This is a genomic window from Caulobacter sp. GW821-FHT09B11 (assembly GCF_059418205.1).
The window spans coordinates 1-55,847 of record NZ_JBWKPK010000004.1 but is presented as its reverse complement, the minus strand read 5'-3'; the positions used below and the strand labels follow the sequence as shown (position 1 = coordinate 55,847).

General features: G+C 68.9%; 50 protein-coding genes (1 of these 50 running past the window's edge). 27 read left to right on the top strand and 23 right to left on the bottom strand.

Features of this window, described 5'->3' with window-relative positions:
• The 5 genes from lexA to AC07N1_RS03880 form a co-directional block, all read right to left on the bottom strand.
• Window positions 1–503 carry the 5' portion of a transcriptional repressor LexA gene (lexA, locus tag AC07N1_RS03900; RefSeq protein ID WP_494670605.1) on the bottom strand. It extends 205 nt beyond the left edge of the window, so only the first 503 of its 708 coding nucleotides appear in the window; it begins with the start codon at window positions 501–503; its stop codon lies off the left edge, out of view.
• Window positions 504–806: 303 nt separating this feature from the next.
• On the bottom strand, window positions 807–1,604 hold the full coding sequence (gene lepB, locus AC07N1_RS03895; protein WP_494670604.1) for a signal peptidase I: 798 nt from the start codon (window positions 1,602–1,604) through the stop codon (window positions 807–809).
• 201 nt (window positions 1,605–1,805) lie between these two features.
• The gene (gene trpC / locus AC07N1_RS03890; protein WP_494670603.1) at window positions 1,806–2,594 is read right to left on the bottom strand and encodes an indole-3-glycerol phosphate synthase TrpC; all 789 of its coding nucleotides are present in this window, start codon (window positions 2,592–2,594) and stop codon (window positions 1,806–1,808) included.
• Window positions 2,591–3,619, bottom strand: a complete 1,029-nt coding sequence (trpD, locus tag AC07N1_RS03885; RefSeq protein WP_494670602.1) for an anthranilate phosphoribosyltransferase — start codon at window positions 3,617–3,619, stop codon at window positions 2,591–2,593. Before trpD ends, trpC begins: the two co-directional genes overlap by 4 nt.
• A 15-nt stretch (window positions 3,620–3,634) precedes the next feature.
• A complete protein-coding gene (locus AC07N1_RS03880) occupies window positions 3,635–4,231 on the bottom strand; it encodes an anthranilate synthase component II (protein ID WP_494670601.1) in 597 nt (198 codons plus the stop codon).
• Window positions 4,232–4,380: 149 nt separating this feature from the next.
• Between AC07N1_RS03880 and AC07N1_RS03875 the strand changes: the two genes are divergently transcribed.
• Window positions 4,381–4,587, top strand: coding sequence for a hypothetical protein (locus AC07N1_RS03875; RefSeq protein WP_494670600.1), 207 nt, complete (start codon window positions 4,381–4,383; stop codon window positions 4,585–4,587).
• A 105-nt stretch (window positions 4,588–4,692) separates the two neighbouring features.
• The gene (locus AC07N1_RS03870; RefSeq protein WP_494670599.1) at window positions 4,693–6,807 is read left to right on the top strand and encodes a multicopper oxidase family protein; all 2,115 of its coding nucleotides are present in this window, start codon (window positions 4,693–4,695) and stop codon (window positions 6,805–6,807) included.
• A gap of 178 nt (window positions 6,808–6,985) precedes the next feature.
• On the opposite strand, the gene trpE is transcribed toward AC07N1_RS03870, so the two are convergent.
• Window positions 6,986–8,518, bottom strand: coding sequence for an anthranilate synthase component I (trpE, locus tag AC07N1_RS03865; protein WP_494670598.1), 1,533 nt, complete (start codon window positions 8,516–8,518; stop codon window positions 6,986–6,988).
• Complete coding sequence (locus AC07N1_RS03860) at window positions 8,515–10,491, bottom strand: peptidylprolyl isomerase (protein ID WP_494670597.1); 1,977 nt, start codon at window positions 10,489–10,491, stop codon at window positions 8,515–8,517. The genes trpE and AC07N1_RS03860 overlap by 4 nt, the downstream gene beginning before the upstream one ends.
• Before the next feature lie 161 nt (window positions 10,492–10,652).
• Between AC07N1_RS03860 and tpiA the strand changes: the two genes are divergently transcribed.
• On the top strand, window positions 10,653–11,414 hold the full coding sequence (gene tpiA / locus AC07N1_RS03855) for a triose-phosphate isomerase (RefSeq protein ID WP_494670596.1): 762 nt from the start codon (window positions 10,653–10,655) through the stop codon (window positions 11,412–11,414).
• A gap of 175 nt (window positions 11,415–11,589) precedes the next feature.
• Here tpiA and AC07N1_RS03850 read toward each other — a convergent pair whose 3' ends face one another.
• Window positions 11,590–12,105, bottom strand: coding sequence for a GNAT family N-acetyltransferase (locus AC07N1_RS03850; protein WP_494670595.1), 516 nt, complete (start codon window positions 12,103–12,105; stop codon window positions 11,590–11,592).
• Window positions 12,106–12,247: 142 nt separating this feature from the next.
• On the opposite strand from AC07N1_RS03850, the gene secG reads away from it, so the two are divergent.
• The 5 genes from secG (at window position 12,248) to eno (ending at window position 17,335) form a co-directional block, all read left to right on the top strand.
• Window positions 12,248–12,679, top strand: coding sequence for a preprotein translocase subunit SecG (secG, locus tag AC07N1_RS03845; RefSeq protein WP_494670594.1), 432 nt, complete (start codon window positions 12,248–12,250; stop codon window positions 12,677–12,679).
• An 88-nt stretch (window positions 12,680–12,767) separates the two neighbouring features.
• Window positions 12,768–14,420, top strand: coding sequence for a CTP synthase (gene pyrG / locus AC07N1_RS03840; protein ID WP_494670593.1), 1,653 nt, complete (start codon window positions 12,768–12,770; stop codon window positions 14,418–14,420).
• Window positions 14,421–14,535: 115 nt separating this feature from the next.
• Entirely contained in the window at window positions 14,536–14,718 is a 183-nt protein-coding gene (gene rpmF, locus AC07N1_RS03835; protein ID WP_110122084.1) for a 50S ribosomal protein L32, read from the top strand.
• 226 nt (window positions 14,719–14,944) lie between these two features.
• A complete protein-coding gene (locus AC07N1_RS03830; RefSeq protein ID WP_494670592.1) occupies window positions 14,945–15,946 on the top strand; it encodes a retroviral-like aspartic protease family protein in 1,002 nt (333 codons plus the stop codon).
• A gap of 108 nt (window positions 15,947–16,054) precedes the next feature.
• Window positions 16,055–17,335: a phosphopyruvate hydratase gene (eno, locus tag AC07N1_RS03825; protein ID WP_494670591.1), complete on the top strand. Its 1,281-nt coding sequence runs from the start codon at window positions 16,055–16,057 to the stop codon at window positions 17,333–17,335.
• Window positions 17,336–17,410: 75 nt separating this feature from the next.
• Here eno and AC07N1_RS03820 read toward each other — a convergent pair whose 3' ends face one another.
• Both AC07N1_RS03820 and AC07N1_RS03815 read right to left on the bottom strand, forming a co-directional pair.
• Window positions 17,411–18,301, bottom strand: coding sequence for an alpha/beta hydrolase (locus tag AC07N1_RS03820; protein WP_494670590.1), 891 nt, complete (start codon window positions 18,299–18,301; stop codon window positions 17,411–17,413).
• Between the two features lie 32 nt (window positions 18,302–18,333).
• The gene (locus tag AC07N1_RS03815; protein WP_494670589.1) at window positions 18,334–18,912 is read right to left on the bottom strand and encodes a hypothetical protein; all 579 of its coding nucleotides are present in this window, start codon (window positions 18,910–18,912) and stop codon (window positions 18,334–18,336) included.
• A 379-nt stretch (window positions 18,913–19,291) separates the two neighbouring features.
• Here AC07N1_RS03815 and AC07N1_RS03810 point away from each other — a divergent pair, with 379 nt between their 5' ends.
• The 7 genes from AC07N1_RS03810 to AC07N1_RS03780 all read left to right on the top strand — a co-directional run bounded on the left by AC07N1_RS03810 (window position 19,292) and on the right by AC07N1_RS03780 (window position 27,248).
• Window positions 19,292–19,588, top strand: a complete 297-nt coding sequence (locus AC07N1_RS03810) for an FtsB family cell division protein (RefSeq protein ID WP_058348879.1) — start codon at window positions 19,292–19,294, stop codon at window positions 19,586–19,588.
• Window positions 19,589–19,763: 175 nt separating this feature from the next.
• A complete protein-coding gene (gene pdhA, locus AC07N1_RS03805; protein ID WP_494670588.1) occupies window positions 19,764–20,795 on the top strand; it encodes a pyruvate dehydrogenase (acetyl-transferring) E1 component subunit alpha in 1,032 nt (343 codons plus the stop codon).
• Window positions 20,792–22,147, top strand: coding sequence for a pyruvate dehydrogenase complex E1 component subunit beta (locus AC07N1_RS03800; RefSeq protein WP_494670587.1), 1,356 nt, complete (start codon window positions 20,792–20,794; stop codon window positions 22,145–22,147). The genes pdhA and AC07N1_RS03800 overlap by 4 nt, the downstream gene beginning before the upstream one ends.
• A 147-nt stretch (window positions 22,148–22,294) precedes the next feature.
• Window positions 22,295–23,599: a pyruvate dehydrogenase complex dihydrolipoamide acetyltransferase gene (locus AC07N1_RS03795; RefSeq protein ID WP_494670586.1), complete on the top strand. Its 1,305-nt coding sequence runs from the start codon at window positions 22,295–22,297 to the stop codon at window positions 23,597–23,599.
• Between the two features lie 117 nt (window positions 23,600–23,716).
• A complete protein-coding gene (locus AC07N1_RS03790) occupies window positions 23,717–24,193 on the top strand; it encodes a glutathione peroxidase (protein WP_492855315.1) in 477 nt (158 codons plus the stop codon).
• An 81-nt stretch (window positions 24,194–24,274) separates the two neighbouring features.
• Entirely contained in the window at window positions 24,275–25,675 is a 1,401-nt protein-coding gene (gene lpdA, locus AC07N1_RS03785; RefSeq protein ID WP_110122074.1) for a dihydrolipoyl dehydrogenase, read from the top strand.
• A 157-nt stretch (window positions 25,676–25,832) separates the two neighbouring features.
• Window positions 25,833–27,248 (top strand): OprO/OprP family phosphate-selective porin, encoded by a 1,416-nt coding sequence (locus AC07N1_RS03780; protein ID WP_494670585.1) that lies wholly within the window; start codon window positions 25,833–25,835, stop codon window positions 27,246–27,248.
• On the opposite strand, the gene AC07N1_RS03775 is transcribed toward AC07N1_RS03780, so the two are convergent.
• The 4 genes from AC07N1_RS03775 to AC07N1_RS03760 form a co-directional block, all read right to left on the bottom strand.
• Entirely contained in the window at window positions 27,245–27,715 is a 471-nt protein-coding gene (locus AC07N1_RS03775; RefSeq protein ID WP_494670584.1) for a hypothetical protein, read from the bottom strand. The genes AC07N1_RS03780 and AC07N1_RS03775 overlap by 4 nt on opposite strands.
• A 72-nt stretch (window positions 27,716–27,787) precedes the next feature.
• Window positions 27,788–28,183 carry a DoxX family protein gene (locus tag AC07N1_RS03770; RefSeq protein WP_494670583.1) on the bottom strand — a complete coding sequence of 132 codons (396 nt, stop codon included), beginning with the start codon at window positions 28,181–28,183 and terminating at the stop codon, window positions 27,788–27,790.
• Window positions 28,184–28,319: 136 nt separating this feature from the next.
• Entirely contained in the window at window positions 28,320–29,873 is a 1,554-nt protein-coding gene (locus AC07N1_RS03765) for an AMP-binding protein (RefSeq protein WP_494670582.1), read from the bottom strand.
• A gap of 143 nt (window positions 29,874–30,016) precedes the next feature.
• Window positions 30,017–31,060: an alpha/beta fold hydrolase gene (locus AC07N1_RS03760; RefSeq protein WP_494670581.1), complete on the bottom strand. Its 1,044-nt coding sequence runs from the start codon at window positions 31,058–31,060 to the stop codon at window positions 30,017–30,019.
• Between the two features lie 83 nt (window positions 31,061–31,143).
• On the opposite strand from AC07N1_RS03760, the gene lipA reads away from it, so the two are divergent.
• Together lipA and AC07N1_RS03750 are read left to right on the top strand one after the other, a co-directional pair.
• Window positions 31,144–32,121, top strand: a complete 978-nt coding sequence (gene lipA / locus AC07N1_RS03755) for a lipoyl synthase (protein ID WP_494670580.1) — start codon at window positions 31,144–31,146, stop codon at window positions 32,119–32,121.
• A gap of 3 nt (window positions 32,122–32,124) precedes the next feature.
• On the top strand, window positions 32,125–32,577 hold the full coding sequence (locus AC07N1_RS03750) for a type II toxin-antitoxin system RatA family toxin (protein ID WP_494670579.1): 453 nt from the start codon (window positions 32,125–32,127) through the stop codon (window positions 32,575–32,577).
• 209 nt (window positions 32,578–32,786) lie between these two features.
• On the opposite strand, the gene AC07N1_RS03745 is transcribed toward AC07N1_RS03750, so the two are convergent.
• From AC07N1_RS03745 to AC07N1_RS03735, 3 genes are read right to left on the bottom strand one after another with little or no spacing between them, the layout of a single operon-like run.
• Window positions 32,787–33,902 (bottom strand): FUSC family protein, encoded by a 1,116-nt coding sequence (locus AC07N1_RS03745; protein ID WP_494670578.1) that lies wholly within the window; start codon window positions 33,900–33,902, stop codon window positions 32,787–32,789.
• Window positions 33,902–34,393: a CinA family protein gene (locus AC07N1_RS03740; protein WP_494670577.1), complete on the bottom strand. Its 492-nt coding sequence runs from the start codon at window positions 34,391–34,393 to the stop codon at window positions 33,902–33,904. The genes AC07N1_RS03745 and AC07N1_RS03740 overlap by 1 nt, the downstream gene beginning before the upstream one ends.
• A 24-nt stretch (window positions 34,394–34,417) precedes the next feature.
• A complete protein-coding gene (locus tag AC07N1_RS03735; protein WP_494670576.1) occupies window positions 34,418–35,578 on the bottom strand; it encodes a bifunctional 2-C-methyl-D-erythritol 4-phosphate cytidylyltransferase/2-C-methyl-D-erythritol 2,4-cyclodiphosphate synthase in 1,161 nt (386 codons plus the stop codon).
• A 100-nt stretch (window positions 35,579–35,678) separates the two neighbouring features.
• Between AC07N1_RS03735 and dusB the strand changes: the two genes are divergently transcribed.
• From dusB to hflX, 8 genes are all read left to right on the top strand, one after another.
• The gene (gene dusB, locus AC07N1_RS03730) at window positions 35,679–36,686 is read left to right on the top strand and encodes a tRNA dihydrouridine synthase DusB (RefSeq protein ID WP_494670575.1); all 1,008 of its coding nucleotides are present in this window, start codon (window positions 35,679–35,681) and stop codon (window positions 36,684–36,686) included.
• Window positions 36,683–37,798, top strand: coding sequence for a two-component system sensor histidine kinase NtrB (locus AC07N1_RS03725; protein WP_494670574.1), 1,116 nt, complete (start codon window positions 36,683–36,685; stop codon window positions 37,796–37,798). Before dusB ends, AC07N1_RS03725 begins: the two co-directional genes overlap by 4 nt.
• Window positions 37,799–37,802: 4 nt before the next feature.
• Window positions 37,803–39,224 carry a sigma 54-interacting transcriptional regulator gene (locus tag AC07N1_RS03720; protein ID WP_110122062.1) on the top strand — a complete coding sequence of 474 codons (1,422 nt, stop codon included), beginning with the start codon at window positions 37,803–37,805 and terminating at the stop codon, window positions 39,222–39,224.
• 81 nt (window positions 39,225–39,305) lie between these two features.
• Window positions 39,306–41,549, top strand: coding sequence for a sensor histidine kinase NtrY-like (locus AC07N1_RS03715; protein WP_494670573.1), 2,244 nt, complete (start codon window positions 39,306–39,308; stop codon window positions 41,547–41,549).
• Window positions 41,546–42,934, top strand: coding sequence for a nitrogen assimilation response regulator NtrX (gene ntrX / locus AC07N1_RS03710; protein ID WP_494670572.1), 1,389 nt, complete (start codon window positions 41,546–41,548; stop codon window positions 42,932–42,934). The genes AC07N1_RS03715 and ntrX overlap by 4 nt, the downstream gene beginning before the upstream one ends.
• Before the next feature lie 8 nt (window positions 42,935–42,942).
• Window positions 42,943–43,806, top strand: a complete 864-nt coding sequence (locus AC07N1_RS03705; protein ID WP_494670571.1) for a D-amino-acid transaminase — start codon at window positions 42,943–42,945, stop codon at window positions 43,804–43,806.
• 126 nt (window positions 43,807–43,932) lie between these two features.
• Window positions 43,933–44,181: an RNA chaperone Hfq gene (gene hfq / locus AC07N1_RS03700; RefSeq protein ID WP_058348899.1), complete on the top strand. Its 249-nt coding sequence runs from the start codon at window positions 43,933–43,935 to the stop codon at window positions 44,179–44,181.
• 13 nt (window positions 44,182–44,194) lie between these two features.
• Entirely contained in the window at window positions 44,195–45,547 is a 1,353-nt protein-coding gene (gene hflX, locus AC07N1_RS03695) for a GTPase HflX (protein WP_494670570.1), read from the top strand.
• Between the two features lie 71 nt (window positions 45,548–45,618).
• Here the strand turns inward: hflX and AC07N1_RS03690 are convergent, their stop codons facing one another.
• The 6 genes from AC07N1_RS03690 to AC07N1_RS03665 all read right to left on the bottom strand — a co-directional run bounded on the left by AC07N1_RS03690 (window position 45,619) and on the right by AC07N1_RS03665 (window position 51,758).
• Window positions 45,619–46,089 (bottom strand): hypothetical protein, encoded by a 471-nt coding sequence (locus AC07N1_RS03690; protein WP_494670569.1) that lies wholly within the window; start codon window positions 46,087–46,089, stop codon window positions 45,619–45,621.
• Window positions 46,090–46,149: 60 nt separating this feature from the next.
• Window positions 46,150–46,989 (bottom strand): nucleoside triphosphate pyrophosphohydrolase, encoded by an 840-nt coding sequence (gene mazG, locus AC07N1_RS03685; protein WP_494670568.1) that lies wholly within the window; start codon window positions 46,987–46,989, stop codon window positions 46,150–46,152.
• Window positions 46,943–48,346 (bottom strand): MFS transporter, encoded by a 1,404-nt coding sequence (locus AC07N1_RS03680; RefSeq protein ID WP_494670567.1) that lies wholly within the window; start codon window positions 48,344–48,346, stop codon window positions 46,943–46,945. The genes mazG and AC07N1_RS03680 overlap by 47 nt, the downstream gene beginning before the upstream one ends.
• Before the next feature lie 174 nt (window positions 48,347–48,520).
• Window positions 48,521–49,030, bottom strand: a complete 510-nt coding sequence (locus AC07N1_RS03675) for a hypothetical protein (protein ID WP_494670566.1) — start codon at window positions 49,028–49,030, stop codon at window positions 48,521–48,523.
• Window positions 49,031–49,056: 26 nt separating this feature from the next.
• Window positions 49,057–50,229: a Na+/H+ antiporter NhaA gene (gene nhaA, locus AC07N1_RS03670; RefSeq protein ID WP_494670565.1), complete on the bottom strand. Its 1,173-nt coding sequence runs from the start codon at window positions 50,227–50,229 to the stop codon at window positions 49,057–49,059.
• Between the two features lie 68 nt (window positions 50,230–50,297).
• Window positions 50,298–51,758: a cobyric acid synthase gene (locus AC07N1_RS03665; RefSeq protein ID WP_494670564.1), complete on the bottom strand. Its 1,461-nt coding sequence runs from the start codon at window positions 51,756–51,758 to the stop codon at window positions 50,298–50,300.
• Window positions 51,759–51,847: 89 nt separating this feature from the next.
• On the opposite strand from AC07N1_RS03665, the gene AC07N1_RS03660 reads away from it, so the two are divergent.
• Both AC07N1_RS03660 and mfd read left to right on the top strand, forming a co-directional pair.
• The gene (locus AC07N1_RS03660; RefSeq protein WP_494670563.1) at window positions 51,848–52,141 is read left to right on the top strand and encodes an FAD assembly factor SdhE; all 294 of its coding nucleotides are present in this window, start codon (window positions 51,848–51,850) and stop codon (window positions 52,139–52,141) included.
• Window positions 52,142–52,306: 165 nt separating this feature from the next.
• Window positions 52,307–55,771: a transcription-repair coupling factor gene (gene mfd / locus AC07N1_RS03655; protein WP_494670562.1), complete on the top strand. Its 3,465-nt coding sequence runs from the start codon at window positions 52,307–52,309 to the stop codon at window positions 55,769–55,771.
• The last annotated feature ends 76 nt before the right edge of the window (window positions 55,772–55,847 follow it).

The window sequence follows — 55,847 nt, the reverse complement described above, 5'->3', positions numbered from 1 at the left end:
ACATAGTCGCCGTCGAGGATGCCGGCCTCGATCATCGAGTCGCCCTGCACCTCAAGCACGTAGTGCTCGCCGCCGCCCAGCATGCTCTCGGGCACCGGCAGGCGGTCGCGCTCGTGCTGGATGGCGTCGATCGGCGTGCCGGCGGCGATGCGGCCCAGGATCGGCAGTTCGCGGCTGTCATTGGCGATCGGCAAGGCGGGGGCGGGGGCCGAAGGAGCGGGACCGCCGCCTTCCAGCACCTGGGGCCGGAACGCGCCTCGGCCCTTGGGCGGGGCGGCCGTCGTGGCCTGCTGCGGCAGCTTCACCACCTCCAGCGCCCGGGCCCGGTGGGCCAGGCGGCGGATGAAGCCGCGCTCTTCCAGGGCGGTGATCAGCCGGTGGATGCCCGACTTCGACGCCAGATCCAGGGCCTCCTTCATCTCGTCGAAGGAGGGGGAGACGCCGGTCTCCTTGATCCGTTCGTGGATGAACATCAGCAGCTCGTGCTGCTTGCGGGTGAGCATGACGGCCTCGCAAGTCGTCGCGGAACAAACCGCAAACCTTGCGAATGTTCTCTAGGTGTTCTTGGTTAAGGTCAAGTGAATTACGGCGACCGGCGTTCTGCCAGATCGCTGGCGACGATTCTGTCAGGACCTCGGCCTTAAATGACTGATTTACGTCGGATAAGTCCGTCGTTCTCAGTCGGACGGACGCGGCCGTGAAACCATACCGGGCCGTGATTTTCCGTAGACGGTGCGATCGCGTCGCGTCCCGAGCCGCGAAAATATCGCCGCCGAGACCGTGATTCCTGGCCGGTAGCCGCCGATTCACAGCCGCTGGAACGACCGATTCCATCGCGGACCGGCGCCGCTTTCCCACGAGAACACCACCATCTCGGCGCGGCCGACGAGGTTCTCGAACGGCACGAAGCCCATGCCGATCTGCGCCGGCAGATTGGCGTCCACCGCCGGGTTCCAGGCGCAGCGGGCCTGGCCGGCCGGGATCGGGCCTGGGTCGAAGCGGCTGTCGAGCGAGTTGTCGCGGTTGTCGCCCATCATGAAGTAGCAGCCCTCGGGCACGCGATAGACGGCGGTGTTGCCGGCCGCCGTGCGCGGGCCGTAGCTATTGGCCAGATGGGTCTTGCCGCCCGGCAGGGTCTCGACGAAACGCTCGGCCGGCAGCACGCCGAACGGGGTGTCCTCCATCCGCGTGCCCAGCGCCTGCTGCGTGACCGGCGCGCCGTTGATGCGCAGCACCCCGTCCACCACCTGCAGCTCGTCGCCGGGCAGGCCGACCAGGCGCTTGATGACGTCGGTGCGGCCGTCGCCCGGCTTCTTGAACACCACCACGTCGCCGCGGGCGGGCTCGCGCCCCATCAGCCGGCCATGGCCGATCGCCGGGCTGAACGGCGCCGAATGGCGGCTCCAGCCATAGGCGAACTTGTTCACGAGAATGCGGTCGCCGACCAGCAGGGTCGGCTCCATCGAGCCCGAGGGGATCACGAACGGCTGGCACAGCACCGTGCGCGGCACCAGCACGATGGCCGCCGTCAGCGCCAGGGTCCTGGCCCATTCGAGCAGGTGCGCGCCCAGTTTCGAGCGAAGCGACGTCTTGCCGGCGGTCATGCGAAAAGCCCCTCGATGTCGAACACCGAGGGGCATTGAGAAGCGCGAGCTTGGCCGAAACGTGGCCGAGCGCCGTTATGTGGTGAGTGGCGAAAACCTCGTCCTTCGACAAGCTCAGGATGAGGTTTTTCTACCGCCCGAGCCTGCCATGGTCCTCATCCTGAGTCTGTCGAAGGACGAGGGCCGCGCACCGGATCCGGATCAGCCGATCAGCTCGCGCGTGGCGGCGGTGACGTCGGCCTGGCGCATCAGGCTTTCGCCCACCAGCATGGCCGTAGCCCCGCAGGCCTCCATCCGCACCACGTCGGCATGGGTGAAGAGGCCGCTTTCGGTGACCAGCAGCGAGCCGGCCGGGGCCAGCTTGGCGAGGCGCTCGGTGACGGCTAGGTCGACGACGAAGCTCTTGAGATCGCGATTGTTGACCCCGAACAGCGTCGCGCCCAGCTTGCCGGCGCGCTCGGTCTCGGCCTCGTCGTGCACCTCGACCAGGGCGTCCATGCCCAGGCGCGTCGCCTCGGCCATCAGCTCGGCGGCGAGATGGTCGTCGATCATAGCCAGGATCACCAGGATGGCGTCGGCGCCCAGGGCGCGGCTCTCGGCCACCTGCCAGGGATCGACCAGGAAGTCCTTGCGGATGCAGGGCAGGGCGGTCGCCGCGCGGGCGGCCACCAGGTACTCGTCGGCGCCCTGGAAGCTCGGGCCGTCCGTCAGCACGGAAAGACAGGCCGCGCCGCCGTCCTCGTAGGCTTTCGCCAGCACCGGCGGATCGAAGTCGGCGCGGATCAGGCCCTTGGACGGCGAGGCCTTCTTGATCTCGGCGATCAAGGAGAGCTTGCCCGGCGCGTGCCTGGCTTCCAGCGCCGCCTTGAAGCCGCGCGGAGCCGAAGCGGTCTTGGCGGCGGCCTCGACGTCGCCCTGCGAGCGCACGGCCTTCCGGCCGGCGACGTCCTCACGCTTGTAGTCGGCGATCTTGGCGAGAATGTCGGTCATGCGGGCTGTACTTCGGAATTGGTGGCGGCCACGAGGCCGGCGAGGGCGGCCTTGGCGCGGCCGTCGTCGAGCACGGCGCCGGCCAGCTCCACGCCTTCGCGCAGGGTCTCGACCTTGTCGGCCACCAGGAAGGCGGCGGCGGCGTTTAGCAGCACGATGTCGCGATAGGCGCCGGTCTCGCCGTCGAGCAGGCGGGTCAGGGCTGCGGCGTTGAAGGCGGGATCGCCGCCGGTGATCTCGGCCAGCGAGGCGCGCTGCAGGCCCACGGCCTCGGGCGTGATGGTGAAGAGGCGGATCGCCCCCTCGCGCCATTCGGCCACCTCGGTCTCGCCGGTGATGGTCAGCTCGTCCATGCCGCCGCCGTGCACCGACCAGGCGCGCTCGGCGCCCAAAGCCCCCAATGCACGAGCGATCGGCTCGACGAAGCGCGGGGCCGAGACGCCCACCACCTGCCGCCTGGCGCCGGCCGGATTGGTCAGCGGGCCCAGCAGGTTGAAGATGGTGCGGAAGCCCAGCTGCTGGCGGATCGGGGCCACGTGCTTCATCGCCCCGTGGTGCGACTGGGCGAACAGGAAGCAGATGCCGGCGCTGTCGAGCGCGGCGCGCTGCTGGACCAGCGTCGCGTCGATATTGACGCCCAGGGCCGCCAGCACATCGGCGGTGCCCGACTTGCTGGTCACCGCGCGGTTGCCGTGCTTGGCCACCTTGAGGCCGCCGCCGGCGGCGACGAAGCCCACGGCGGTGGAGATGTTCAGGGTGTGCAGGCCGTCGCCGCCGGTGCCGCAGACGTCGACCACGTCATACGGGTGCTCCAGGTGCACGGCCGCGCGGCGCATGGCGCGGGCGCAGGCGGCGATCTCGCCCACCGTCTCGCCGCGCAGGCGCATGGCGGTCACCGCCGCGGCCACCTGGGCCGGGGTCGGTTCGCCGCGCAGGCAGGCGCTGAAGAAGACTTCGGCGTCGTCTTCCGAAAGGGTCTGGCCGTCGGCCAGCTTGGCCAGCAGGGGCTTGAAGGCGTCGGACATCTGTTTCGCCCCGTCCTAGACCCAGATCTGGGCGTCGCGGCGCACGCCGGCCAGGTCGAGGAAGTTGGCCAGCAGTTGGTGGCCGCCCTCGGTGGCGATGGATTCGGGGTGGAACTGCACGCCGTGCACGGGGCGGGTCTTGTGCTGCACGCCCATGATCTCGCCGTCGGCGGTCCAGGCGGTGACTTCCAGCTCGGCCGGCAGGTCTTCGCGGCGCACGGCCAGGCTGTGATAGCGGGTGGCGGTGAACGGGTCGGGCAGGTCCTTGAAGATGCCCTTGTTGCTGTGGCGGATCGGGCTGGTCTTGCCGTGCATGACCTCCTTGGCCCGCACCACTTCGCCGCCGTACGCTTGGCCAATGGCCTGGTGGCCCAGACACACGCCCAGGATCGCCAGGTCGTCAGGCGCGCCGCGCAGCAGCGGCAGGCAGATGCCGGCCTGGTCGGGCGCCTTGGGCCCCGGCGACAGCAGAACTGCCTGCGGCTTCAGGCCCAGGGCCTCCTGCACCGTCAGGTCGTCGTTGCGATGGACGACGGTCTCGGCCCCCAGCTCGTTCAGGTAATGCACGAGGTTGTAGGTGAAGCTGTCGTAGTTATCGATGACCAGGATCATGACGCCGCCTTTCAGGCCTCGCTTCTAGTCCGGGCAGGGGCGGCGCGTCATCCCTTTACGGAGAGAGTTTTTCTGTATTTGGAGCCAGCGGCGAACGGCCGCGCCGCCGGGCCGTTGCCACCGGGGCGCGATCGGGCATGATTTCCCGCATGTCCGTCGCTGATTCCGCCCTCGACTCCGCCGCCCTGTCCTATGCCCGCGCCCTGCTGCGCGCGCCGCGTCGGCGTCAGCGGATCATGCCGGTGCTGATGGCCGCGGCCTTCGCGGCCAGCGCCGCCGTCAGCTTCGCGGCCGTGATGGTCCTGGCCCCGCCGGCCGTCACCCAGCACCTGCCCAAGGAGCGCCTGGGCGACTAGGGGCTCCTGGCTGCTCAAAATGGGGTCCCAAGGTTGTGAATCCGGCTTGATCTACCGAAGCGATGCGCCCAGCCTCGCGCATCTTTGGGATGCACGGGGGTGCACATGCGACAACTCGGACTCTTGGGCGGAGCGGCGCTGGCCCTCGCCCTGCCGGCCGGAACGGCCCTGGCCCGCCAGGCGGCTCCGGTCTCCGACCCGCCGATCCTCACCATGGTCGCGCCGGGCGAAGCCCCGCCCGAGTCGCCGCTGAAGCAGTTCGGCGCCGTGCCGGCCCCGCCGCCCAAGGGCGACGAGGTCGAGGCCAATCTCGACATCGTCCTGCTGAAGGCCAAGATCTGGAACCCCAACAGCGGCAAACAGATCGGCAAGGACAAGTACGAGGGCGCCTTCGACGACGTCGAGCTGCGGGCCTATCAGGACCGCCTGCATCCGTCGCAGCCCGGCCGGCCCTACGTCGCGCCGGCCCTGGTGTCGCGTCCGGGCCAGACGGTGCGGGTCAAGATCCGCAACCTGCTGCCGGCCGAGGCCAACTGTCCCGGGCACCCCGAGGACATCAACGAGCCGCACTGCTTCAACACCACCAACCTGCACAGCCACGGCCTGTGGGTCAGCCCGGCGGGCATCAGCGACAACGTCCTGCGCCAGCTGCCGCCCAATCCGACCTTCACCTACGAGTACGAATACAACATCCCCGGCGACCATCCGGCCGGCACCTTCTGGTACCACCCGCACGTCCACGGCTCGACGGCGATCCAGGTCTCCAGCGGCCTGGTCGGCGCGCTGGTGATCAAGGGCGACCGGCTGCCGCGCGTGGTCGAGGCCGGCGGCGACCTGCCGGCCCGCAAGGTGGTTCCGGGCGATGTCGACGTGCTGCTGGCCAAGTCGCCCGACCACGTCTTCGTGCTGCAGCAGATCCAGTACGCCTGCCGTGACGCCGAGGGCAAACCCAAGGCCCGCATTCTCGCGCCGTCGCGCAAGAACTGGTACTGCGACGCTGGCGAGACCGGCGTGCTCGACAACTACGACATCATCGGCGGCGGCAACTGGTCCAACTCCGGCCGCTTCACCACCGTCAACGGCGCCACGCTCGAGACCCTGAACCAGAAGGCCGTGGCCGGCGCGCCCGAGCGCTGGCGGTTCATCCACGGCGGGGTGTCCGACACGGTCAAGATCTCGATCCGCAAGCGCATCGGGACCAGCCCGCTGGCCGCCCTGGCCAAGGTCGGGCCGCTCGGCCAGGACGCCCTGATCGCCAAGGAATGCGCGCCGTCCAGCGAGGCGATGTCGCAGTTCGAGATCGCCGCCGACGGCCTGACCCGCCAGAAGGTGCTCGAGCGCAAGTCCACGGTTATGCAGCCCGGCTATCGCAGCGACCTGCTGGTGGCCTTCGCCGAGCCCGGCTCCTACTGCGTCATCGACGAGCTGGTGAACGTCCAGCAGTCGGGCGTCGAGGGCACCGCCGAGCGTCGCCAGCTGCTGTTCGTGGTCGAGGTCGCCCCGGGGGCCGGCCCGGTCGCGCCGCCGGCCGACCAGGTCAAGGCGCTGCTGGTGGGCGCCGCGCGTGATCTTCCGATCACCGACGCGACGCTGAAGGAGCAGGTTATCGACGACCTGCGCCGCGACCTGACCCTGACGTCGTTCTCGCCGCACCCGACCCTGCTGGCCGACAAGATCGACAACGAGCAGACCCTGGTGTTCTCGCTGCAGGCGCCGCCGTCCAAGCCGGGCGGCAAGTCGGGGCCGGGCATCGGCCGCACCGATACCGACGTCAAGCGCTTCGATCCCAACGACTTCTCGCGCACCCTGGTGCTGGGCGACACCGATCGCTGGACGCTGTCGGTCCAGAAGACCGACTTCAAGGTCGGCCACCCGTTCCACATCCACGTCAATCCGTTCGAGCTGGAATCGGCCACCAAGGACGGCGTCGACCTGACCAAGGATCCGAACTCGGAATATTTCGGCCTGACCGGGGTCTTCAAGGACACCCTGTTCGTCGAGCCGGGCGTCGTGGTGAAGGTGCGCAGCCACTACGCCCGCTACATCGGCGACTTCGTCCTGCACTGCCACATCCTCAACCACGAGGACAAAGGCATGATGGAGATGGTCCGCGTGGCCGATCGCGGTCCCGACGGCAAGCCGATGACCCTGGGCCACGGCCTGACCGACGTCGCCGGGCCGGAAGGCGCGGCCCGTCCGCCGGGTCATCAGGGCCACTGAGGAAAGAAACCCTCGTCCTTCGACAGGCTCAGGATGAGGGTTTCTACCGCGCGGCCTGCGAAATGGTCCTCACCCTGAGCTTGTCGAAGGGCGAGGACCGCGCACGCGAGAAAAAGGCGGCGACCCGCGAGGATCGCCGCCTTCGTCTTTTCCGAACGCCAGGAAGTCAGGAGGAAGATCAGGCGAAGCGCCAGGCTTCCTCGGCGGCGCGCTTGAGGGCGCGGGACTTGTGCAGGGTCTCGTCGTACTCGGCGTCGGCATCGCTGTCGGCCACCACGCCGCCGCCGGCCTGGACGTACATCATGCCGTCCTTGACCAGGGCCGTGCGCAGCACGATGCAGGTGTCCACCGAGCCGTCGGCGCCGATGTAGCCCACGGCGCCGGCGTAGCCGATGCCGCGCTTCTCGACCTCCAGCTCGTCGATGATCTCCATCGCCCGCACCTTGGGCGCGCCCGACAGCGTGCCGGCGGGCAGGGCGGCCATAAGCACGTCCACCGGATCGACGTTCTCGGGCGCATTGCCCTCGACGTTCGAGACGATGTGCATCACGTGGCTGTAGCGCTCGATCGTGAAGCTGTCGGTGACGCGCACATTGGCGTGCTTGGGCTTGGACCCGCCGTTGCTGCCGGCCTGGCCGAGCATGGCCACGCGGCCCACGTCGTTGCGGCCCAGGTCCAGCAGCATCAGGTGCTCGGACCGCTCCTTGGGATCAGCCAGCAGCTCCTGCTCGAGCCGCAGGTCCTCTTCCGGCGTGGCGCCGCGCGGACGGGTGCCGGCGATCGGGCGGATGGTGATCTTGCCGTCGCGCAGGCGGACCAGGATCTCGGGGCTGGAGCCCACCAGGTTGAATCCGTCCAGGTCCAGGAAGAACAGGAACGGCGACGGGTTGGTCCGGCGCAGCGAGCGGTAGAGCGCGAAGGCGTCCAGGCCGAAGGGGGCGCGGAACCGGTGGCTGGGCACCACCTGGAAGATGTCGCCGGCCCGGATGTACTCCTTGGCCTTCTCGACCACCTCGCGATAGTCCTCGCGGCTGACCGGGGTGGTGAACTCCATCGGGCCCTGGGGCACCCGCGGGGCGTCGTGGGCCAGCGGACGGCGCAGGTCGGCCATCACCGTCTCGATGCGCTCGCGGGCCGCCGCATAGGCGTCCTTGGCCGACACGCCGGGCGTCGGGCGCGCCGTGGTGGTCAGGACGATCTCCTGGGCGATGGCGTCGAACACGGCCACGATCGAGGGCCGGGTCATGATGCCGTCGGGCAAGCCCAGGGCGTCGGGATTGATGTCGGGCAGCTTCTCGACCAGGCGCACGGTGTCGTAGCCCAGCGCGCCGAAGATCCCCGCCGCCATCGGCGGCAGGCCGGCCGGCAGCTCCATCTTCGACTGGGCGATCAGGTCGCGCAGGCTGTCCAGCGCCCCGCCTTCCAGCGGCGAAAAGCGGCCGGCGGCGATGTCGTCGTCGCGGGCGATCTCGGCCTGGTCGCCGCGGCAGCGCCAGACGACGTCCGGCTTCATCGCCACGATCGAGTAGCGGCCGCGCCAGGCGCCGCCCTCGACGCTTTCGAACAGAAAGGCGTAGGGCCGGCCGTGGCCGATCTTCAGATATGCCGAGACCGGGGTCTCCAGGTCGTCGATCAGCCGCGTCCAGACCAGCTGCGGGAGGCCGGCGTCGTAGCCGGCCGCGAAGGCGTCGAAGCCGGGCTCAAGGCTCATTGAGCCGAGCCCGTCTTCGTGGCCGTGTCCTTGCCGGTCTTGGCCAGGGCGTCGGTGTCGACGCCGAGGGCCTGGCGGGCCAGGGTCAGGTTGGTCTTCGGCTTCAGCTTGTCGAAGGCGGCCTTGCGGCTGGCCTGACCGACGTCGCGCATATAGGCCATGCTGGTCTGCGGACGCATGGTCTCGGTGGCGCGGGCGATCTCGGCGGCGTCGCCGGCGTGCACGCCCTCGATGCGACCGACCACATAGGTCAGTTGCGGCGCGTTCGGCGCGGCCGGGGCGCGGGCGGTGAACACCTCGCCCGGCTTGGCGTTGAAGGCGCCGATCAGCAGGTCGCGGCCCAGGGCCTGGTACTGGCGGGCGTTCTCGCGCGACAGGCCGGCCACCTTCTGCACCTTCGAGCCGGCGGCGGCGGCGACGCTGTCCAGCGACTCGCCCTTGCGGACGCGCGCGGCCAGCTCGTCGGCCTTGGCCTTCAGGCGCTTGGACAGCTCCTGCAGCATCCACTGGCGGGCCAGGGGCTCCTTGATCTCGGCCAGCGGGGGCAGGGCGGCCGGGATCACCTTCTCGACGCGGACGGCGTAGTATTCGCCCTTCTCGGCCTCGATCAGATCGCTCTCGCCGCCGGTCGGCAGGGCGAAGGCGGTCTTCAGCACGTCGGGCGTCAGGCCCGAGGCCGGCTGGCCCAGAAGGTCCGTGCCCTGGGCGGTGATCGGCGCGGTGCTGACCACCAGGGCGCCGGCCTTGCCGGCGGCGTCGACCACGTTGGCGCCGGCATCGCGGGCGTCCTGATAGGTCTGAGTCTGCTCATAGGCCTTGGCCTGGGCGTTCTGGACGCGCAGGTCGGCCTCGATCTGCGGGCGGGCGGCCTCCAGCGAGGCGACCTTGGCCGGGGTGATCTTGATCAGCTTGATGACCGACTGGCCCAGTTCGCCGGCGATCGGCGGGCTGACCTGGCCCTCGGCCAGCGCGAAGGCGGCGTCGGCGACCTTGCGGTCGGGCAGGGCGGTCTTGGGCTTGTCGGCGATGACCACCGGGGTCTTGCCGTAGGCCTTGGCGACGGCGGCCGGGTCCTCGCCCTTGCGCAGGCGCTCGGCGATGGCGGCGGCGGCCTTGGCGTCCGGGGCGACGATCTGCACCAGCGAGCGGGTTTCCGGCGCGGCCAGGGTGTCCTTGCGGAAGTCGAAGGTCTTCTGCACGTCGGCCGGGGCGACGGTCACGGTCGGCTCCAGGGCCTTGGCGCTGAAGCGCACCACCGACAGCAGGCGCGTCTCGGGACGCGTCAGGGCGGCGGCGTTTTCCTTCATGAAGGCCTGCAGCTGGGCGTCGGTCGGCGCGCTCGGCTGGGCGACTCTGGCCGGGTTGACGGCGAAGGCGGCCAGGTCGCGGCTTTCAAGGCCGTAGACGGCCTGCAGGGCCGAATAGATGCGCGGAGTGCGCAGGCCGTTGGCGACGCTGGCGTAGAACTGCGACTGGGCGATGTCGTCGCGCAGCGAGGCCTCGAAGCGGGCCGGGGTCAGGTTGTTCTCGGCCAGAAGGCGCTGGTAGGCGTCCTTGTCGAACTGGCCGGTGATCGGGTTGAACGGGCGCTGGCCGGCCGGCAGGTCGCTCATCTGCTTGTGCAGGGTGGTGGCGACCAGGGTCTCGGACGGGCGCACGCCCATCTTGGCGATCAGCTCGGCCATCGATTCCTGAAGGGCCAGCTCCTGCACCATCTGGCGGTCGACGCCGCGCGAGACGGCTTCGTCGGGGGTCAGGGTCTGGCCCTGGCTCTCCAGCTGGCGACGATAGGTGTCGAAGCGACCCTTGAAGTCTTCGGGCGTGACCGTGCGCGAGCCGACCTCGACCACTTGCGAGGCGGGGGAGCGCTTGAAGACGTCGCTGATCCCGAAGACGGCGAAGCTGACGATCAGCAGCCCGAACAGGACGACCGCGAACGGCGATTTGGCGAGAGAGCGAAAGCCGGCGAGCATGACGTTTGAACTACCTTCTTCGATTTCGCCCGATGTCGCAGGACGCTCGCCCGACGGCGACGCACTCGATGCGAGCAACGGGGTATAGTAGAGGCCAAGGTGACTGAGCAAGCCGAAGCGGACTTGACTTCCGAAGGGGGCGCGTCCCCAAAGCCAACCTCATGACCGTTTCTCTGACGACGCCCCGGCCTCTGATCGCCGGAAACTGGAAGATGTTCGGCCTCGAGGCCTCGCTGGACGAGGCCAGGGCGGTGGCCGCGGCGGTCGCCGAAGTCCCGCCGGCCGCCCGAGTCGCCATCTGTCCGCCCGCCACGCTTCTGCACCGCATGGCCGAGGTGCTGTCGGGCGAACCCGTGCTCGTCGGCGGCCAGGACTGTCATTGCGCGGCCCAGGGCGCGTTCACCGGCGACGTCTCGGCCGCCATGCTGGTCGACGCCGGCGCCCGCCTGGTGATTCTCGGCCACTCCGAGCGGCGCGGCGGCTACGGCGAGACCTGCGAGCTGGTGTCGGCCAAGGTCGAGGCCGCCCTGGCCGCGGGCCTGGAGCCCATCGTCTGCTTCGGCGAGACCCTGGCCCAGCGCCAGGCGGGCCAGGCCGAGGCCATCGTCACCGGCCAGGCCCGCGATTCGCTGCCGGCCAGCCTGGCGGGCCAGGCCTTCGCCGTCGCCTATGAGCCGGTCTGGGCCATCGGCACCGGCCTGACCCCGACCCCGGCCGACATCACCGCCATCCACAAGGCCATCCGCGCCATCCTGGTCGAGCGCTTCGGCGAGCAGGGCGCGGGCGTGCCGATTCTCTACGGCGGCTCGGTGAAGCCCGAAAACGCCGCCGAGATCCTGGCCACCGAGGAAGTCGGCGGCGCCCTGGTCGGCGGCGCCTCGCTGAAGGCCGCGGACTTCCTAGCGATCATCCGGGCGGCTTAGGGGAGCGCCCCTCTCCCCTTGCGGGAGAGGGTGGCCTGCGAAGCAGGTCGGGTGAGGGGTCTCTCAGATCTCAAAACCGCGTGTAGCGGTCAGGCCGGGCAGGCGTCTCCCATCTGAGAGACCCCTCATCCGTCGGCCTTCGGCCGCCACCTTCTCCCGCGAGGGGAGAAGGATCCTACAATTCCACCCCGTACAGCCGCCCGTCCCGGCGTTCCCCGTCCCGGTCAACCTGGCCCTTCAGATAGGCCGCGCCCTTGAAGCCCAGGCGTTCCAGCAGCTTCTCTGCGCGGGCGTCGCCCACCTGGGTGCGGGCCACGACGTGCTTGAGGTCGCTGGCGGCGGCGTGGGCGAGGAGGGCGCTGACGGCTTCGTGGGCGTAGCCGTTGCCCCAGGCCTCGCGGGCCACGATGAAGCGCAGTTCGGCCCGGTGGCGGCGCTCGTCGATCTCGACGAACTCGCAGGCGCCGACGAAGGCCCCGGTCGCGGTCAGGCGGATGGTCCAGTAGAGCGCGGTCCCGGCCTGCATGTCCTCGACCTGGCCGACCACGCAGGCGGCGACCTCGTCGGGATCCTCCAGCGGCGCCCGGTCCCAATGCGCCATCATTTCCGGATCGCTGAGGAACGGATAGATGAGCGGGGCGTCTTCGGCGACCAGGGGCTTCAGGGTGAGGCGTTCGGTCTCGAGAATCATGCGCGCCCTAAAACTGGATTGGGAACTTGAGTTGGCAGGCCGTCGCCCCACCTATGGCGTGCGCGCGCCGGTAGTGGTAGAGGGGCCGCTTCGTTTTTCGCAGCCGGTCCTCTGACTGCACTGAATCGAGAACTGTTTCGTCATGCTCATCGCCATCCTGCTGGCCATCAACATCATCGTCTGCATCGCGCTGATCGGCTTCGTGCTGCTCCAGCGTTCGGAAGGCGGCGCGCTCGGCATGGGCGGCGGTGGGGCGGGCAGCTTCATGACAGCCCGGGGCGCCGGCGACTTCATGACCCGGATGACCTGGATCCTGTTCTCGGTGTTCCTGGTCATCAGCCTGGTGCTGACCATTCTGACCGGTCGCATCGGCAGCGCTGATTCGGTCGTCGACAAGCTGAAGATCGACAATCTCGACACCAAGACCCTGAACGCCCCCGCGACTCCGGCCGCTCCCGCCACGACCGCCCCGGCGCCGATCCAGGCTCCGACCCCGCAGCTTGGCGCTCCGGCTCCCGCGGTTCCGGCCACGACCGCTCCGGCCCAAACTCCGGCCCAGACCCCCGCCCAATAAGGGCGGGGCTCAGGCTCGGAAGCGAAACTTGTTTATGAACGTCGGTCTTTTCGCCGCGATCGCCGAATCGCGGGTAATCTGAGCGCCCATGACGCGGTACATTTTCATCACCGGCGGCGTGGTTTCCTCCCTTGGAAAAGGCCTCGCCTCCGCAGCGCTCGGCGCTCTCCTTCAGGCTCGCGGCTATTCCGTCCGCCTGCGCAAGCTCGATCCCTATCTGAACGTCGATCCGGGCACCATGAGCCCGTATCAGCACGGCGAGGTGTTCGTCACCGACGACGGGGCCGAGACGGACCTGGATCTGGGGCACTACGAGCGCTTCACCGGCGTGTCGGCCAAGAAGGCCGACAACATCACGACCGGCCAGATCTACAAGACGATCATCGAGAAGGAGCGCCGCGGCGACTATCTGGGCGCGACCGTCCAGGTGATTCCGCACGTCACCAACGAGATCAAGGACTTCGTCCTCTCGCCCGCCATGGACGAGACGGGCCAGAAGTCCGTCGACTTCGTGCTCGTCGAGATCGGCGGCACGGTCGGCGACATCGAGGGCCTGCCGTTCTTCGAGGCCATCCGCCAGCTGCGCCAGGACCTGCCGCGCGGCCAGAGCTGCTACGTCCACCTCACCCTGCTGCCGTTCATCAAGACGGCCGGCGAGATGAAGACCAAGCCGACCCAGCACTCGGTCAAGGAACTGCGCTCGATCGGCATCCAGCCGGACATCCTGCTCTGCCGTTGCGAGCAGGAGATCCCGGTCGAGGAAAAGCGCAAGATCGCCCAGTTCTGCAACGTGCGCCCGAGCGCCGTCATCCAGGCCCTGGACAGCTCGTCGATCTACGCGGTGCCGATCGACTACCACAAGGAAGGCCTCGACGCCGAGGTGCTCGACGTCTTCGGCATGAGCGACGCGCCCAAGCCCGACCTGTCGCGCTGGGAAGCCATCGACCACACCGTCCAGCATCCGGACGGCGAGGTGACCATCGCCGTCGTCGGCAAGTACACCGTGCTGAAGGACGCCTATAAGTCCCTCATCGAGGCCCTGCACCACGGCGGTCTGGCCAACAAGGTCAAGGTCAACCTCGACTGGGTCGAGAGCGAGACCTTCGAGGGCGACGAGAACGCGGCCGCGGCCCGTCTCGAGAACGCCCACGCCATCATGGTGCCCGGCGGCTTCGGCGAACGCGGCGCGGAAGGCAAGATCCGGGCGGCCCAGTTCGCCCGCGAGCGCAAGGTGCCGTACTTCGGCATCTGCTTCGGCATGCAGATGGCGGTCATCGAGACCCTGCGCAACGTGGCCGGCATCGCCGACGCCTCGTCCAGCGAGTTCGGGCCCACCGAGCGCCCGGTCGTCGGCCTGATGACCGAGTGGATCAAGGGCAACGAGACCGTCTCGCGCAAGGCCGGCGACGACCTGGGCGGCACCATGCGCCTGGGCGCCTACGACGCCGTGCTGCAGCAGGGCTCCAAGGTCGCCGAGATCTATGGCGAGACCGACATCGTCGAGCGCCATCGTCACCGCTACGAGGTCAACATCGGCTACAGCCACAAGATGGAGGAGGCGGGGCTCAAGCTCACCGGCCGTTCTCCGGACGGCGTGCTGCCCGAGATCGTCGAGCGCGACGACCATCCGTGGTTCATCGGCGTTCAGTTCCACCCGGAACTGAAGAGCCGTCCGTTCGCCCCGCACCCCCTGTTCGCCAGCTTCATCGCGGCGGCCAAGGAGCACGGTCGATTGGTCTGAACTGGCGAGTTGCATGTCTGGAGAGATTCAGGCATAAGCGCGCCCTCACGCGGCGACCTGGGCTTTCCTGAGTCGCCGCTTCCGATTTTCACGCTCAGCGAGCAGAGTCACTTCGATGGCCGTTCCCAAAAGAAAAACTTCGCCTTCTCGCCGGAACATGCGCCGGTCGCACCACGCCCTGGGCGCTAACTCGTTCATCGAGGACAAGGACACCGGCGAGCTGCGCCGTCCGCACCACGTCGATCTGAAGACCGGCCTGTACAACGGCAAGCAGATCCTGACCCCGAAGGAAGACTAAGGTCTTTCTCGGACGCGCCCGCCGAACCGGCGAGCGCTCCAGGATTTAGCGCCTGACGCTTCGAAAGCGCCGCCCAGTTCGCCTGGGCGGCGCTTTTCGTCGTGGGTTGGTCCAAGCGGTGCTAGAGTGGGCGTCGGATCGCCAATGGGACGATCCCAACAAAGCCAGGAGCGCGGTCAGCGCCGAGAATGGCGTGATCAGACTCCGGCGAACTGGGAGGTTCGCCATGTTCACGCGTCGCACCCTCGCGTGCGGCCTCGGCGCATCGTTCGCCGCCGCGCCCTCGCTCGTCCATGCCTTTTCGCCCGGCCAGGCCCCGCAGGCCGTTTCGCCGGCTTCCGCGGCCGTCGTACCGCCTCCGCCCGCTCCGACCGCGCCGCTCTACGTCATCGACACGGCCATCGACGAGTCGGAGCGGATGACCGTCGAGGCCCAGATCAACGGCCAGGGGTCGTACCGCTTCGTGGTCGATTCCGGCGCCGATCGCTCGGTGATCTCGCAGACGCTCGCGGCGCGCCTCGACCTGCCGCGTGGGCGCGACGTCATCGTCCACGGCATCGGCGGTTCGGCGATCACCCCGACCGCGCGCATCGCCCACCTGTCCACCGGCGAAGCGCACCTGGCCGATGTCGAGCTTCCGGTGCTGGCGCCCGAGCGGGTCGGCGGCGACGGCCTGCTGGGCATCGACATCCTGCAGGACCGCTCGGTGGTCATGGACTTCAAGAGAAACCGCCTGGAGGTGCGCCACAGCACGCCGGAGTACCGGTTCTTCCGACGGCCCCAGGAGGTGCAGGTCGAGGCCGACCAGCGCTTCGGGCGCCTCACCGTCGTCAACTGCCGGGTCAACAACATCCGCACCCTGGCCTTCATCGACTCGGGCGCGGGCTCGTCGATCGGCAACATGGCGTTGTCGAAGGCGATCCAGGCCAAGGCCCGCAAGGGCGCCGATCCGGCCCTGGCCGTGCGCCTGCTGGGCGTGGCGGGCAGGGAGACGATCGGCGAGTACCGGGTCCTGCGGTCGATGAACATGGGCGACCTGCGGATGACCAACCTGGCCGTGGTCTTCGCCGACTTGCACATCTTCGATCACTGGAAGATCAACGAGAAGCCGGCGATCCTGCTGGGCGTGGACGTGCTGAAGCTGTTCGCCCGGGTCGAGCTCGACTTCGGCTCCGAGCAACTGCTGTTCCGCCTCGGTTCGGGCGGGCCGCCGGTCCTGCAGGCGTGACGACGAAGCGCTGACGCAGCGGAACTTCGACCCGGCCGAACGCCGGTCTTGGTTGCGGCGACGCGGCGGCGCGGCTAAGGGGAAGCGCCTTTTCTTTCGGGAGCTCCCATGACCGAGATCGTCGACATCATCGCCCGCGAAATCCTCGATAGCCGCGGCAATCCGACGGTCGAGGTCGACGTCGTCCTCGAGGACGGCGCCTTTGGTCGCGCCGCGGTGCCGTCGGGCGCCTCGACCGGCGCCCACGAAGCCGTCGAAAAGCGTGACGGCGACAAGTCGCGCTACCTCGGCAAGGGCGTCCGCCAGGCCGTGGAAGCCGTCAACGGCGAGATCTTCGACGCCCTGTCGGGCGTGGACGCCGAAGACCAGCGCCGCATCGACAGCCTGCTGATCGGCCTCGATGGCACGCCGAACAAGGCGCGCCTGGGCGCCAACGCCATCCTCGGCGTCTCGCTCGCCGTGGCGAAGGCCGCCGCCGAGTCGGCCGGCCTGCCGCTGCACCGCTACATCGGCGGCGTGAACGCCCGCGTGCTGCCGACCCCGATGATGAACATCATCAACGGCGGCGCCCACGCCGACAATCCGATCGACATCCAGGAATTCATGATCCTGCCGACCGGCGCGGTCAGCTTCTCCGAAGCCCTGCGCATGGGCGCCGAGATTTTCCACGGCCTGAAGAAGGCCCTGAAGGACGCCGGCCACAACACCAACGTCGGCGACGAAGGCGGCTTTGCTCCCAACCTCGCCTCGGCTGAGGCCGCGCTCGACTTCATCGTCAAGGCCGGTGAAGCCGCGGGCTACAAGGCCGGCGACGACTTCCTGCTGGGCCTCGACGTCGCCTCGACCGAGTTCTTCAAGAACGGCAAGTACGAGCTGGAAGGCGAGGGCAAGTCGCTCGACCCGTCGCAGATGGTCGACTACCTGGCCGACCTGGTTTCCAAGTTCCCGATCGCCTCGATCGAAGACGGCATGGCCGAAGACGACTTCGCCGGCTGGAAGCTGCTGACCGACACCCTGGGCAAGAAGGTCCAGCTGGTCGGCGACGACCTGTTCGTGACCAATCCCAAGCGCCTGCAGATCGGCCTCGACCAGGGCCTGGCCAACTCGATCCTGGTCAAGGTCAACCAGATCGGCACCCTGTCGGAGACCATCGACGCCGTCGATCTGGCCCACCGCCACGGCTACACCAGCGTCATGAGCCACCGCTCGGGCGAGACCGAGGACAGCACCATCGCCGACCTGGCCGTGGCCTTGAACTGCGGTCAGATCAAGACCGGCTCGCTGGCCCGTTCGGACCGGCTGGCCAAGTACAACCAGCTCCTGCGCATCGAGCAACAGCTGGAAGACCAGGGCGTCTACGCCGGCCGCGCCGCCCTCAAGGGCCGCTGATCGGGCGGACCACGGTCCGAGTTGAAAGATAAGAGCGCGCCGGGTCCGCCCGGCGCGCTTTTTCGTGTCCGATCCTCAGCCGGGAAGCCGGTCCAGCCAGGCCAGGAACTGCCCGCCCCAGGCGGTCTCCGGCGCCGGCGGGCGCGAGCGCAGGGCGAAGCCGTGGCCGCCGGTCGGGAAGACGTGCAGCTCGGCGGTCCCGCCCAAGGCGACGATGTCGCGCGCCGCGTCCCGACTGTTGTCGGCCGAGACCTTGGGATCGTCCTCGGCGTGGAACAGGAAGGCCTTCGTGGGGCTGTTGAAGCCATGGAACGGCGTCGCCTGCGGCGGCGCCTTGGGCCGGGTCAGCCAGGGATAGCCCAGGCCGATGAAGTCGGGGAGGGAAGGGGCCGCGTCCAGGGCGTCGACCGGCGGATAGAGGGCCGCGGCTCCGCGCGAGGCCAGGGCCGCGGCCAGGGTCCCGCCGGCCGAGAAGCCCAGCGCGCCGACAGAAGGGGCGCTGGTCCGGCTTCTCAGCAGGCGCAGCGCGCGCTGGGCGTCCTGCAGCGGCGCGTCGAAGCGGGCGGCCCATGGATCCTTCGGCAGCCGATAGACCAGCACCCCGGCATAGACGCCGTTGGCGGCCAGCCAGCGGGCGACCTCGTGGCCTTCCTTGTCGGCCACCACCTTGCTGAACCCGCCGCCGGGAATGACCAGCACCGCCGCCTTCGGCTTCGCGGCCTCCGCCGGCGGATAGAGCGTCAGCGTCGGGCGGGTGACGCCCTCGATGCTGTAGTCGACACGGCCGTCAGGCCAGTTGTAGGCCACGCGCCGCTCCTCGGCCGTGACCCGCTCCCCGCCCGGCGCCGGGCCCGGCCACAGGGCCAGGACCTCCGGTCCAGGTTCAGCCCGGGCTGTTCCCGCCCCGCAGAGGGTCAGAGCGCCGCCGGCCGCCATCAACCGGCGGCGGTTCCAGTCGCGGTTCATCACGGTGTCTCCAATCACGGGAGGCGGGCGTGTCAGCCCTGCACGAGCTGCGCCCGGGCTTTCACCTCGGCCAGGGTGAGATCCTTCTTCATGACCATGTAGCCGGTCACCGCGTGCCAGGCGTCCTCGCCCAGGCCGTCGGTCTCCGCGCCCGTGGCGCCGCCGTTGATGCGGTCGGTGGTCGGCATCACCGGGCGGCCGGGCAGGGCGACATCGCCCAGCACCAGGTCGTTGGCGTCGTTGGTCTTGCCGCGCCAGCCGCAGGTCTCGAACCGGACCAGGCGTTCCGGCGCGAAGGCCTGGGTCAGCAGCATCAGCTTCATCGTGCCCGTGGCGGCGACTTCGGCCTGCTGCATGGCCCGTGCTTCCTGGCGAGCCACCGAGCGGCCGTAGGTCACCCAGCGGTCCTCGCCCTCCCAGAGAGTCTTGAAGATCGAGCTGTTCATCGGGATCACCAGCCCGCCGCCGAAGTCGAGCCTGGGCGGATCGCCCTTGATCATGTTCGGCCCGCCCTTGCGGCCCTTCACGACGCCGTCGTCGCGCTGGCGGGCGACGGCGGTCAGCGGGAAGGCGACGACCGCCAGGCCGGCAAGGGCGTGTCTGCGAAGCATGTCGTTTCTCTCCCCGAAGCGCGGCGATTTGCACGCGAGGCGCGTGATCGCTCAACCTTAGACGGCACCTGGAAAGCGTCACCGCGGCGATTCTGAGGCGTCGGCGCCGTTAAAACAGGCGTGGCCGGTGTTCGATCAAAAAAGACCGACCACATTTTTTCTAAAAGCTGGGGCGGCTTTAGAAAAACAGAGGTTTCAACCATTCTCGCGGCTGCGAACGAAATGCCGCGATGCGGTATCTCGATGCCCCTGAAACGGTCTCATTTGAAAGTATTTTGAGCCTGCTCGCGCGCTATTTGCAAGCCCCTTGCAGGCTTGGGGATTTAGACCGTGTTAAGCACGTTCTGGCAGCCTGAAGCTCCCTGTCCGGGATTCGCCGATGTTCGCTCGACTGCAACCCTACCTGCCGACCGCGGCGCTCCTTCTCCTGATCACGTACTTCGTCTTTCACGCTCTGACGGGCGAGAGAGGCCTGCTTTCCTCGTCTCAACGCAACGCGGACTTGGCCGCCAAGACGATGGAACTTAAGAAGATCCGCGCTGAGAGGATGGACCTGGAGGCTCGGGCTCGTCTATTACGCAGCGGCAGCCTGTCGGCCGATCTCCTGGAGGAACGTGCGCGTTCCCTCCTTGGATACGCCGATCCCAAGGACTACGTGATCCGCACCAAGCGCTGAGCTGGGTCGGTTCACACCGGTCCTAGGCTGTCTTGTAGACCACACTTCAGGTTGCGGCCTGGAGGGCGGTCTCGGCGTCAACATGAGCGCGATCCTGCGCCGGAAAGCCGCACAGCGGCGGCGACGGAAGCCTCTGAGATGAAGGCCGTTATGGTGATTGGCCAGGGAGAGTTTAATGGCGCGAACGCGCAAGGGTGAAGCCTCGACGGAGAAGGGCGCCGACACCGGTGTCAACGCCTTCGTCGGCAAGGAAGAGCTTCTCAAATTCTATCAGGACATGCTGCTGATCCGCCGCTTCGAGGAGCGCGCCGGCCAGCTGTACGGCATGGGCCTGATCGGCGGGTTCTGCCACCTCTACATCGGTCAGGAAGCCATCGCGGTCGGCATGCAGTCGATCTCGCATCAGGGCGACCAGATCATCACGGGCTACCGTGACCACGGCCACATGCTGGCCGCCGGCATGGATCCCAAGGAAGTCATGGCCGAGCTGACCGGTCGCGCTGGCGGTTCGTCGCGTGGCAAGGGCGGCTCGATGCATATGTTCGACATCGAGACCGGCTTCTACGGCGGCCACGGCATCGTCGGCGCCCAGGTGGCGCTCGGCACCGGCCTGGCGCTGGCCAACCACTACAAGGGCAACGGCAACGTCTCGTACGCCTACTTCGGCGACGGCGCGGCCAACCAGGGCCAGGTCTACGAGAGCTTCAACATGGCCCAGCTGTGGAAGCTGCCGGTCGTGTACGTGATCGAGAACAACCAGTACGCCATGGGCACCAGCGTCGAGCGTTCGGCGTCGGAAACCGCCTTCCACAAGCGCGGCGTCTCGTTCCGGATCCCGGGCGAGGAAGTCGACGGCATGGACGTGGTGGCCGTGCGTGAAGCCGGCGCCCGCGCCAGCGAGCACGCCCGCAGCGGCCAGGGTCCCTACATCCTCGAGATGAAGACCTACCGCTACCGCGGCCACTCGATGTCCGACCCGGCCAAGTACCGCACCAAGGAAGAGGTCGACGAGGTCAAGACGACCCGCGATCCGATCGACCACATCAAGGAACGCCTGGCCGCGGCCGGCGTCACCGAGGACGATCTGAAGACCGTCGACGGCGAAGTGAAGCGCATCGTGGCCGAAGCGGCCGAGTTCGCCCGCACCAGCCCCGAGCCGGACCCCTCCGAACTCTACACCGACGTATACCTGGAGGCCGCCGAGTGACGGACATCCTGATGCCCGCGCTTTCCCCCACCATGGAGGAAGGCACCCTGGCCAAATGGCTCGTCAAGGAAGGCGACACCATCAAGGCCGGCGACGTGATCGCCGAGATCGAGACCGACAAGGCGACGATGGAAGTCGAAGCCGTCGACGAGGGGGTGATCGAGGCCATCCTCGTTCCGGCCGGCTCGGAGAACGTCAAGGTCAACACCCTGATCGCCAAGCTGGCGGGCGAAGACGGCGCCTCGGCGTCGGCTCCGGCTGCTGCTCCGGCCGCTGAAGCCGCCCCGGCTGCTGCTCCGGCCGCTCCCGCTGCTCCAGCCCCGATCGCCGTCTCGGCCTTCGCGGATCCGGAACTGCCGGAAGGCACGCCGACCAAGAAGATCACCGTGCGCGACGCCCTGCGCGACGCCATGGCCGAAGAGATGCGCCGCGACGACCGCGTGTTCCTGATGGGCGAGGAAGTCGCCCAGTACCAGGGCGCCTACAAGGTCAGCCGCGAACTCCTGCAGGAGTTCGGCGACAAGCGCGTCATCGACACCCCGATCACCGAGCACGGCTTCGCCGGCATGGGCGTCGGCGCGGCGATGGCGGGCCTGAAGCCCATCGTCGAGTTCATGACCTGGAACTTCGCCATGCAGGCGATCGACCACATCATCAACTCGGCGGCCAAGACGCTGTACATGTCGGGCGGCCAGATCAAGTCGTCGATCGTGTTTCGCGGTCCCAACGGCGCGGCCTCGCGCGTCGGCGCCCAGCACAGCCAGGACTACGCGGCCTGGTACGGCAACATCCCGGGCCTGAAGGTCATCGCGCCGTACGACGCGGCCGACGCCAAGGGCCTGCTGAAGGCCGCCATCCGCGACCCGAACCCGATCGTCTTCCTCGAGCACGAGATGATGTACGGGCACGAGTTCGACATCCCGGACGTCGAGGACTACGTCGTGCCGATCGGCAAGGCCAAGGTCCGCCGTCAGGGCACGGACGTAACCCTGGTCGCCTACAGCCGCATGGTGGGCTTCGCCCTGCAGGCCGCTGAGGCCCTGGCCGCCGAAGGCATCTCGGCCGAGGTCGTCGACCTGCGGACGATCCGCCCGATGGACCACGCCACGGTCCTGGAAAGCGTCAAGAAGACCAACCGCCTGGTCACGGTCGAGGAAGGCTGGGGCCCGATGGGCGTCGGCGCCGAGATCGTCGCCCGCATCACGGAGTTCGGCTTCGACTACCTGGACGCCCCGCCGCTGCGGGTGCACCAGGAAGACGTGCCGCTGCCCTATGCGGCCAACCTGGAAGCCCTGTCGCTGCCGTCGGTCGACAAGATCGTCAAGGCGGCCAAGGCGGTCTGCTACCGCTGAGACCGGCGCGGCCCCCGCTCCTGACGGGCGGGGGCCGCATCGTCTCGGTCAACGAATTCATCCCGCCCCAGGGCGGGGTATCGAGGACGACGGCCCGGCACACCATCGGGGCCGACATCGTCCCGAACGCTTGAGGAAAGAGCTCAAATGTCGATCGACATCCTGATGCCCGCCCTGTCGCCCACCATGGAAGAGGGCACCCTCGCCAAGTGGCACGTCAAGGTCGGCGACACCGTCAAGGCCGGCGACGTCATCGCCGAGATCGAGACCGACAAGGCGACCATGGAAGTCGAAGCCGTCGATGAGGGCGTGATCGAAGCCATCCTGGTCGACGCCGGGACCGAGAACGTCAAGGTCAACGCGCTGATCGCCAAGCTGGCGGGCGAGGGCGAAAGCCCCGCGCCGGCGCCCAAGGCCGAAGCGCCCGCCGCCGCTGTCGCCGAGGCCCCGAAGGCCGCTGCTGCTCCGGCTCCCGCTGCTGCTCCGGCCGCTCCGGCTCCGGCTGCTCCCGTGGCCGCCGACGGCTCGCGCGTCTTCGCCTCGCCGCTGGCCCGTCGCTTGGCCGCCGCCGCCAGCCTCGACCTGAAGTCCATCAAGGGCTCGGGTCCGCACGGCCGCGTGGTCAAGTCGGACGTCGAAGCCGCCAAGAGCGGCGGCGCCCCGGCCGCCAAGGCCGCTCCGGCCTCGGCTCCCGCCGCCGCTTCGGCCCCGGCCGCCGAGCCGCGCAAGGTGCAGTCGCTGGAGCAGATGGGCATCCCCGCCGGCTCCTACGACCTCATCCCGCTGGACGGCATGCGCAAGACCATCGCGCGCCGCCTGACGGAAAGCTTCCGCGACGTGCCGCACTTCCCGCTGACGATCGACATCGAGCTGGACGGCCTGCTGGCCGCCCGCGCGAAGATCAACAGCCTGCTGGAAGGCCAGGGCGTGAAGGTGTCGGTCAACGACATCGTCATCAAGGCCGCCGCCGTGGCGCTGAAGCGCGTGCCGGAGGCCAACGCCTCCTACACGCCCGAAGGCATCGCCATGCACAAGCATGCCGACATCGCCGTGGCCGTGGCCATCGACGGCGGCCTGATCACCCCGATCATCCGCGCCGCCGAGACCAAGGGCCTGGCCCAGATCTCGGCCGAGATGAAGGACCTGGCCGCCCGCGCCAAGGCCAAGAAGCTGAAGCCCGAGGAATTCCAGGGCGGCACCTTCTCGGTCTCGAACCTCGGCATGTTCGGCATCAAGGCCTTCTCGTCGATCATCAACGAGCCGCAAGGCGCGATCATGAGCGTCGGGGCCGGCGAGCAGCGTCCGGTCGTCAAGAACGGCCAGCTGGCCGTGGCCACGGTCATGACCGTGACTCTGACCTGCGATCACCGCGTGGTCGACGGCGCGGTCGGCGCCAGGTTCCTGGCGGCCTTCAAGCCGCTGATCGAGGAGCCGCTGACCCTGATCGTCTAAGGACGCTCTCTAAATCCTCGCCTCTCGGTCAAACGCGGGGCGGGGATTTCGGATACGGCGCGACGAGGCCCCATCCTGGGCTTTTCAGGACGGGGACGGCCCCGGGGAGAACACGCGATGTCGGTCTACGAATTCTCGGCCAAGACGCTCGAAGGCAAGGACGTCAGCCTGGCTGACTATCGCGGCCAGGTGCTGCTGATCGTCAACACCGCCAGCAAGTGCGGCCTGACCCCGCAGTACGAAGGCCTGGAAGCGCTCTACAAGGCGAGCAAGGACCGCGGCCTGACCATCCTGGGCTTTCCGTGCAACCAGTTCGGAAGCCAGGAGCCTGGCACGGCCGAAGAGATCGGCAGCTTCTGCTCGCTGACCTACGACGTGACCTTCCCGATGATGGCCAAGATCGACGTCAACGGTCCCTCGGCCCATCCGCTCTACGCCTATCTGAAGAAGCAGCAGAAGGGCGTGCTGGGCACCGAAGGCATCAAGTGGAACTTCACCAAGTTCCTGATCGATCGCGACGGCAACGTCGTCGAACGTTTCGCCCCGACCACCAAGCCGGAAGAGCTCCAGGCCGCGGTCGAGGCGCTGTTATAGATTTCCCAGGCCGGCCCCGCGGGGCCGGTCGTTCGACGCCGCCGCTCCCCCGCGCGGCGTCCAAGCCAGGGTAAGACTACCATGTCCACGGAATTCGATGTCGTCGTCATCGGCGCCGGTCCGGGCGGCTATGTCGCCGCCATCCGCGCCAGCCAGCTGGGTCTGAAGACGGCGATCGTCGAGCGCGAGAATCTGGGCGGCATCTGCCTGAACTGGGGCTGCATCCCCACCAAGGCGCTGCTGAAGTCCGGCGAGATCTTCGAACAGCTGTCGCACCTGGACGCCTACGGCCTGGCGGTCGAGAAGCCCTCGTTCGACTTCAACAAGATCATCGAGCGTTCGCGCGGCGTGGCCAAGACCATGTCGGGCGGCATCGCCTTCCTGATGAAGAAGCACAAGATCGAGGTCATCGAGGGCGAGGCCAAGCTCGAGAAGGGCAGCCCCGCTCCGAAGGTCGTGATCGCGCTGAAGGCCGGCGGCAGCCGCACGGTCCAGGCCAAGAACGTCATCCTGGCCAGCGGCGCCCGCGCCCGCAACATCCCGGCCATCGGCGCCGTTTCCGACGGCGACAAGGTCTGGACCTATCGCGACGCCCTGGCGCCGAAGTCCATGCCGAAGTCGCTGGTCGTCATCGGCTCGGGCGCCATCGGCATCGAGTTCGCCAGCTTCTACCGCGCCCTCGGCGCCGAGGTGACCGTCGTCGAGGCCGTCGACCGCATCATGCCGGTCGAGGACGCCGAGGTCTCCAAGGCCGCCCAGAAGGCCTTCGAGAAGCGCGGCATCAAGTTCCGCATCGGCGCCAAGGTCACCAAGATCGACAAGACCGCCACCGGCGTGTCGGTCTCGGTCGAGGTCGGCGGCAAGGCCGAACAGCTGACCGCCGAGAAGTGCATCGTCGCCATCGGCATCGTTCCGAACACGGAAGGCACGGAAGCTGTCGGCCTGACGCTGGACCGCGGCCACGTGGTCACCGGCAAGCACGGCGAGACCAACGTGCCGGGCCTCTACGCCATCGGCGACGTCGCCGGCGCGCCCTGGCTCGCCCACAAGGCCAGCCATGAGGGCATCCACGCCGCCGAGTACATCGCCGGCTACAAGACGCCCAACGTCCACTCGCCGATCCCGGGCTGCACCTACGCCAACCCGCAGGTGGCCTCGGTGGGCTACACCGAAGCCGGCGCCAAGGCCGCGGGCCTCGAGGTCAAGGCCGGCCGCTTCCCGTTCAAGGTCAACGGCAAGGCCGTGGCCGCGGGCGAGACCGAGGGCTTCGTCAAGACCGTGTTCGACGCCAAGACCGGCGCCCTGATCGGCGCCCACATGATCGGCCACGAAGTGACCGAGATGATCCAGGGCTTCGTCACGGCCATCACGCTGGAAGCGACGGAAGAAGACCTGCACGGCATCGTCTACGCTCACCCGACCATGTCGGAAGCCATGCACGAAGCCTCGCTCGACGCCTACGGCCGCGTCCTGCACATCTGATCCGGCCCACGATTTGGGGTTGTCCGGGTTTCGTCCGAAGGCGGATGAAATCCGGTCTCCGGGGCCTCCCCAGACACACTTTGTCACGGGACAGCAAAAACCCGGTCGCTATGAAGACCCGCCCGGCAGGCCGCCGGGCGGGTCTTCTGCATTCCGGGTGACGATCTTGCGCGCCTCCATCCTGCTTCCGCTGGCGACGAGCGTCGCCGGGCTTTGCCTCGCCACGTCCGCAGCCCAGGCCCAGGACAGGCCGCTGAGCGCCGAGGACGCCGCCGCATTGCGGGCCGAGATCGCGACCCTGAAGGCCCAGCTCCAGCGCATGGAGCAGCGGCTCGACGGTGCGACCGGCGCGCCCCAGCGCACGGCTCCGCCAGCGGCGTCCATCGCGACCGCAGCCGCGCCGACGAAGGCGCCGTCGTCGCCGACCGAGATCGCCTGGAAGGGCTCGCCGCAGTTCACCGCCAGCGGCGGCCGCAGCTTCAAGGCCAAGGGGCGCATCCAGACCGACGTCGGCTATGTCGGCCGCCCCGACGGCTCGACCGATCGCGGCCTCGGCTACGCCGCCGAGATGCGCCGCATTCGCCTGGGTGGGGAGGGGAGCCTGGGCGCCGGCATCGGCTACAAGCTGGAGCTCGAGCTGTCAGACAACGGCGTCGACCTGGTCGACACCTTCGTCACCTACAAGGCCGGCGGCTGGCAGTTCGCCCTGGGCAACCAGAACCAGTTCCAGTCGCTCGACGAACTGACCGGCGACACCTCCGGCTCGGTCATGGAGCGCGCGGCCTTCACCGACGCCTTCAGCTTCGAGCGCCGGCTGGGTCTGGCGGCCCAGTACGAGAAGGCCGCCTGGCTGCTGCAGGCCGGCCTGTTCGCCGACGACATCACCGCGCTCTCCAACGACAGCGACGGCGCCAGCGGCGGCGACGAGAACAACAGCTACGGCCTCGACGGCCGCCTGGTCTATGCGCCCAAGATCGGCAAGACCCAGCTGCACCTGGGCGGCTCGGCCCACTGGCGCGACCTCAAGCGCGTGGGCGACGCCGGCACGCGCTATCGCCAGCGACCCTACGTCCACACCAGCAACACCCGCCTGATCGGCACCTCGACGCTCGCCGTCAGGGACGAAGCCCATTACGGCCTGGAAGTCGCCTTCGTCCGCGGTCGCCTGCACGGCGCGGCCGAGACCCACTGGCTGGAAAGCGATCTGGCGAGCGGCCCCGACGCGCGCTTCTTCGGCGGCTATGCCGAACTGGGCTGGTTCCTGACCGACGACACCCGCGGCTACAAGTCCGGCATCTTCGACCGCGCCAAGCCCCGCAAGCCGCTGGGCGGCGGTGGGATCGGCGCGGTGCAGGTCAACGCCCGCTACGACCATCTCGACCTCAACGACGGCCCGATCGTCGGCGGACGGCAGGACGCGCTGATCGCCGCCCTGATCTGGCAGCCGGTCGAGTACCTGCGCTTCAACCTCAACCACGCCTACCTAGCCTACCAGGACGCCACGCCCCTGGCCGATGGTGATCGCGACTACGGCGTACACGTCACCGGCGCGCGGATGGAACTGGACTTTTAGCGGCTCGGACAGGCTTTGGCGGGGACCAGCCTGATGTTGTCGGCGTTCAGCGGGACGTCATGGCCGTCCTCGGCGTCGATATCCCAGACCGAGGCCTTGCCGGCGAAGGTGGCTGGGATCTCGCCAGTGGCCTGGTAGATCGTTTCTTTCTGGACAGGCCCGTAGAGGGTGATCAGGGCCAGCGACTCCAGGCTCTTTGGATTGCGCTCCCTCAACCAGCTGACCCCCTGGCCGCCTTCGCCGATCAGTTCGGCGTCAGGCGTCAGGCTTCCGCCCGCCGTGATCCGCCAGCCATGGGGGATCTGGCAGACCGCATTGAATTTGACGCCCCAGGTCGTGAAGCTGAAGCCGTCGATCATCTGCCCGGTCTTCACCGGCAGGCCGACGATCGACAGCAGATAGGTTTTGGGGACGTCCGCCGGCGGGGCGACGGCCAGGGCAAGCATGAAGGGCAGGAGGGCGCTCATGGCGCCATCCTGCGACAATTCATGGCTGCTGTGCAGCTTCCTTCAATTTTTCCGACAGCCGGATGGTCGCGCCTACGGCCGCTTCCGCACCTGGGCGTCCACGCTCCATTCCCCCGGCCCGGCGAACACAAGGTAGAGGAAGATGAAGCTGAACAGGATCGCCGCCTCGCCGCCGTTCAGCGCCGGCCAGAAGCCCTGGCTGAAATGGGCCAGGAAGTAGGCCACAGCCATCTGGCCCGACAGCAGGAACGCCACCGGCCGGGTGAACAGGCCCAGCGCCAGCAGGCCGCCGCCCACGACTTCCAGCACGGCCGCGGCCAGCAGCAGCGGCGGCAGCGGATCGGGCGCGCCGGGCTGGGCGGCCGGGAAATGGAAGAGCTTCATCAGGCCGTGCTCCATGAAGAGCAGGGCGGCGATGATGCGCAGCAGGCTCAGCACCCGCGGGGCCCACACGTACAGTCGTTCCAAGGCTTTCTCCCGTTCCAACGCTTCGGTTCACGCAGTCGACCGCCGCTCTTTCCGCGAAGGAATAGGAGCGACGGCCGCAAGCTCTACTGAAACGCCCGGGGAGGGGCGAAAGTTCGTCGGTCTGTAAGGCGGGCCGTCAGGCGGCCTGGCTGTCGGTCTCGGCCATGCGCTGGATCGCGACATAGTCGGTCTTGCCGCTGCCCAGCACAGGCACCTGCATGACCTTGAGGATCTTGCGCGGCACGGCCAGTTCGGGCGCGCCGATCGCCTGGGCATGAGCCACCAGCGGCGCGGCCGTGGCGGTCTGGCAGTCGGTGACCAGGATCAGCTTCTCGCCCTTCTTCTTGTCGGGCATCGAGATCACGGCGTGGCGGCCGTTGGGCCACACGGCCACGGCCAGGTCCTCGGCGGCGGTCAGCGACACCATCTCGCCGCCGATCTTGGCGAAGCGCTTCACGCGGCCCTTGATGGTGATCCAGTCGTCGTCGGTCATGGTGACGACGTCGCCGGTGTCGTGCCAGCCGCCTTCGGGGGCGTCCAGGCCGCCGTCCTCGCGTAGATAGCCCGACATGATGTTGGGGCCGCGCACGTAGAAGCGTCCCCCCTCGGCGATGCCCTCGACCGGTTCGAGACGGGTCTCGATGCCGGGCAGCAGGCCGCCCACGGTGCCGGCGCGGTTGTCGGTCGGCTTGTTGACCGCGATCACCGGCGAGGCCTCGGTGGCGCCGTAGCCTTCCAGCACCGGCACGTCGCCGAAGCGCTCCTTGATCAGGGCGTGGGTCTCGTCGCGCACCTTCTCGGCGCCGCAGACGATAAACTGCAGCCCGCCCAGTTCGTCGGTCTCGGACGCCCGGGCGTACTGGTTGACGAAGGTGTCGGTGGCCAAGAGCAGCGAGGCCTTGCTGTCCTTGATCAGCGGCGGGATCTGCTTGGTGTGCAGCGGCGAGGGATACTCGAACGCCTTCATGCCCTGCAGCAGCGGCAGGATCACGCCGGCGGTCAGGCCAAAGCAGTGGAACACCGGCAGCGGGTTGAACATCACCCAGGCCGGATCCAGCGGAATGTGGGCGGCGATCTGGGCGGCGTTGGAGACGAGGTTGGCCTGGCTCAACACCACGCCGCGCGGCGCGCCGAAGCTGCCCGAGGTGAACAGCACCACGCCCTTGTCCGACGGCTTGGCCGGGCTGCGGAATTGGCGCGGGAAGGCCCCGGCCGCGGCCGCGAACAGCTTGTCGGTGAGGCCGATCGTCTTGCGGACGTCTTCCAGGTAGACGACCTTGGCCAGATCGTCGATCGCATCGACCACGTCGTGCAGCTTGCCCAGTTCGATGAACTTGTGGGCGGTCAGCACGTGCCGGACGTTGGCCAGCTTCACCGCGGCCTTGATGTTCCGCAGGCCCGCGGTGAAGTTCAGCATGGTCGGCACGCGGCCGAAGGCGTGCAGGGCGAAGAACACGACGACCGCGCCGACGCCCGACGGCAGCAGCACGCCGACATGTTCGCCGGGCTTGGTCATGGCCGCGATCTTGCGGCCCAGGGCGAAGCTGGCCCGGATCAGGTCGGTATAGCTCAGAGGGTTGCGGTCCTGGTCCTCCAGGATCGGCTTCTTGGCTCCGAACTTGTCCTTGGCGTCGATCAGGGCGTCGAAGAGCGCCTTTTGGCCGTCTTCGGCTTTAAAAACTACCGGCATGCCGGCGAAACCTCCCACAAAGGCGCGAGTTCCGCCCTCGTTCGATTGAGCAGGGAGCCTAGCGATCCCGGCGGGGTTTGCAAAGATCGGTCACGTTTCGTGATCGAACCCTGTTCTTCAGGTGGGGAGCAAACCCTTGCGGCTCAAGGTCTGGCGGCGGAACGGCGGCCGGCGCCGCGCACGGTCTGGGTCACGGCCTCCAGCCAGGGGCCCCGCACCGAATCCCGCTCCAGGTGCAGCGCATGGCGCCCGCCCGGCAAGCGGGTTTCGCGGCAGGCCGCCAGCGCCTTGCAGACGCTGGCCTGGGCCGAGGCCGGCGTCACCGTATCGGCGTCGCCCGCCAGCAGCAGGGTCGGGATCTTCACGCCCGCCAGGTCTTGGGCCGTGGCGTCCAGGGCGTCGTAGTAGGCCGCGTAGAGGCCAAGGCTCGGCGCGCCCATCCGCAGGTCCGGATTGGCCGTCTGCCAGGCGTGGTTGACCGCGCCCCGCACCGGATCGCCGGTCAGGCCCAGGGCCTTGTCGTCGGGACCGTCGCGCCGCCAGTCCTGGGACGTCGGCCAGGCCAGGAACGACAGGCGGGCCTGCCGCGCCAGGCGAGCGGCCTTGATCAACTGGGCCTTGGGGGCGGGCAGGGCGTTCAGCTCGAAGGTCGGCGCCGACAGCACCAGGGCGTCGGCCATCAGGCCTTCCTCGGCCGCGCGCAGGGCCACCAGCCCGCCCTGGCCCTGACCCAGCACCGTCAGAGGCAAACGGCCGTCGGGGCGGATGACCGCCTTGACCATGGCCTTGGTCGCCGTGACGTCGGGGGCGTAGCTGACGGCGTGGCCGCGGTCGCGCGGAACGGTCAGCCGCTCGGAGCCGCCCTGGCCCTGGCGCTCCAGGATCCACACCACCACGCCCTTGGCGTTGAGGTCGTTGGCGGTCTCGAACCAGGTCTCGGCGCTTTCGCCGTAGTCGGTCAGAATCAGGACCTGGCTGGTCGGCGCGCCGTGCGGGGCGCTGACGCCGTAGCGCTGCACCGCGTCCTCGCCGACCTGCACATAGCCCCAGGCCCAGCCGTTCGGCGGCAGGAAGCGGCGCTCCAGGCCCGGTGGGGTCCGGCTGTCGGCGAAAGGCGCGCGGGATCCTTGCTCGCCGCAGGCGAAAAGGAGCAGGGCGAGCAGCAGGACGAGCACAAGGCGAAGCATATAGGCCACTCATTTCGCGCCTTTGCGCCGCATGCAAGATCGAGAGCTTGATCCGGAGGCCAAGAAGGCCGATCTAGGCCCACATGGTCACGTTGATCGATACGCTGAAGGCTCGCGGTCCCGAGGAACGCGCCGTCCGCCACCCCGAAAAGCAGAATCGCCCGGACACCCCGGTCCTGCGCAAACCCGATTGGCTGCGCGTTCGCGCGCCAGGTTCGGGCCAGTACAACGAGACCAAGGGCATCGTGCGCGAGCACAAGCTGACCACGGTCTGCGAAGAGGCCGCCTGCCCGAACATCGGTGAGTGCTGGAGCCAGAAGCACGCGACCATGATGATCATGGGCGAGATCTGCACTCGCGCCTGCGCCTTCTGCAATGTCACCACCGGCCTGCCGACCCAACTGGATCCCGACGAGCCCCGCCGCGTGGCTGAGGCCGTCGCCAAGATGGGCCTCAAGCACGTCGTGATCACCTCGGTCGACCGCGACGACCTGATCGACGGCGGCGCCCGCCACTTCGCCGAGGTCGTCACCTCGATCCGCGCCGCCGCGCCGGGCACGACCATCGAGATCCTGACCCCCGACTTCCTGCGCAAGGACCGGGCCGAGAACGTGGTCATCGACGCCCGTCCGGACGTCTTCAACCACAACCTCGAAACCGTGCCGCGGCTCTATCTGAAGATCCGCCCGGGCGCCCGCTACTATCACTCCTTGCGCCTGCTCGACCGGGTCAAGGAGCGCGACCCCACCCAGTTCACCAAGTCCGGCCTGATGGTCGGTCTGGGCGAGACCAAGGAGGAGGTCATGCAGGTGATGGACGACATGCGTTCGGCCGGCGTCGACTTCATCACCATCGGCCAGTACTTGCAGCCGACCCGCAAGCACGCGGCCATCGACCGCTTCGTGACGCCGGAAGAGTTCAAGGCCTATGAGGCGATCGCCCGGGCCAAGGGCTTCCTGATGGTGTCGTCGAGCCCGCTGACCCGCTCGTCGCACCACGCGGGCGAAGACTTCGCCAAGCTGCAGGCGGCCCGCCGCGCGCTCGACGCCAAGGCCCGCTAAGCCTTGCATCGCCACGTCGTCACCCGGGTGCTGCCCTATGCGCCCGAACAACTCTTCACGCTCGTCGGCGATGTGGAGGCCTATCCGTCGTTCGTGCCGTGGATCACGGCCATGCGCACCTGGAACGCCAGCGAAGCCGGCGAGGTGACCACGCTGGACGCCGAGGCCCAGGTCGGCTTCTCGTTCCTGCGCGAGAAGTTCGCCACCCGCGTCCGCCGCGACCGGTCGGACCTGACGGTGGTCGTCAGCCTGCTCTACGGCCCGTTCAAGCGGCTGTCGAACCAGTGGCGGTTCTCGCCGCATCCCGACGGGACCACCATCGACTTCGCCATCGACTTCGCCTTCAAGTCCAAGATGCTCGACGCCCTGCTGGCGGCCAACATGGACCGGGCGGTCGACAAGCTGATCGCCTGCTTCGAGGCCCGCGCGGCGCAGCTTTACGGGGCGAAGGGGTAGGGGCGGCTTGGCGCCGACTCGCCCACGTCCTCCCACACTTCCAACTAGCCCGCCTTCCTGGGCCTCGTGCCCAGGATCCATCGTTCAGCTTGTGCGGCGTCAGAGGCCCGAGCGCGTTTTGCACCGTCTCAGCGGCTGAAGCATGGGTCCTGGGCACAAGGCCCAGGAAAGCAAAAAGAGTGGCGGCAAGGGTTGGGAGGGCGCCGAATCTAATCCCGCTTCCCTGCCGCCTCTTCCACGCGATCGGCGAAATCCCCCAGGTTCGCGAACAGGTTCTCCACCGCGAATACCAGGCCGAACGTCCGGGCCGCGTCGTCGAAGGCCAGTTCACGCGTCGCGCCGACGTCGCGCATGCCCTCGACGGCGTCCTGGAAGGTCTGGTGGCCGGCGGCGAAGGCGATGCGGTCGGGGCGGGCGGTTCCCGACAGGCTCTGGGCCACGCCGCGCAGATAGGCCGACGAGGCCGACAGCATGGCCGCCGTCGGCGGGGCCAGGCTGGCCGCGGGCAGGGGCTCGCGCAGGGCCCGGCCGATCATCACACAGTCGTTGCGCAGCCTCCACAGCGTGCGGGGCAGGGCGTCCGACACCGAGCGGTCGGAAAGCTTGCTGGCCGTCTCGCGGTCGGCCTCGGTCATGGCCGTCTGCAGCTTCGACAGCGCCTTCAGGGTCTCGTCGTAGTGCTCGCGCGGATCCAGGGTGGTCGGCGCGCCCTCCAACTTGGCGGCGTAGTGCGACAGCAGGTCGGCCAGCAGGCCGGCGGCCTTCTGGCTGCTCGACACCACCGACTGGTGCGCCCGCGCGGGGAAGATCAGCAGGGTGGCGGCCACGCCCACCAGGCTGCCGACGGTGATCTCGGCCACCCGCAGGAAGGCCGCCGTCAGCGGGTCCATGTGCGTCGTCGTGCCGATCAGCATGATCACGGCGGTGATCGGCGCGACCTTGAAGGCCGGGCGCACGGCGGCCAGGAAGGCCAGGGCGGCGGCGGTGACCGCCAGGATTAACCCGCCCCACTCGGGATGGCGCATGTGCAGCCAGGCCGCCAACGCGCCGGCGGCGGCCCCCACGACTGTCCCCATGAACCGCTCGATCGAGGCGGTGATGGTCGCGCCCAGGCTCGACTGCACGACGATGACGGCCGTGAACACCGCCCAATAGCCCTGCGGCAGGCGCAGCAGAGTGGCCAGGGCGTAGGCGGCCACTACGGCGGCCGACACCCGCACGGCGTGGCGCAGCTCGCTCTTGCGTTTGGCCGCCGCGCCCAGCGCCGAACGCGAGAAGCCCGCCCCGACGAACCGCCGCCAGTCGGAGGGCGCGCTGTCGGGCATCAGGCCACGGCCTCGCGCAGCATTTCCAGCGCCGTGCGGATCGCCGCCAGCTGCACCGCCTCGCGGGTCTGGCCGTCGAAATGCTCGTGCCGGTGCACGACCGAGCGGTTGGCGCGGGCGACGGCGAAGTGGACGGTGCCGACCGGCTTCATCGGCGTGCCGCCGCCGGGACCGGCGATACCGGTGATGGCCACGGCCACATGGGCGTTGCTGTTGGCCAGGCCCCCTTCGGCCATCATCCGCGCCACCGGCTCGGATACCGCGCCATGGTCGGCGATCAGGTCGCCCGGCACGCCCACCATCTCGCTCTTGGCGCGGTTGGTGTAGGTGACGAAGCCGCGCTCGAAGACGTCGGACGCCCCCGAGATGGCGCAGATCGCGCCCGCCACCAGCCCGCCGGTGCAACTTTCGACCGCCGCCAGGCGCAGCTTCTTCTCGCGCGCCTCGTCGATCAGCAGTCGGGCCAGGGTTTCGATCTCAATGGGAAACATGCCGCGACTCCTTTGAGCGTCAGTCTAGAGGGGCGTTTCCACCGTCGCCACCGCCTGGGCGGCGAGGCCCTCGCCTCGGCCGGTGAAGCCCATCTTCTCGGTCGTGGTCGCCTTCACGCTGACGCGGTCCAGCGGCAGGTCGAGGATCTGCGCCAGGCGCGTTCGCATGGCCTCGCGGTGCGGCTTGATCTTGGGCCGCTCGCAGATCAGCGTCACGTCCACGTTGATCAGGCGGCCGCCGCGCCGACGGACCAGATCGACGGCGTGGATCAGAAACTTGTCCGAGGCCGCGCCCTTCCACTGCGGGTCGGTCGGCGGGAAGTGGTCGCCGATGTCGCCGTCGCCGATCGCGCCGAGGATGGCGTCGGTCAGGGCGTGCAAGCCGGCGTCGGCGTCCGAATGGCCGATCAGGGTCTCGTCGTGGGCGATCTCGACGCCGCACAGCCACACCGACTCGCCAGGACCCCAGCGGTGGGCGTCGAAGCCCTGGCCGATGCGGGTGATGCGGGCGCCGCCCGCCAGCCGTTCGGCCATGGCGAAGTCCTCCGGATAGGTCAGTTTGGTCAGCAGCGGATCGCCGACCGAGATGGCGACCTTGCCGCCGTCAGCCTCGACCACCTGGGCGTCATCGGTAGGTTCCGTCTCGCCGCTCCAGGCGGCGTAGGCGGCCAGCAGGCGGTCGCGGCGGAACGCCTGCGGGGTCTGGGCGCGCCACAGGCCGTCGCGCGACGTCGTGGTCGCTCCCGACTCGCCGCCGCGCTTGCCAACGTACTTGAGCGTGTCGGCCACGGGCAGGGCGGGAACCACGCCGTCGGCGGTCTCCAGACCCGCCAGCACGCCGTCCACGACAGCCTTGGTCAGGAAAGGGCGGGCCGCGTCATGCACCAGCACCGGCTCGTCGGCCGGGCGATGGGCGAGGACGGCCAGGCCCGACTGCACCGACAGCGCCCGCGTCGCGCCGCCCGGCGCGAACCGCCAGCCGGCGAGGCCGGCCAAGGTTTCGCCCAGGATGTCCTGCATCGTGGGATCGGTAACGATTGCGAGATCGGCGGCCCCGGCCGCCAGCAAGGCCTCGACCGACCAGCGAAGGACCGGCTTGCCCGCCAGATCCCGCCACTGCTTGGCCTGGCCGGGTCCGGCACGGGTTCCGCTGCCTGCGGCGACGACGACGGCTGAGAAGGTCATGGCCCGTGTCTAACGTTGTCGTCGCGCATGTCCAGCGAACGGAGGGCTTTACTGCGCTGCACAATGTGCCTAAAAACACAGCGGTGGGGATGATCATAAAATGAGCAAGCAGCTCGCAGTCGGCGCCGTCACGGTGCCCGGACGGGTGTGGATTGCGCCTATGACAGGCGTTTCCGACCTTCCGTTCAGAGAAACGGCCACGCGCCTCGGCGCATCATATGTGGCCACCGAAATGGTCGCCTGCGCGGAATTCGCGAAGGGCCGGCCCGACGTCGTCCGCCGCGCGGCCGTCGGCGAAGGCCTGCCGCTGATGGTCGTACAGCTTGTCGGCCGCGATCCGGAGCACATGGCCCACGGCGCCCGCCTGGCGGCTGAAGCCGGGGCCGAGATCATCGACCTGAACTTCGGCTGTCCCGCCAAGGAAGTCACCGCCGGGGCCGCGTCCGGCTCGGCCCTGATGCGCGAGCCCGATCTGGCCGAGGCCCTGGTCGCCGCCGCCGTCGAGGCCGTCGACGTGCCCGTCACGGTCAAGATGCGCCTGGGCTGGGACGACGCCAGCCGCAACGCCCCCGAGATCGCCGCCCGCGCCGAAGCCGTCGGGGCCCGCGCCATCACCGTGCACGGCCGCACCCGCTGCCAGTTCTACAAGGGCGAGGCCGACTGGGCCGCCGTCGCGCCGGTCAAGAACGCCGTCTCGGTGCCGGTGCTGGTCAATGGTGACATCATCGACGCTGACAGCGCTCGCCGCGCCCTCGAGCAATCGGGCGCCGACGGCGTGATGATCGGCCGGGGCGTCTATGGCCGCCCGTGGATCGCCCAGGCCATTGAAGCCGCCCTCGACGGCCGCGACTTCGTCGAACCCGGCGTCGACGAGCGCCTGGCGATCGTCCTGACCCATTTCCGTCGCAGCCTCGCCTTCTACGGCGATCGCCTGGGGCTCAAGATGTTCCGCAAGCACCTGGCGTCCTACATCGAGGCCGCGCCTTGGCCCGAAAGCGCCGAGGCCCGCCGCCAGGCGCGCGCCAGCCTTTGTCGTATCGAGGATCCGGCCGTCCTGGAGGTCGCGCTCGCCGACCTCTGGCTGGCCGGCGGGAGGATCGCCGCATGACCGACCGCGCCCGCGCCATTACCGGTCCCGCGCTGGACGCCCTGAAGGCCGCGGCCTTCGAGCTGAGCCCCGAGCCCGCCCTGGTCGTCGACCGCGACGGCGCCCTGGTGGCCGTCAACGAAGCCGCCGAGGCCCTGTTCGGCCACGGCCTGTCGCTGCTGGCCCGCGGCCGTTTCCGCGCCGCCCTGCCGCCCGGCTCGGTGCTGGTCTCGCTGATGGACCGCGCCGTGTTCGAAGGCGCGCTGGTCCGCGAACACGGGGTCGAGGTCAATCTCTTCGGCCAGCCGCCGTTCGAGGCCGACGGCGCCGCCTCGCCCCTGGGCGACGGCTCGGTGCTGCTGACCCTGCACGTCAAGGGCGCGCTGGGCGTCGAGAACGCCGCCGACGCGGCGGGCCTGCGCTCTGTCGTCGGCCTTGGCCGCATGCTGGCCCACGAGATCAAGAACCCGCTGGCCGGCATCCGCGGCGCGGCACAGCTGCTGAAGACCGGCGCCAGCGCCGCCGACCAGCCGCTGGCCCAGCTGATCGTCGACGAGACCGACCGCATCCGCCGCCTGGTGGACCGCATGGAGGCCTTCTCCGACCAGGCCCCGACCCCGCGCGAGGCGGTCAACATCCACCAGGTGCTCGACCGCGTGCGGGCGCTGGTGGTCAACGGCGTCGCCGACGGCCTGCGTTTCCGCGAACAGTACGATCCCTCGCTGCCGCCGGTCTGGGGCGACGAGGACCATCTGATCCAGATCTTCCTGAACCTGGTGAAGAACGCCTCCGAGGCCGCCCACATGCGCGGCGACGGCCGTGGCGAGCTCGTCATCCACACCGCCTGGCGCCCCGGCGTGCGGGTGCGGGGCGTGGACGGCAAGCCGGCGTCCAGCGCGCCGATCGAGATCCGCGTGCAGGACAACGGGCCGGGCGTGCCCCAGAGCCTGCGCGAGCACCTGTTCCAGCCCTTCGTGACCACCAAGGCCAACGGCACCGGCCTCGGCCTTGCCCTGGTCACCAAGCTCGTGACGGCCCATGGCGGCCTGATCGATTTCGAATCCGAGCCCGGCCGCACCGTGTTCCGCGTGCTGCTGCCTGTGGCGCCCGAACCTTCCTTTGGAGACGCGTGAGTAGATGAACGCCGCCAACAAGAAGATTCTGATCGCTGACGACGACTCTTCGGTCCGTCTCGTTCTCAGCCAGGCCTTCACTCGTCTGGGTTATCAAGTCCGGGCCACCGGCAACGCCACCACGCTCTTGAAGTGGGTCAGCGACGGGGAGGGCGATCTCGTCGTCACCGACGTGATGATGCCCGACGAGAACGTGTTCGACGTGCTGCCGCGCATCCGCAAGGAGCGCCCGAAGCTGCCGATCATCGTGATGAGCGCGCAGAACACCCTGCTGACCGCGGTCAACGCCGCCGACGCCGGGGCCTTCGAATACGTCTCCAAGCCGTTCGACCTCGACGACGTCACCGCCGCCGCGCGTCGGGCCCTGTCGCGTCCGGCCGACGCCGAGGCCTCCAAGGCCCAGGCCCGCGCCATGCGCGACGAGCGCTTGCCGCTGATCGGCCGCTCGGCGCCGATGCAGGAGGTCTATCGCACCATCGCCCGCTTGGTCGGCGCCGATCTCACCGTGCTGATCCTCGGCGAAAGCGGCACCGGCAAGGAGCTGGTCGCCCGCGCCCTGCACGACCTGGGTCGTCGCCGCGACGGCAAGTTCGTGGTCCTGAACCTGGCGGCCGTGCCGCGCGAGCGGGTCGAGACCGAGCTGTTCGGACGCGGGGAGGGCGACCTTGGCCGCCTGGTGGAAGCCGACGGCGGCACGCTGTTCCTCGACGAGATCGGCGACATGCCGCTCGACGCCCAGACCCGCCTGCTGCGGGTGATCGACGGCACCGAGCCGGTCGTGAACCCCAAGACCGGCCGTCGCCCCAACGTGCGGATCATCGCGGCCACCAATCGCGACCTGCGCGGACTGATCCAGCAGGGTCTGTTCCGCGAAGACCTGTTCTTCCGCTTGAACGTCGCCCCGGTGCGCCTGCCGCCGCTGCGCGATCGTTCGGAGGACATCCCGGACCTGGCCCGCACCTTCCTGCTGCGCGCCAACCGCGAAGGCCTGCCGGCCAAGACCATCGACCAGAGCGCGCTCGACCGCATGAAGAGCCACTCCTGGCCGGGCAATGTGCGCGAGCTGGAGAACCTGATCCGGCGGATGTGCGCCCTCTACGCCGAGGAGCTGATCACCGCCCGCATCGTCGATCGCGAGCTGCAGGACCATTCGCCCGCGCCTCGCGCCGACGAAGGCCCCGTGACCCTGGCGGCCCTGGTCGAGCGCCACTTGGCCTCGCACTTCGCCGAGCAGCCCGACGGCGTCCCCGCCGCCGGTCTCTACGACCGGGTGCTGCAGGAGGTCGAGCGTCCGCTGATCCAGCTTACCCTCTCGGCCACGCGCGGCAACCAGGTGCGGGCGGCCGAAATCCTCGGCCTGAACCGCAACACCCTTCGCAAGAAGATCCAGGATCTGGGCGTCGAAATGAGCCGTGGCCGCCGCTAGGCGAAAACGGACTTCGCCGCTGACGCTTTTTCAGCACATAGGTGTTGAGTTTAGGGCACACCCCGCCCTAAACTCCCACCGATGACGTCGATCCCGTCAGTTTCGGAATCGGAAGACCGCCCGCGCCGGTTCAGTCGGCTCTGGTGGCGTGAGCTTCTGAGGTCACGCTACGTCCTCGGCGGCGGTTACGCCCTGGCGGCCGTACTCACGGCCACGGGCGTGGGCCTGGCCTCGTCGCCGCCGACCACCGGACCGATCGGCCCGGCCAGCACCGTGATCCTGGTGGTGCTGGGCTTCAACCTCGCGCTCATCCTCTGCATCGCCGCCATCGTCGGCTGGCGGCTGCTCGACCTGATCGACGCCCGCTCCAGCGACGCCGGCGCCCGTCTGCACCTGCGCTTCGTGGGCCTGTTCTCGGTGGCGGCCGTGGCCCCGGCCGTGATCGTGGCCCTGTTCTTCGGCGTGCTGGTCAACCGCGGCGTCGACGGCTGGTTCAGCAAGCGGGTGACGACCGTGGTCGAGAACTCGGCCACGGTGGCGCGCTCCTACGTCTCCGAGCAGACGGCCTATATCAGCCAGCACATGGGGCCGATGGCCGCCATGCTGAACAGCGCCGCGCCGGCCATGGCCGAATCGCCGGTCGCCTTCGGCCACTTCCTGAAGAACCTGGCGGACGACAACGGCTTCTCGGCCGCCTACGTGCTCGACCGCGACGGCCGCATCCTGGCCCGCGCAGAGGCCGAGAACGCCCCGCCGTTCCTGGCCCCGCCGCCCTCCAGTTTCCGCTGGACCGACACCGGCGAGATCACCTCGCAGCGCTTCGTCTCCGAAGACCTGTTCCGTGCGCTCTACAAGCTCAAGGGCTTTCCGGACGGCTACCTCTACATCGCCCGGCCGATCGACAAAGGCATCCTGGCCCACCTGATCGAGTCCGAAGAGTCGCTGATCTCCTATCGCGACGCGGCCGAGAACCGGGCGCGGATCCAGGCGATCTTCGGCCTCAGCTACGCCGAGACGGCGCTGCTGGTGCTGGTCGCCGCCGTATGGGTGGGCATCGCCGCCGCCAACTCGATCGCCGCCCCGGTATCAGGCCTCGTCCAGGCGGCCGGCCGCGTCTCGGCCGGCGACCTCGACGCCCGGGTCGATGTCGAGCTCGGGCCCGAGGAGATCCGGGCGTTGTCCAACGCCTTCAACATGATGACGGCCGATCTTCAGGCCCAGCAGGCCGCGCTGAAGGCCGCCAGCCTCGACGCCGAGTCGCGCCGCCAGTTCATCGAGACCGTGCTGTCGGGCGTCAGCGCCGGGGTCATCAGTCTGGACGGCGCGGGCCGGATCTCGGCGCTGAACCGGCGCGCCGGCGCGCTACTGGCGCTCGACGACGAGGCCGTGGGCCAGGACCTCGTCGAGGCCGCGCCAGAATTCGCCGAGGTGCTGGAAGAGATCAGCCAAGGCCGTCCCAACGCCGAGGTCGAGATCGACGTCGTGCGCGGCGGCGAGACCCTGCGCCTGCGCGTGCGGGCCGCCGGCCACGCCGCCGAGGGCCAGGTGCTGACCTTCGACGACGTCACCCGCCTGATGGCGGCCCAGCGCAACGCCGCCTGGAAGGACGTCGCCCGCCGCATCGCCCACGAGATCAAGAACCCGCTGACCCCGATCCAGCTGTCGGCCGAGCGCATCCGCCGCAAGTACCGCAAGGACATCACCGGCGATCTCGAGACCTTCGACCGCTGCACCGACACCATCATCCGCCAGGTCGGCGACATCGGCCGGATGGTCGACGAGTTCTCGGCCTTCGCCCGGATGCCCGCGCCGCGCTTCGCGCCGGCCGACGTTGCCGAGCTGCTGCGGGCCGGCGTCTTCGCCCAGCGCGTGGTCGACGTCGAGACCGACGTGGTCATCGACGAGCCGGGCGGGGCGGTCTGGGTCAATTGCGACGCCCGCATGATCGGCCAGGCCCTGACCAACATCCTCAAGAACGCCGGCGAGGCGGTCGGCGCGCGACGCCTGGCCGCGCCCGAGCCGCGCGGCCGCATCGACGCCACCCTGGTCTCCGACGACGACAACCTGTGCATCGTCGTCGAGGACAATGGCGTCGGCTTGCCCGCCAAGGACCGCGACCGGCTGGCCGAGCCCTATGTGACCACCCGCGAGAAGGGCACGGGCCTCGGCCTGGCCATCGTCAAGCGGATCATGGAGGACCACGGCGGCGAGCTGGTCCTCACCGACGCGCACGGCCACGCCGGCGCGCGCGTCGTCCTGAAGTTCCCGGCGTCGGCGCGGCTCGCCGCCGCGCCTTCCGTCCACGGCGTAGAGGAGATGACATGAGCGCCGACGTGCTGGTGGTCGACGATGAAGTCGACATCCGCGATCTGGTGGCCGGGATCCTGGAGGACGAGGGCTACGCCGTTCGTACGGCCGCCGACTCCGACCAGGCCCTGGCGGCCATCCGTGCGCGCAAGCCGGCCCTGCTGATCCTCGATATCTGGATGCAGGGCGGCGGCATGGACGGCCTCGAGCTGCTCGACATGATCAAGACGCTCGACGCCGACCTGCCGGTGATCATGATCTCGGGCCACGGCAACATCGAGACCGCCGTCAGCGCCATCAAGCGCGGCGCCTACGAGTTCCTGGAGAAGCCGTTCAAGTCCGACCGGCTGCTGCTGGTCGTCGAGCGCGCCCTGGAGGCGACCAACCTCAAGCGCGAGAACCGCCGCCTGCGGGCCCAGAGCTTCGCTTCCGACGGCCTGATGGGCAAGTCGCAGGCCGCCCAGGCCCTGCGCCAGATGATCGCCAAGGTCGCTCCGGCCAACAGTCGCGTGCTTGTCGCCGGCCCGCCCGGCTCGGGCAAGGAACTGGTCGCCCGCCTGATCCACAGCGCCAGCGCCCGCACCAAGGCCGAGTTCGTCGCCGTCAGCTCGGCCGGCATGGCCCCCGAGCGCCTCGACGTCGAGCTGTTCGGCGAGGAAGGCGAGGGCGGTCGTCCGCGCAAGATCGGCGTGTTCGAGCGCGCCCACGGCGGCACCCTCTATCTCGACGAAGTGGCCGACATGCCGCGCGAGACCCAGAGCCGCATCCTGCGGGTGCTGGTCGAGCAGCGTTTCCGCCGCGTCGGCGGCGACAACGACGTGCAGGTCGACGTCCGCGTGATCTCGTCCACCTCGCGCGACCTGCGCGAGGAGATCGCCGCCGGGCGTTTCCGCGAGGACCTGTTCCACCGCCTCAACGTCGTGCCCGTGCGCGTGCCCGGCCTGGCCGAGCGGCGCGAGGACATCCCCGAACTGATCAGCTATTTCGTCGAGCGCATCGCCGAGGCCACCGGCATGCAGCGCCGTCGCCTGGGCGAAGACGCCCTGGCGACGCTCCAGGTTCAAGCCTGGCCGGGCAATGTTCGCCAGCTGCGCAACAACGTCGAGCGGATGCTGATCCTGGCGGCCGGCGAGCCCGGCGACCTTATCACCGCCGACATGCTGAACGCGGCGGACCAGCCCTCCAGCGGCGGTTCGGGCGCGATCGGCGCCGAGCGGATCATCGCCCTGCCGCTGCGCGAGGCCCGCGAGCTGTTCGAGCGCGAATATCTCAACGCCCAGATCCTGCGGTTCGGCGGCAACATCTCGCGCACGGCCAACTTCATCGGCATGGAGCGCTCGGCCCTGCACCGCAAGCTGAAGTCCCTGGGCGTGGCCGGCGGCCGCGGCGAGGAAGAAGAGTAAGGACCACCATGTCGCGTTTCGCTTACGTCAACGGCCGCTTCGTCCGGCACGGCGAGGCCGCCGTGCACATCGAGGATCGCGGCTACCAGCTGGCCGACGGGGTCTATGAGGTCTGGGCGGTGTTCGACGGCAAGCTGGCCGACGCCGCCGGCCACTTCGCCCGCCTGTGGCGCAGCCTCGACGAACTGCGCATCGCCCGCCCGATGAGCGAGGCGGCGCTGACCATCGTGCTGCGCGAAGCCATCCGCCGCAATCACGTGCGCGAGGGGCTCGTCTATCTGCAGGTCACCCGCGGCGTCGCCAAGCGCGACCACGCCTTCCCGAACCCCGAGGTGCCGCCGGCCGTCGTCGTCACCGCCCGGTCGGTGGATCGCGCCGCCGCCGAGGCCAAGGCCGCCAAGGGCGCCGGCGTCGTCACCGTGCCCGAGAACCGCTGGGGCCGCTGCGACATCAAGACCATCGGCCTGCTGCCCAACGCCCTGGCCAAGCAGGCCGCCCGCGAGCGCGGCGCGATCGAGGCCTGGTTCGTCGACGACCTGGGCCTGGTCACCGAAGGCGCCTCGTCCAACGCCTGGATCGTCGATGCGCAGGGTCGCCTGCGCACCCGCGACACCCAGGCCAACATCCTGCGCGGCGTCACCCGCCTGACGCTGCTGGACGTCATCGCGCAGGCCGGCCTGCCGGTAGAGGAGCGGCCGTTCACCGTGGAAGAGGCCAAGACCGCCCGGGAAGCCTTCATCACCGGCGCCGGCAGCCTGGTCACCCCCATCGTCAGCATCGACGGCGACAAGATCGGGGATGGAACCGTGGGACCGGTGGCGAACCGGCTGCGGGCTCTCTATATCGAGCGGGCGAAAGCCGGGGCCGTCTAGGAACCGTCTTCGTCACGCGTGCATTTTTCGCCGAAGGCCGTGTCCAACGGCGAAAAATGCTCTAGCATGAACTTGTTTGTGTGGAGGGCGTGTTGCCTTCCGAAATCAACGAGAGGGGAATCCCCAATGTCCGCCGACAAGAAACAAAACCTTCAGGACACCTTCCTGAACAGCGTGCGCAAGTCCAAGACGCCGCTCACCATCTTCCTGGTCAACGGCGTCAAGCTGCAGGGCGTGGTCAGCTGGTTCGACAACTTCTGCGTCCTGCTGCGCCGCGACGGCCAGTCTCAGCTGGTCTACAAGCACGCCATCTCGACGATCATGCCGGCTCAGCCTGTTCAGCTGTACGAGCCGAGCGCCGATCAAGACGACTAAGTCCAAGGCTCTTTTGTCAAAATCCACATCTAAGTCCCCCGATGGACTTATCGATCACGCCGACCCGATCCTTAGGGCGTTCGTGATCCACCCGGTGCGGCCTGCTCGCGGGCAGGCCGCTCTCGAGGCGCGCGATCCCAAGGCGCGTCTCGAAGAGGCCGTCGGCCTCGCCGTAGCCCTCGATCTCGACGTCGTCGAAACGGCCATCGCGCCGTTGCGCACCGTCACGCCCGCCACCCTGTTCGGCAGCGGCAAGATCCAGGAATTCAAGGCGATCTGCGAGGTCGAGCACATCGACGTCGCCGTTTTCGACGACCAGCTCACCCCCGTCCAGCAGCGCAATCTCGAGCGCGGCCTGGGGGTCAAGGTCGTCGACCGCACGGGCCTGATCCTCGAGATCTTCGCCCGCCGCGCCCGCACGCGCGAAGGCAAGCTGCAGGTCGAACTGGCGCGGCTCGACTACGAGCGCTCGCGCCTCGTGCGCACCTGGACCCACCTGGAACGCCAGCGCGGCGGCACCGGCAACACCGGCGGCCCCGGCGAAACCCAGATCGAACTCGACCGGCGCCTGATCGCCGGCACGATCGGCAAGCTCAAGCGCGAACTGGAAGAGGTGCGGCGCACCCGCACCCTGCACCGCAGCGCCCGCAAGAAGGTCCCGTACCCGACCGTGGCGCTGGTGGGCTACACCAACGCCGGCAAGTCGACCCTGTTCAACCGCCTGACCAACGCCGAGGTCGTGGCCCAGGACATGCTGTTCGCCACGCTCGACCCGACCCTGCGGACGGTCAAGCTGCCAGACGGCCGTCCGGCCATCCTGTCGGACACCGTGGGCTTCATCTCCGACCTGCCGCACGAGCTGGTCGAGGCCTTCCGCGCCACCCTCGAAGAGGTGCAGGAGGCCGACGTGGTGCTGCACGTCCGCGACGTCGCCAATCCCGACACCGACTCTCAGGCCCGCGACGTCCAGGCGGTGCTGACCGAGCTGAAGGTCACGGCCGACGAGGGCAAGACCGTCGTCGAGGTCTGGAACAAGATCGATCTGGTCGAAGGCGAGGAACGCGAGATCCTCGAAGGCCGCGCCAAGCGGTCCGACGCCTCGGCGGTCTCGGCCGTCACCGGCGAAGGCTGCGCCGACCTGCTCAAGCGCGTCGGCGGCCTGATCGACGACACCCCGCCGATCGCCCTGCGCCTGTCGCCGGCCGACGGCGAGGCCCTGGCCTGGATCTACCGCAACGGCCGCGTGGTCGAGCGCGACGATCGCGAAGACGGCGAAGTGCACCTGGTGGCCCGCATGGACCCGCAGGCGCTGGGCCGCTTCGAGCGTCAGTTCCCCACCGTCTGGGTGATGCCGATCGGGGAATAGGCTGGATCAGGACGTGGCGGTCAGCGCACCAACAAGCGCGATCGCCACACTGGCCGCAGCCACGCCCGTACTCACCGCTGATAGCCGAAGCAGCCAGTTCGAAAGCTTGAGGACGAAGCGCTTGCTACGGACCTCATGGCCTTCGAGCTTCCTGCGGGTTTGCAGCACCAGATAATACATGCTGTCGGAGGAAAAGTAGCGGTGCGCCAGTGCAAGCGCCGCGCCGCGCCGACGGCGAAGGCCAGTATCGACGTAGCGACTAGCCAGATATTGGCGTCCTTGAGAAGCGCGTCCAGGAAGCTCTCGAACCGCCCGTTTTTTACTTCATGGGCGGCATGAGCCAGAAACGGCACAACGAGCAGTCCCAACAACGAGATCCGCAGCAGTTCCGACGAGAAGGACTGGTAACGGTCGGCGAGGGCGAAATCGTCTTCTAGCCGATAATCGTTGGCAAGCTTGCGACTGTCTGGTCCCCCCAATCGATCGAGCGCGCTTTCGACAAGGCTCTTGAGCGCGGATCGGACAATCACAGTCAAGCTCATGACAGCGCTCCTTTGGGCTGCCTGATGTTATACTCAAGGTTGTGTTTATTCAATGTCTCGCTATTTGGCTTCAGTCTTCTCCGCCGCCTTCGCCGCGTCCCAAAGCGCGTCCATCTCCGCCAGATCCGACTGATCCGGCTTGCGCCCGCTCTTCGCCAGCTCCGCCTCGATGAAGGCGAACCGCCGGGCGAACTTGGCGTTGGTGGCGCGCAGGGCGTCCTCGGGTTCGACGTCGAGCTTGCGGGCCAGGTTGGCGCAGACAAACAGGATGTCGCCCAGCTCCTCGCGGGCCTTGGCCTGGTCGCCGGCGTCGATCTCGACCTGCAGTTCGGCCACTTCCTCGGCCAGCTTGGCCAGCACCTCGTCGGTCGAGGGCCAGTCGAAGCCGACGCGGGCCGCGCGCTTGGTCAGCTTCACGGCGCGGGTCAGGGCGGGCAGGCCGGCCGGCACGTCGTCGAGCACGCCGCCCTTCTTCTTGGCCTTGCGCTCCTGCGCCTTCAGTTCCTCCCAGCCGGCCTTCTGGTCGGCCAGATCGTCATAGGCGTGGTCGCCGAACACGTGCGGGTGCCGGCGGATCATCTTGTCGGAGATCGACTGGGCGACGCCCGCCAGGTCGAAGGCGCCTTGCTCTTCGGCCATGCGCGAGTGGAACACCACCTGCAGCAGCAGGTCGCCCAGCTCTTCCTTCAGGTCCGACAGGTCGTTCCGTTCGATGGCGTCGGCGACCTCATAGGCTTCCTCGACCGTGTAGGGAGCGATGGTCGCGAAGGTCTGCTCCACGTCCCACGGGCAGCCGTGGAGCGGATCGCGCAGGCGGGCCATGATCTCCACCAGGGTGAAGAGCGGATGCTCCTCACTGGGCTGCAGAGGACGCGGGGCTGGGGTCGGGGCGGCGGTCATGCGGGCTCGTGTCTGCGGCGGTGGCGGCGTCGGCCGCGTCCCGCGCGTCCAGTTGGGCGCGGATCTCGGCGTGGCGTCTGGCGTCCAGCGGATAGCGCACGATGATCAGGCAGACCAGCACCCCGAGCGCCGCCGGCACGACGGTGTAGAGCGCCACAAGCGCCGTATCGCCCTGGGCGCTGGGGACCTTGGGGTCGAAGCCGAGCTTTTCCAGCACCAGGAAGACTCCGATGGCCAGGGCGAAGCCCAGCTTCACCGTGCCGTTGACGACGGCGTAGAGCAGGCCGGTGCGGTCGATCCCGGTATTGAGCCGCTCCTCGTCGCCGATGTCGGCCATCATCGAGCGCACCAGCAGCGGCGCGGCCGAATAGGGCAGGCCGGCCAGCACCAGCACCGCCACGCCGAACAGGTTCATGCCCGGGGGCGTCAGGATCGCGGCCATCTGGAAGACGGCGTACATGATCCCGGCGATGGCCAGGGCGGTGTGCTTGCCCAGGGTCTTGGCCAGCCAGGGCCACAGCGGCGCGCCGGCCAGGGCGGCGACGAAATAGATCAGCAGCAGGATCCCGGCCTGGTCCTTGGGGATGCCCTTGATCCGTTCGAAGAAGAAGAAGAACAGCGCCCCGCCGATGCCCGGCGCCAGGCCCATCAGCAGGTCGGCCGCCAGCAGCTTCTGCACGCTCGGGCGCTTGAGCAGGCCCAGATACTGCCTGAGGCCCGCCTCGTGGCGCTGGGGCGGGGCGGCGGGCTCGCCGACGACCACGCTGGCCAGCAGCGCCGTCAGCGGCGTCAGCACGATGATGAACCAGCCCATGGCCGCGATGCCGGCGGCGTGGTCGCCCTTGAAGGCGAAGGCCACCAGCGGCGGCAGCAGCAGCACCAGGATCATGCCGATCACGTTGCCGGCGCTCCAGAAGCCGTAGATCCGCGAGCGCTGCTGGTAATCCGGCGACAGAACCGCCCCCCAGGCCGTCTGCGCCAGCACCGCCATCGAGTAGCCGACATAGACGACGATCAGCCACGACCACAGGAAGATCGGCCCGATCCCGGGCCTGGCCATGAACAGGGCGTAGGACGCCGCCATCAGCAGCGGGGCGCTGGCGATCAGCCAGGGCCGGAAGCGGCCCCAGCTGGAGCGCGTGCGGTCCATCAGGCCGCCCAGGATCGGATCCAGGACGATGTCGGCCAGCCGCACCAGCAGGAAGGCGGTCCCGACGACCGATAGCGAAAGGCCAAGCTCGCTGACGTAATACTCGGGCAGGTAGACCACCAGCGGCAGGCCCAGGCCCGCCAGGGGCAGGGTGGGCGAGGCATAGGCGGCCAGGACGGCGTTGGATCGTCGCGGCGCAGCGGTCATGCTTCCTCCCGGCGCATTACGCAGCGCCTCACTGAACGGCGATCAGACGCTGCGTCGAGGCGTCTGGCAAGCGAGGGGCGGTGAATCCGCGCCTTCATCCCCAACCGTAGAATCCCAGCGAAAGCGGGGACCCAGGCTTTTCTGAAACGTGAGGCGCTCGACGATAAGACACCCCTAGTCCTGCGCCAGCCTTCCCTGGCCCAGCCGGCGAGCCAGGCGTTCGAAGGCGGTTTCGGCGTCGCTCCAGGTGAGGTTGAAGGCCGCCTGGCGGATGTCGTTCTCGTACCAGCTGTAGCGGACCGGCGAGCGGACGCCGTCGGCTGCGACGTACTCGCCCGATATCTTCGCGCCGCCCAGACTGAAGCTTTCCAGCGACAGGCCCGGCTTGTCGCTCAATTGCTTGAGCGTCGGGCGGTTGGGCTCGGCGTCGTCGATGATCAGCTTCAGCTGGCCGCCGGCGGGCGACAGAGCGCCTTTGGCGCTCAGCCGGCGCTCGACCGTCCTTTTCAGGTCGGCGGTCAGATAGTCGAACTCGCGCGCGCCCAGCTTGTCGGCCTTGGCGACGAGATCCGGGCCGATCGTCACCTCTACAGTTGCGACGATCGGCGCCTGGGCCCACGCGGTCGCGGGAAGGGCGGCGGTCGGCGCGGCCAAGAGGGCGGCGACGAGAAAGGCGCGCAGCATGGCGATGCCCTCGGCTGAGTGTCGGCTTATTGTGGACCCGCCGGCGCCCCCGCGCCAGCCTTGCGGGCGCTTAGGGCGAAGATCAGCCACGCCAACCCCGCCGAGGCCAGCGAGCCGGCCAGCACGCCGATCTTGGTCTGCTCGCGCAGCAGTTCGGCGTCGAAGGCCAGGTTGTTGATGAACAGGCTCATGGTGAAGCCCACCCCGCACAGCGCCGCCACGCCGTAGAGCTGTCCCCAGTTCACGCCCGACGGCTTGCGCGCCAGCCCCAGCCCGATAGCGGCGGCGCTGAAGGCGAAGACCCCGGCCTGCTTGCCCAGGAAGAGGCCCAGCGCCGCGCCCAGCGTCGCCGGCGTCGTCAGAGCCGAGGCGGAAAGGCCGCCCAGGGCGACGCCGGCGTTGGCGAAGCCGAAGACGGGCACGATCAGATAGGCCACCCACGGATTGAGCCCGTGCTCCAGCCGGTGCAGTGGCGAGCGACTGTGGTCGGGCGACAGCGGAATGGTCATGGCCAGCAGAACCCCAGCCAGCGTCGCGTGGATCCCCGACTTCAGGAACAGCACCCACAGCACCGCGCCCAGCAGCAGGTAGACCCACAGCGCCGTCACCTTCAGCCGGTTCAGCGCGACGAGCGCAGCCAGCACGACGGCGGCTCCACCCAGCGCCCATAGGGTCAGGTGGTCGGTGTAGAAGATCGCGATGATCAGGATGGCGCCCAGGTCGTCGATGATCGCCAGGGCCGCCAGGAAGATCTTCAGCGCGCCCGGCACGCGCGGTCCCAGCAGCGACAGCACCCCCAATGCGAAGGCGATGTCGGTCGCCGCCGGGATCGCCCAGCCGGCCCGGACCTCCGGCGCGTCGCGGGCGATCAGCAGGTAGACCAGGGCCGGAACGACCATCCCGCCCAGAGCCGCGAAGCCGGGCAGGGCGCGGCGCGACCAGGTCGAGAGTTCGCCATCGACGACCTCGCGCTTGATCTCCAGCCCCACCAACAGGAAGAACACCGCCATCAGCCCGTCATTGACCCAGTGCTCGACCGACAGCGGGCCGAGATAGGCGTGCAGGGCGTGGAAATAGCCGTCCGCCAGCGGCGAGTTGGCGACAACCAGCGCCGTTGCGGCCGCGATCATCAGCAGCACCCCGCCTGCGGCTTCGCTGCGCAGGAAGGCGCGCAGGGCGGATACGGCGCGTCGCGGCATGTCGGCTCCTGGTCGGGATTCGTTAGCGCAGTCTGGCCGCCGGTGACGGCCGGGGCCAGGAAAACCGGCTAGGGCAGCCCGGCGATGCGGGCGATGGCGGCGATGTCCAGCGACCGCTCCAGGATTTCGGCGATCTCGTCGAGCGCCGCATCGACCCGCGCCGACTGGTCCAGGCCGTCGGTCGCGACGCCGAGCGGGGCGAGCAGGGCGGCTCGCGCCGAGGCCTTGTCGAACAGGCCATGGACGTAACCGCCGGCGATCCTGCCGTCGGCCGAGACGGCGCCGTCCGGGCAGTGGCCGTCGATGGTCAGCAGCGGCCGCTCGGTTCCGTGGCCGGTCGTGCGGCCGACATGGATCTCGTAGCCTTCAAAGGCAGCCCCGTCCGCCAGCCGTCCCGCGACCGGCCGCACCGTCTTGTCGCCGGCCAGCACGGTCTCGACGTCCAGCAGGCCAAGCCCCGCCGCCGCTCCCGGCGCGCCCTCGACGCCGTCCGGATCGCTCACCGTCCGCCCCAGCATCTGGTAGCCGCCGCAGACGCCCAGCACCCGGCCGCCGCGCCGGGCATGCGCGAGAATGTCGACGTCCCAGCCGTTGGCGCGCAGGAAGGCCAGATCCGCCAGCGTCGCCTTGGTCCCCGGCAGGATCACCAGGTCCGCGTCGGCCGGCAGCACGCCGCCCGGCGGCAGGAACTCGAGATCGACCGCCGGATCGTTCCGCAGCGGGTCGAAGTCGTCGAAATTAGCGATCCGCGACAGCATCGGCACGACCACCTTGGCCCGACGGCCTTCGGCGGGAGCGGCGGGGCGTTCCAGCACCACGGCGTCCTCGGCCGGCAGGAACCGCACCGGCGGCAGCCAGGGGACCATGCCCAGGTCCGGCCAGCCCGTCCGCTTCACCACCTCGGTCCGCCCGTCGTCGAACAGCGCCGGATCGCCCCGGAACTTGTTGATGATGAAGCCCTTGATCCGCGCCCGGTCGGCCTCGTCGAGCACCAGGTGCGCCCCCGCCAGGGCGGCGATCACGTGCCCCCGGTCGATGTCGCCGACAAGGGCCACCGGCACGTCGGCGGCGTGGGCGAAGCCCATGTTGGCGATGTCGCCGGCCCGCAGGTTGGTCTCCGCCGGACTGCCGGCGCCCTCGACCAGCACCAGGTCGGCCTCGGCGGCCAGGCGGCGATAGCTGTCCAGCGTCGTGGCCAGCAGGTCCGGCTTCAGCCCCTGGAACGCCCGGGCCTTGTAGTTGCCGACCACGCGGCCCTGCACCACCACCTGCGCCCCGACGTCGCTCTGGGGTTTGAGCAGCACCGGGTTCATGTGCACGCTGGCCGGCGTGCGGCAGGCCACGGCCTGCAACGCCTGGGCCCGGCCGATCTCGCCGCCGTCGGCGGTGACGGCCGCGTTGTTGGACATGTTCTGCGGCTTGAATGGCCGCACTACGAGGCCGCGATTGGCGAACAGCCGGCACAGCCCCGCCACCAGGGTCGATTTGCCGACGTCGGAGCCGCAGCCCTGGATCATCAAGGAAGCCATGCCCTCGCGCCTAAAGCCGTCAGCAGGCGCGGTCAATCGATGCGGCAAAGCTGGCGCCCGGCGGCGGCGCGCTCTATATCGGCGGCCGCATGACCATCGATCACGACGCCCGCCTTCGGCGGCTGAAGTTCCGGGCCTGGCATCGCGGCTTCCGTGAAGCGGACCTCATTCTGGGGCCGTTCGCGGAAACCCATGGCCCGAACCTGACCCCCGACCAGCTCGACGTGCTGGAAACCCTGCTCGAGCAGTCCGATCGCGAGATCTATGCCTGGATCGTCGGCCAGGAGGCCACGCCCGAGGCCTTCGAGACCGAGATCATGGCCATGATCCGCAAGTTCCGCTTCGAGGCCCACACCTCCCGACCTGTCGGCGACGGCGCGTAGACGCTGCGTGGTCCTCGTCCTTCGACAAGCTCAGGATGAGGACCAGGGCACAGGCCGTGCAGTAGAAACCTCACCCTGAGCTTGTCGAAGGGCGAGGTTGCGGTCCGAGATTCTGAACCAATCGCCTCCTGGCGACCTCTCTGTCGCCAACCAGTGAAGAGCAGCATGGCCTACGACGCCAAACAGATCGCCAAGGCCGCCGGCGGCCTGACCCTGGCCGGGGCGCCCGAGGGCTTCGACGCCCTGGCGATGGCCGACATCGCCCGGGCGCGCGGCGGCCTGACCGTGTTCGTGGCCCGCGACACCGCCCGGGCCAGCGCCTTCATCGACGCCCTGAAGTTCTTCGCCCCCGAGATCGAGGCGGTGCTGCTGCCCTCGTGGGATTGCCTGCCCTATGACCGCATCGGCCCCTCGGCCGGTGTCGCCGCCACCCGCATGTGCACCCTGCATCGCCTCGCCAACGGCCTGGGCGAGGGCAAGGCCGCCATGCTGGTCGTCGCCGCGCCGGCCCTGCTGCAGCGCGTGCCGACCAAGGAAGTGCTTCTCCGCGCCAGCTACGGCGCCAAGGTCGGCCAGTCGGTCGATATCAAGGACCTGGAGCGCTACTTCGCCGTCAACGGCTATGTCCGCGCCTCCACCGTCTCCGAACGCGGCGAGTTCGCCATCCGCGGCGGCGTCATCGACGTCTATCCGCCGGCCGCCGAGGAGCCCGTGCGCCTCGACCTGTTCGGCGACACGCTGGAGAGCATCCGCGCCTTCGATCCGGAAACCCAGCGCTCGACCAAGCAGCTGAAGTCGATCGAGCTCTTGCCCGTCAGCGAGGCCCTGCTCGACGCCGACGCCATCTCGCGCTTCCGCGGCTCCTATGTGCGCCTGTTCGGCGCGCCGGGCGACGATGCGCTCTACGCCGCGGTCAGCGACGGCGGTCGCCGCGCCGGCATGGAGCACTGGCTGCCGCTGTTCTACGAGCGGATGGCGACGATCTTCGACTACCTGCCGGCCGGAACCCTGGTCGGCGTCGACCACCAGGTCGCCGAGGCCCGCGACGAGCGCCTGGCGATGATCGCCGACGCCTACGATGCCCGCGCCGCCGCCGATCGCAAGTCGGCCTACCGCCCGCTGGAGCCGCACGCCCTCTACCTGACCGCCAAGGAATGGGACGAGGCGGTCGCCGACCGCCCGCACCGCCAGTTCACGCCGTTCCAGCCCCAGGGCCTCGACGTCGTTGACATGGGCGCCAAGCACGGCCGGACCTTCGCCGCCGAACGCGCGCAGGACAGCGTCAACCTGTTCGAGGCCACCGCCGACCACGCCAAGAAGCTGGCCGGGGAGGGGAAACGCGTCCTCTTCGCCTCCTGGTCGGAAGGCTCGTCCGAGCGCCTCGGCACCATGCTGGCCGACCACGGCCTCAAGAAGATCCCCTATGCCGGCTACTGGCAGGCGGCCAAGGCCAATGACCCCAAGGTCCCCCAGCGCGTCGTCCTGCCGCTCGACAGCGGTTTCGAGACCGACAGCCTGGCGGTCATCTCCGAGACCGACATCCTCGGCGATCGCCTGGCCCGCCCGCGCAAGAAGCGCCGCGCCGCCAACTTCCTGGCCGAAGCCAGCGCCCTGACGCCCGGTGACCTCGTCGTCCACATCGACCACGGCATCGGCCGCTACGAGGGCCTCAAGACCCTCGACGTCCAGGGCGCGCCGCACGACTGCCTCGACCTGATGTACGGCGGCGAGGCCAAGCTCTACCTGCCGGTCGAGAACATCGACCTGCTCACCCGTTACGGCGCCGACGGCGAGAACGTGCAGCTCGACAAGCTGGGCGGCGCGGCCTGGCAGGGCCGCAAGGCCAAGGCGAAGGAGCGCCTGCGGATCATGGCCGAGGGCCTGATCCAGATCGCCGCCGCCCGCTCGCTGAAGTCGGTGGAAGAAACCGATCCGCCGTCGGGCGTGTTCGACGAGTTCTGCGCCCGCTTCCCCTACGAGGAGACGGACGACCAGCTCAACGCCATCCACGACGTGCTGGAAGACCTGGCTTCGGGCAAGCCGATGGACCGCCTGATCTGCGGCGACGTCGGCTTCGGCAAGACCGAGGTCGCCCTGCGCGCGGCCTTCGTGGTGGCCATGAGCGGCAAGCAGGTGGCCATCGTCTGCCCGACCACGCTGCTGGCCCGCCAGCATTACAAGACCTTCAAGGAGCGCTTCCAGGGCTGGCCGATCAAGGTCACCCGCCTGTCGCGCCTGGTCACCGGCAAGGAAGCCGCCGACACCCGCGAGGGCCTGGCCAACGGCCAGCTGGAGATCGTGGTCGGCACCCATGCGGTGCTCAGCAAGCAGGTCTCGTTCAAGGACCTGGGCCTCGTCATCGTCGACGAGGAGCAGCACTTCGGGGTCAAGCACAAGGAGAAGCTCAAGGAGCTTCGCGCCGACGTGCACATGCTGACCCTGACCGCGACGCCCATTCCGCGCACCCTGCAGATGGCGCTGTCGGGCATTCGGGAGATGTCGATCATCGCCACCCCGCCGGTCGATCGCCTGGCGGTGCGCACCTACATCACGCCCTTCGACGCCGTCACCGTGCGCGAGGCCCTGCTGCGCGAGAAGTATCGCGGCGGCCAGGCCTATTACGTCGTGCCGCGCCTGAAGGATCTGGAGGACATCGAGAAGTTCCTCCGCACCCAGGTGCCGGAGATCAAGTACGTCGTCGGCCACGGCCAGATGAGCGCCACCCAGCTCGAGGAGGTGATGACAGCCTTCTACGAGGGCCAATACGACGTGCTGCTCGCCACCACGATCGTCGAGAGCGGGCTCGACATCCCCTCGGCCAATACCCTGGTGGTGCACCGCGCCGACATGTTCGGCCTGGCCCAGCTCTACCAGATCCGCGGTCGCGTCGGCCGCTCCAAGGCCCGGGCCTACGCCTACCTCACGACGCCTGCCGAAAAGCAGATCACCCTGTCGGCGGAGAAGCGCCTGAAGGTGCTGCAATCGCTCGACAGCCTGGGCGCCGGCTTCCAGCTGGCCAGCCACGACCTCGACATCCGCGGCGGCGGCAACCTGCTCGGCGACGAGCAGAGCGGCCACATCAAGGAGATCGGCGTCGAGCTCTACCAGCAGATGCTGGAGGACGCCGTCGCGGCCCTGCGCGAGCGCCAGGGCGCCGAGGCCCTGCTGGAGGACCGCGCCTGGTCGCCGCAGATCAACACCGGCGCGGCCGTGATGATCCCCGACGACTACGTGCCCGACCTCAATGTGCGCCTGTCGCTCTACCGCCGCCTGTCGGAAGCCGAGAAAGCCGCCGACCGCGAGGCCCTGGCCGCCGAGATGATCGACCGCTTCGGCCCGCTGCCGCCCGAGACGGACTCTCTGCTCAAGGTCGTCGGCATCAAGGGGATGTGCCGCGAGGCCAATGTCGCCAAGATCGACGTGGGCCCCAAGGGCGCGGTGCTCAGCTTCCGCAACGACGAGTTCGCCAACCCGCTGCCGCTGATGCAGTTCATCGGCAAGAACAACCTGATCTGGAAGGCCCGTCCCGACCAGAAGGTCGTCGTGAAAGGCGAATGGGACACGCCGGCTCAGCGTCTCGACGCGGCCGAGAAGATCCTGGTCCAGCTGGTCAAGCTGGCGAAGGGGTAGACCCCCTCAGTCGGCTTCGCCGACAGCTCCCCCAGAGGGGGAGCATCTTGGCGCTCAGATCCTCCCCCTCTGGGGG

What these genes read in the sequence shown, in the direction of transcription:
- AC07N1_RS03790 (WP_492855315.1), top strand. Translation starts at nt 23,717, where the DNA reads ATGTCGGTCTACGAATTCTCGGCCAAGACGCTCGAAGGCAAGGACGTC.
- AC07N1_RS03665 (WP_494670564.1), bottom strand. Translation starts at nt 51,758, where the DNA reads ATGGCTTCCTTGATGATCCAGGGCTGCGGCTCCGACGTCGGCAAATCG.
- AC07N1_RS03820 (WP_494670590.1), bottom strand. Translation starts at nt 18,301, where the DNA reads ATGAACCGCGACTGGAACCGCCGCCGGTTGATGGCGGCCGGCGGCGCT.
- AC07N1_RS03765 (WP_494670582.1), bottom strand. Translation starts at nt 29,873, where the DNA reads ATGCCGGTAGTTTTTAAAGCCGAAGACGGCCAAAAGGCGCTCTTCGAC.
- AC07N1_RS03875 (WP_494670600.1), top strand. Translation starts at nt 4,381, where the DNA reads ATGTCCGTCGCTGATTCCGCCCTCGACTCCGCCGCCCTGTCCTATGCC.
- AC07N1_RS03880 (WP_494670601.1), bottom strand. Translation starts at nt 4,231, where the DNA reads ATGATCCTGGTCATCGATAACTACGACAGCTTCACCTACAACCTCGTG.
- AC07N1_RS03720 (WP_110122062.1), top strand. Translation starts at nt 37,803, where the DNA reads ATGAACGCCGCCAACAAGAAGATTCTGATCGCTGACGACGACTCTTCG.
- AC07N1_RS03725 (WP_494670574.1), top strand. Translation starts at nt 36,683, where the DNA reads ATGACCGACCGCGCCCGCGCCATTACCGGTCCCGCGCTGGACGCCCTG.
- ntrX (WP_494670572.1), top strand. Translation starts at nt 41,546, where the DNA reads ATGAGCGCCGACGTGCTGGTGGTCGACGATGAAGTCGACATCCGCGAT.
- dusB (WP_494670575.1), top strand. Translation starts at nt 35,679, where the DNA reads ATGAGCAAGCAGCTCGCAGTCGGCGCCGTCACGGTGCCCGGACGGGTG.
- AC07N1_RS03815 (WP_494670589.1), bottom strand. Translation starts at nt 18,912, where the DNA reads ATGCTTCGCAGACACGCCCTTGCCGGCCTGGCGGTCGTCGCCTTCCCG.
- AC07N1_RS03735 (WP_494670576.1), bottom strand. Translation starts at nt 35,578, where the DNA reads ATGACCTTCTCAGCCGTCGTCGTCGCCGCAGGCAGCGGAACCCGTGCC.
- trpC (WP_494670603.1), bottom strand. Translation starts at nt 2,594, where the DNA reads ATGACCGACATTCTCGCCAAGATCGCCGACTACAAGCGTGAGGACGTC.
- hfq (WP_058348899.1), top strand. Translation starts at nt 43,933, where the DNA reads ATGTCCGCCGACAAGAAACAAAACCTTCAGGACACCTTCCTGAACAGC.
- AC07N1_RS03715 (WP_494670573.1), top strand. Translation starts at nt 39,306, where the DNA reads ATGACGTCGATCCCGTCAGTTTCGGAATCGGAAGACCGCCCGCGCCGG.
- AC07N1_RS03850 (WP_494670595.1), bottom strand. Translation starts at nt 12,105, where the DNA reads ATGATTCTCGAGACCGAACGCCTCACCCTGAAGCCCCTGGTCGCCGAA.
- lipA (WP_494670580.1), top strand. Translation starts at nt 31,144, where the DNA reads ATGGTCACGTTGATCGATACGCTGAAGGCTCGCGGTCCCGAGGAACGC.
- AC07N1_RS03680 (WP_494670567.1), bottom strand. Translation starts at nt 48,346, where the DNA reads ATGACCGCTGCGCCGCGACGATCCAACGCCGTCCTGGCCGCCTATGCC.
- AC07N1_RS03675 (WP_494670566.1), bottom strand. Translation starts at nt 49,030, where the DNA reads ATGCTGCGCGCCTTTCTCGTCGCCGCCCTCTTGGCCGCGCCGACCGCC.
- mfd (WP_494670562.1), top strand. Translation starts at nt 52,307, where the DNA reads ATGGCCTACGACGCCAAACAGATCGCCAAGGCCGCCGGCGGCCTGACC.
- nhaA (WP_494670565.1), bottom strand. Translation starts at nt 50,229, where the DNA reads ATGCCGCGACGCGCCGTATCCGCCCTGCGCGCCTTCCTGCGCAGCGAA.
- AC07N1_RS03860 (WP_494670597.1), bottom strand. Translation starts at nt 10,491, where the DNA reads ATGCTCGCCGGCTTTCGCTCTCTCGCCAAATCGCCGTTCGCGGTCGTC.
- mazG (WP_494670568.1), bottom strand. Translation starts at nt 46,989, where the DNA reads ATGACCGCCGCCCCGACCCCAGCCCCGCGTCCTCTGCAGCCCAGTGAG.
- secG (WP_494670594.1), top strand. Translation starts at nt 12,248, where the DNA reads ATGCTCATCGCCATCCTGCTGGCCATCAACATCATCGTCTGCATCGCG.
- trpE (WP_494670598.1), bottom strand. Translation starts at nt 8,518, where the DNA reads ATGAGCCTTGAGCCCGGCTTCGACGCCTTCGCGGCCGGCTACGACGCC.
- AC07N1_RS03660 (WP_494670563.1), top strand. Translation starts at nt 51,848, where the DNA reads ATGACCATCGATCACGACGCCCGCCTTCGGCGGCTGAAGTTCCGGGCC.
- trpD (WP_494670602.1), bottom strand. Translation starts at nt 3,619, where the DNA reads ATGTCCGACGCCTTCAAGCCCCTGCTGGCCAAGCTGGCCGACGGCCAG.
- AC07N1_RS03740 (WP_494670577.1), bottom strand. Translation starts at nt 34,393, where the DNA reads ATGTTTCCCATTGAGATCGAAACCCTGGCCCGACTGCTGATCGACGAG.
- AC07N1_RS03795 (WP_494670586.1), top strand. Translation starts at nt 22,295, where the DNA reads ATGTCGATCGACATCCTGATGCCCGCCCTGTCGCCCACCATGGAAGAG.
- AC07N1_RS03775 (WP_494670584.1), bottom strand. Translation starts at nt 27,715, where the DNA reads ATGAGCGCCCTCCTGCCCTTCATGCTTGCCCTGGCCGTCGCCCCGCCG.
- lepB (WP_494670604.1), bottom strand. Translation starts at nt 1,604, where the DNA reads ATGACCGCCGGCAAGACGTCGCTTCGCTCGAAACTGGGCGCGCACCTG.
- pyrG (WP_494670593.1), top strand. Translation starts at nt 12,768, where the DNA reads ATGACGCGGTACATTTTCATCACCGGCGGCGTGGTTTCCTCCCTTGGA.
- tpiA (WP_494670596.1), top strand. Translation starts at nt 10,653, where the DNA reads ATGACCGTTTCTCTGACGACGCCCCGGCCTCTGATCGCCGGAAACTGG.
- AC07N1_RS03705 (WP_494670571.1), top strand. Translation starts at nt 42,943, where the DNA reads ATGTCGCGTTTCGCTTACGTCAACGGCCGCTTCGTCCGGCACGGCGAG.
- lpdA (WP_110122074.1), top strand. Translation starts at nt 24,275, where the DNA reads ATGTCCACGGAATTCGATGTCGTCGTCATCGGCGCCGGTCCGGGCGGC.
- eno (WP_494670591.1), top strand. Translation starts at nt 16,055, where the DNA reads ATGACCGAGATCGTCGACATCATCGCCCGCGAAATCCTCGATAGCCGC.
- pdhA (WP_494670588.1), top strand. Translation starts at nt 19,764, where the DNA reads ATGGCGCGAACGCGCAAGGGTGAAGCCTCGACGGAGAAGGGCGCCGAC.
- AC07N1_RS03830 (WP_494670592.1), top strand. Translation starts at nt 14,945, where the DNA reads ATGTTCACGCGTCGCACCCTCGCGTGCGGCCTCGGCGCATCGTTCGCC.
- AC07N1_RS03745 (WP_494670578.1), bottom strand. Translation starts at nt 33,902, where the DNA reads ATGCCCGACAGCGCGCCCTCCGACTGGCGGCGGTTCGTCGGGGCGGGC.
- AC07N1_RS03690 (WP_494670569.1), bottom strand. Translation starts at nt 46,089, where the DNA reads ATGAGCTTGACTGTGATTGTCCGATCCGCGCTCAAGAGCCTTGTCGAA.
- AC07N1_RS03870 (WP_494670599.1), top strand. Translation starts at nt 4,693, where the DNA reads ATGCGACAACTCGGACTCTTGGGCGGAGCGGCGCTGGCCCTCGCCCTG.
- AC07N1_RS03810 (WP_058348879.1), top strand. Translation starts at nt 19,292, where the DNA reads ATGTTCGCTCGACTGCAACCCTACCTGCCGACCGCGGCGCTCCTTCTC.
- rpmF (WP_110122084.1), top strand. Translation starts at nt 14,536, where the DNA reads ATGGCCGTTCCCAAAAGAAAAACTTCGCCTTCTCGCCGGAACATGCGC.
- AC07N1_RS03760 (WP_494670581.1), bottom strand. Translation starts at nt 31,060, where the DNA reads ATGCTTCGCCTTGTGCTCGTCCTGCTGCTCGCCCTGCTCCTTTTCGCC.